The organism is Pseudomonas sp. Z3-6 (assembly GCF_051131985.1).
GTDB classification, from domain to species: Bacteria; Pseudomonadota; Gammaproteobacteria; order Pseudomonadales; family Pseudomonadaceae; genus Aquipseudomonas; species Aquipseudomonas zanjanensis.
Map to the genome: position 1 here is coordinate 2407745 of NZ_CP071644.1, position 55617 is coordinate 2463361.

General features: G+C 62.2%; 54 protein-coding genes and 2 pseudogenes (2 of these 56 only partly in view). 24 read left to right on the plus strand and 32 right to left on the minus strand.

Translation table 11 applies throughout. The annotated features are described in order from the left end of the window. Both serS and cysG read left to right on the plus strand, forming a co-directional pair. Positions 1-68, plus strand: partial view of a serine--tRNA ligase gene (serS, locus tag J3P88_RS11005; protein ID WP_053185694.1) — the end only. The gene continues 1213 nt to the left of window position 1, outside the view; only the last 68 of its 1281 coding nucleotides appear in the window; its start codon lies beyond the left edge, outside the window; its stop codon occupies positions 66-68. Beyond that, positions 69-1463 carry a siroheme synthase CysG gene (gene cysG, locus J3P88_RS11010; RefSeq protein ID WP_434575177.1) on the plus strand — a complete coding sequence of 465 codons (1395 nt, stop codon included), beginning with the start codon at positions 69-71 and terminating at the stop codon, positions 1461-1463. It abuts the gene before it with no gap. A gap of 138 nt (positions 1464-1601) precedes the next feature. Here the strand turns inward: cysG and J3P88_RS11015 are convergent, their stop codons facing one another. From J3P88_RS11015 to J3P88_RS11045, 7 genes are all read right to left on the minus strand, one after another. Further along, positions 1602-2606: a glutathione S-transferase family protein gene (locus tag J3P88_RS11015; RefSeq protein WP_434575179.1), complete on the minus strand. Its 1005-nt coding sequence runs from the start codon at positions 2604-2606 to the stop codon at positions 1602-1604. An 88-nt stretch (positions 2607-2694) separates the two neighbouring features. Continuing rightward, positions 2695-3696 (minus strand): glycosyl transferase family protein, encoded by a 1002-nt coding sequence (locus J3P88_RS11020; protein WP_434575181.1) that lies wholly within the window; start codon positions 3694-3696, stop codon positions 2695-2697. Further along, positions 3693-4028, minus strand: a complete 336-nt coding sequence (locus J3P88_RS11025) for a TusE/DsrC/DsvC family sulfur relay protein (RefSeq protein WP_434575183.1) — start codon at positions 4026-4028, stop codon at positions 3693-3695. The genes J3P88_RS11020 and J3P88_RS11025 overlap by 4 nt, the downstream gene beginning before the upstream one ends. Beyond that, a complete protein-coding gene (tusB, locus tag J3P88_RS11030) occupies positions 4025-4318 on the minus strand; it encodes a sulfurtransferase complex subunit TusB (RefSeq protein WP_186710187.1) in 294 nt (97 codons plus the stop codon). The genes J3P88_RS11025 and tusB overlap by 4 nt, the downstream gene beginning before the upstream one ends. Further along, positions 4318-4680 carry a sulfurtransferase complex subunit TusC gene (gene tusC / locus J3P88_RS11035; protein WP_186710189.1) on the minus strand — a complete coding sequence of 121 codons (363 nt, stop codon included), beginning with the start codon at positions 4678-4680 and terminating at the stop codon, positions 4318-4320. The genes tusB and tusC overlap by 1 nt, the downstream gene beginning before the upstream one ends. Further along, the gene (tusD, locus tag J3P88_RS11040) at positions 4680-5072 is read right to left on the minus strand and encodes a sulfurtransferase complex subunit TusD (protein ID WP_053123601.1); all 393 of its coding nucleotides are present in this window, start codon (positions 5070-5072) and stop codon (positions 4680-4682) included. The genes tusC and tusD overlap by 1 nt, the downstream gene beginning before the upstream one ends. 229 nt (positions 5073-5301) lie before the next feature. After that, positions 5302-5637 (minus strand): DUF6388 family protein, encoded by a 336-nt coding sequence (locus tag J3P88_RS11045; RefSeq protein WP_186710191.1) that lies wholly within the window; start codon positions 5635-5637, stop codon positions 5302-5304. A gap of 134 nt (positions 5638-5771) precedes the next feature. Here J3P88_RS11045 and J3P88_RS11050 point away from each other — a divergent pair, with 134 nt between their 5' ends. Next, positions 5772-6122 carry a hypothetical protein gene (locus tag J3P88_RS11050; RefSeq protein ID WP_186730893.1) on the plus strand — a complete coding sequence of 117 codons (351 nt, stop codon included), beginning with the start codon at positions 5772-5774 and terminating at the stop codon, positions 6120-6122. A 128-nt stretch (positions 6123-6250) separates the two neighbouring features. Here J3P88_RS11050 and J3P88_RS11055 read toward each other — a convergent pair whose 3' ends face one another. Continuing rightward, complete coding sequence (locus tag J3P88_RS11055) at positions 6251-6682, minus strand: GNAT family N-acetyltransferase (protein ID WP_434575186.1); 432 nt, start codon at positions 6680-6682, stop codon at positions 6251-6253. A 298-nt stretch (positions 6683-6980) separates the two neighbouring features. On the opposite strand from J3P88_RS11055, the gene ggt reads away from it, so the two are divergent. The 4 genes from ggt to J3P88_RS11075 all read left to right on the plus strand — a co-directional run bounded on the left by ggt (position 6981) and on the right by J3P88_RS11075 (position 11360). Beyond that, the gene (ggt, locus tag J3P88_RS11060; protein WP_434575188.1) at positions 6981-8708 is read left to right on the plus strand and encodes a gamma-glutamyltransferase; all 1728 of its coding nucleotides are present in this window, start codon (positions 6981-6983) and stop codon (positions 8706-8708) included. A gap of 36 nt (positions 8709-8744) precedes the next feature. Next, positions 8745-9278: a cysteine hydrolase family protein gene (locus J3P88_RS11065; RefSeq protein WP_434575190.1), complete on the plus strand. Its 534-nt coding sequence runs from the start codon at positions 8745-8747 to the stop codon at positions 9276-9278. Positions 9279-9472: 194 nt separating this feature from the next. Further along, positions 9473-10693 (plus strand): helix-turn-helix domain-containing protein, encoded by a 1221-nt coding sequence (locus tag J3P88_RS11070; protein WP_434575191.1) that lies wholly within the window; start codon positions 9473-9475, stop codon positions 10691-10693. A gap of 34 nt (positions 10694-10727) precedes the next feature. Then, positions 10728-11360, plus strand: coding sequence for a Vgb family protein (locus tag J3P88_RS11075; protein WP_186710202.1), 633 nt, complete (start codon positions 10728-10730; stop codon positions 11358-11360). A gap of 152 nt (positions 11361-11512) precedes the next feature. Here the strand turns inward: J3P88_RS11075 and J3P88_RS11080 are convergent, their stop codons facing one another. After that, the gene (locus J3P88_RS11080) at positions 11513-12373 is read right to left on the minus strand and encodes a CAP domain-containing protein (RefSeq protein WP_434575194.1); all 861 of its coding nucleotides are present in this window, start codon (positions 12371-12373) and stop codon (positions 11513-11515) included. 344 nt (positions 12374-12717) lie between these two features. Further along, the gene (locus tag J3P88_RS11085) at positions 12718-13683 is read right to left on the minus strand and encodes an EamA family transporter (protein WP_434575196.1); all 966 of its coding nucleotides are present in this window, start codon (positions 13681-13683) and stop codon (positions 12718-12720) included. A gap of 456 nt (positions 13684-14139) precedes the next feature. Between J3P88_RS11085 and J3P88_RS11090 the strand changes: the two genes are divergently transcribed. Together J3P88_RS11090 and J3P88_RS11095 are read left to right on the plus strand one after the other, a co-directional pair. Further along, on the plus strand, positions 14140-15270 hold the full coding sequence (locus J3P88_RS11090; protein WP_434575197.1) for a sensor histidine kinase: 1131 nt from the start codon (positions 14140-14142) through the stop codon (positions 15268-15270). Positions 15271-15367: 97 nt separating this feature from the next. Continuing rightward, a complete protein-coding gene (locus J3P88_RS11095) occupies positions 15368-16459 on the plus strand; it encodes an SMP-30/gluconolactonase/LRE family protein (RefSeq protein ID WP_434575198.1) in 1092 nt (363 codons plus the stop codon). 202 nt (positions 16460-16661) lie between these two features. On the opposite strand, the gene J3P88_RS11100 is transcribed toward J3P88_RS11095, so the two are convergent. The 4 genes from J3P88_RS11100 to J3P88_RS11115 form a co-directional block, all read right to left on the minus strand. Further along, complete coding sequence (locus tag J3P88_RS11100; protein WP_434575200.1) at positions 16662-17048, minus strand: DUF1850 domain-containing protein; 387 nt, start codon at positions 17046-17048, stop codon at positions 16662-16664. Then, positions 17045-19072 (minus strand): TRAP transporter permease, encoded by a 2028-nt coding sequence (locus J3P88_RS11105; protein WP_434575201.1) that lies wholly within the window; start codon positions 19070-19072, stop codon positions 17045-17047. Before J3P88_RS11105 ends, J3P88_RS11100 begins: the two co-directional genes overlap by 4 nt. Before the next feature lie 78 nt (positions 19073-19150). Then, entirely contained in the window at positions 19151-20104 is a 954-nt protein-coding gene (locus J3P88_RS11110) for a TAXI family TRAP transporter solute-binding subunit (protein WP_186710213.1), read from the minus strand. A gap of 233 nt (positions 20105-20337) precedes the next feature. Next, positions 20338-21336 (minus strand): LacI family DNA-binding transcriptional regulator, encoded by a 999-nt coding sequence (locus tag J3P88_RS11115; protein ID WP_434575204.1) that lies wholly within the window; start codon positions 21334-21336, stop codon positions 20338-20340. Positions 21337-21502: 166 nt separating this feature from the next. On the opposite strand from J3P88_RS11115, the gene J3P88_RS11120 reads away from it, so the two are divergent. The 3 genes from J3P88_RS11120 (at position 21503) to J3P88_RS11130 (ending at position 25268) form a co-directional block, all read left to right on the plus strand. After that, the gene (locus J3P88_RS11120) at positions 21503-22678 is read left to right on the plus strand and encodes a Gfo/Idh/MocA family protein (protein WP_434575206.1); all 1176 of its coding nucleotides are present in this window, start codon (positions 21503-21505) and stop codon (positions 22676-22678) included. Further along, positions 22675-23766: a sugar phosphate isomerase/epimerase family protein gene (locus J3P88_RS11125; RefSeq protein WP_434575208.1), complete on the plus strand. Its 1092-nt coding sequence runs from the start codon at positions 22675-22677 to the stop codon at positions 23764-23766. The genes J3P88_RS11120 and J3P88_RS11125 overlap by 4 nt, the downstream gene beginning before the upstream one ends. A gap of 269 nt (positions 23767-24035) precedes the next feature. Continuing rightward, positions 24036-25268, plus strand: coding sequence for a nucleoside permease (locus J3P88_RS11130; protein ID WP_434575209.1), 1233 nt, complete (start codon positions 24036-24038; stop codon positions 25266-25268). An 18-nt stretch (positions 25269-25286) separates the two neighbouring features. Here J3P88_RS11130 and J3P88_RS11135 read toward each other — a convergent pair whose 3' ends face one another. Then, positions 25287-25943, minus strand: coding sequence for a polysaccharide lyase family 7 protein (locus J3P88_RS11135; protein WP_434575211.1), 657 nt, complete (start codon positions 25941-25943; stop codon positions 25287-25289). A 246-nt stretch (positions 25944-26189) separates the two neighbouring features. Here J3P88_RS11135 and J3P88_RS11140 point away from each other — a divergent pair, with 246 nt between their 5' ends. Next, the gene (locus J3P88_RS11140) at positions 26190-26525 is read left to right on the plus strand and encodes a hypothetical protein (protein ID WP_186710227.1); all 336 of its coding nucleotides are present in this window, start codon (positions 26190-26192) and stop codon (positions 26523-26525) included. A 167-nt stretch (positions 26526-26692) separates the two neighbouring features. Here J3P88_RS11140 and J3P88_RS11145 read toward each other — a convergent pair whose 3' ends face one another. From J3P88_RS11145 to J3P88_RS11170, 6 genes and pseudogenes are all read right to left on the minus strand, one after another. Further along, positions 26693-28456 (minus strand): L-lactate permease, encoded by a 1764-nt coding sequence (locus J3P88_RS11145; RefSeq protein WP_434575213.1) that lies wholly within the window; start codon positions 28454-28456, stop codon positions 26693-26695. 275 nt (positions 28457-28731) lie between these two features. Next, positions 28732-28830 (minus strand): annotated as a pseudogene (locus J3P88_RS11150) (DUF6124 family protein); the annotation flags it as partial. 525 nt (positions 28831-29355) lie between these two features. Beyond that, a complete protein-coding gene (locus J3P88_RS11155) occupies positions 29356-29736 on the minus strand; it encodes a RidA family protein (RefSeq protein ID WP_434575215.1) in 381 nt (126 codons plus the stop codon). Positions 29737-29809: 73 nt separating this feature from the next. Continuing rightward, the gene (locus J3P88_RS11160) at positions 29810-30691 is read right to left on the minus strand and encodes an NmrA family NAD(P)-binding protein (RefSeq protein ID WP_434575217.1); all 882 of its coding nucleotides are present in this window, start codon (positions 30689-30691) and stop codon (positions 29810-29812) included. 17 nt (positions 30692-30708) lie between these two features. Beyond that, entirely contained in the window at positions 30709-31392 is a 684-nt protein-coding gene (locus J3P88_RS11165) for an SOS response-associated peptidase family protein (RefSeq protein ID WP_434575219.1), read from the minus strand. Positions 31393-32489: 1097 nt separating this feature from the next. After that, complete coding sequence (locus tag J3P88_RS11170) at positions 32490-33446, minus strand: LysR family transcriptional regulator (RefSeq protein WP_186710701.1); 957 nt, start codon at positions 33444-33446, stop codon at positions 32490-32492. A 100-nt stretch (positions 33447-33546) separates the two neighbouring features. On the opposite strand from J3P88_RS11170, the gene J3P88_RS11175 reads away from it, so the two are divergent. Beyond that, positions 33547-34407: an aldo/keto reductase family oxidoreductase gene (locus tag J3P88_RS11175; protein ID WP_434575220.1), complete on the plus strand. Its 861-nt coding sequence runs from the start codon at positions 33547-33549 to the stop codon at positions 34405-34407. Here J3P88_RS11175 and J3P88_RS11180 read toward each other — a convergent pair. After that, on the minus strand, positions 34404-35186 hold the full coding sequence (locus J3P88_RS11180; protein ID WP_434575222.1) for an MBL fold metallo-hydrolase: 783 nt from the start codon (positions 35184-35186) through the stop codon (positions 34404-34406). The two genes, J3P88_RS11175 and J3P88_RS11180, sit on opposite strands and share 4 nt — an antisense overlap. A 91-nt stretch (positions 35187-35277) precedes the next feature. On the opposite strand from J3P88_RS11180, the gene J3P88_RS11185 reads away from it, so the two are divergent. Then, positions 35278-36246, plus strand: coding sequence for a GlxA family transcriptional regulator (locus tag J3P88_RS11185; protein ID WP_434575224.1), 969 nt, complete (start codon positions 35278-35280; stop codon positions 36244-36246). A gap of 6 nt (positions 36247-36252) precedes the next feature. Here J3P88_RS11185 and kefC read toward each other — a convergent pair whose 3' ends face one another. The 5 genes from kefC to J3P88_RS11210 all read right to left on the minus strand — a co-directional run bounded on the left by kefC (position 36253) and on the right by J3P88_RS11210 (position 41094). Then, a complete protein-coding gene (gene kefC / locus J3P88_RS11190) occupies positions 36253-38079 on the minus strand; it encodes a glutathione-regulated potassium-efflux system protein KefC (protein ID WP_434575226.1) in 1827 nt (608 codons plus the stop codon). A 1-nt stretch (position 38080) separates the two neighbouring features. Continuing rightward, on the minus strand, positions 38081-38602 hold the full coding sequence (kefF, locus tag J3P88_RS11195) for a glutathione-regulated potassium-efflux system oxidoreductase KefF (protein WP_434575228.1): 522 nt from the start codon (positions 38600-38602) through the stop codon (positions 38081-38083). Positions 38603-38780: 178 nt separating this feature from the next. Continuing rightward, a complete protein-coding gene (locus J3P88_RS11200; protein ID WP_434575230.1) occupies positions 38781-40127 on the minus strand; it encodes an ATP-binding protein in 1347 nt (448 codons plus the stop codon). Further along, on the minus strand, positions 40124-40834 hold the full coding sequence (locus J3P88_RS11205; RefSeq protein WP_186729669.1) for a response regulator: 711 nt from the start codon (positions 40832-40834) through the stop codon (positions 40124-40126). The genes J3P88_RS11200 and J3P88_RS11205 overlap by 4 nt, the downstream gene beginning before the upstream one ends. A gap of 41 nt (positions 40835-40875) precedes the next feature. Continuing rightward, positions 40876-41094 (minus strand): hypothetical protein, encoded by a 219-nt coding sequence (locus J3P88_RS11210; RefSeq protein ID WP_434575232.1) that lies wholly within the window; start codon positions 41092-41094, stop codon positions 40876-40878. A 79-nt stretch (positions 41095-41173) separates the two neighbouring features. Between J3P88_RS11210 and J3P88_RS11215 the strand changes: the two genes are divergently transcribed. The 4 genes from J3P88_RS11215 (at position 41174) to J3P88_RS11230 (ending at position 44193) form a co-directional block, all read left to right on the plus strand. Beyond that, positions 41174-41962 (plus strand): MlaA family lipoprotein, encoded by a 789-nt coding sequence (locus tag J3P88_RS11215; RefSeq protein WP_434575234.1) that lies wholly within the window; start codon positions 41174-41176, stop codon positions 41960-41962. Continuing rightward, positions 41955-42191, plus strand: coding sequence for a hypothetical protein (locus J3P88_RS11220; protein WP_186710719.1), 237 nt, complete (start codon positions 41955-41957; stop codon positions 42189-42191). The genes J3P88_RS11215 and J3P88_RS11220 overlap by 8 nt, the downstream gene beginning before the upstream one ends. Before the next feature lie 152 nt (positions 42192-42343). Next, on the plus strand, positions 42344-43645 hold the full coding sequence (locus J3P88_RS11225; RefSeq protein WP_186710723.1) for an Nramp family divalent metal transporter: 1302 nt from the start codon (positions 42344-42346) through the stop codon (positions 43643-43645). A gap of 68 nt (positions 43646-43713) precedes the next feature. Further along, positions 43714-44193: a VOC family protein gene (locus J3P88_RS11230; RefSeq protein WP_434575237.1), complete on the plus strand. Its 480-nt coding sequence runs from the start codon at positions 43714-43716 to the stop codon at positions 44191-44193. 218 nt (positions 44194-44411) lie between these two features. Here the strand turns inward: J3P88_RS11230 and J3P88_RS11235 are convergent, their stop codons facing one another. Then, positions 44412-44813 carry a RidA family protein gene (locus J3P88_RS11235; protein ID WP_434575239.1) on the minus strand — a complete coding sequence of 134 codons (402 nt, stop codon included), beginning with the start codon at positions 44811-44813 and terminating at the stop codon, positions 44412-44414. Positions 44814-44942: 129 nt separating this feature from the next. Between J3P88_RS11235 and J3P88_RS11240 the strand changes: the two genes are divergently transcribed. Both J3P88_RS11240 and J3P88_RS11245 read left to right on the plus strand, forming a co-directional pair. Beyond that, on the plus strand, positions 44943-45869 hold the full coding sequence (locus tag J3P88_RS11240) for a LysR substrate-binding domain-containing protein (protein ID WP_434575241.1): 927 nt from the start codon (positions 44943-44945) through the stop codon (positions 45867-45869). 33 nt (positions 45870-45902) lie between these two features. Beyond that, positions 45903-46295, plus strand: a complete 393-nt coding sequence (locus J3P88_RS11245) for a GFA family protein (RefSeq protein WP_186729672.1) — start codon at positions 45903-45905, stop codon at positions 46293-46295. Positions 46296-46625: 330 nt separating this feature from the next. On the opposite strand, the gene J3P88_RS11250 is transcribed toward J3P88_RS11245, so the two are convergent. From J3P88_RS11250 to J3P88_RS11260, 3 genes are all read right to left on the minus strand, one after another. Beyond that, positions 46626-47579: an alpha/beta fold hydrolase gene (locus J3P88_RS11250; protein WP_186729673.1), complete on the minus strand. Its 954-nt coding sequence runs from the start codon at positions 47577-47579 to the stop codon at positions 46626-46628. A gap of 324 nt (positions 47580-47903) precedes the next feature. Beyond that, the gene (locus J3P88_RS11255) at positions 47904-48134 is read right to left on the minus strand and encodes a hypothetical protein (RefSeq protein WP_434575243.1); all 231 of its coding nucleotides are present in this window, start codon (positions 48132-48134) and stop codon (positions 47904-47906) included. 81 nt (positions 48135-48215) lie between these two features. Continuing rightward, on the minus strand, positions 48216-49016 hold the full coding sequence (locus J3P88_RS11260; protein WP_434575244.1) for a DUF6630 family protein: 801 nt from the start codon (positions 49014-49016) through the stop codon (positions 48216-48218). Positions 49017-49220: 204 nt separating this feature from the next. Here J3P88_RS11260 and J3P88_RS11265 point away from each other — a divergent pair, with 204 nt between their 5' ends. After that, positions 49221-49967, plus strand: a complete 747-nt coding sequence (locus tag J3P88_RS11265; RefSeq protein ID WP_434575246.1) for a substrate-binding periplasmic protein — start codon at positions 49221-49223, stop codon at positions 49965-49967. Positions 49968-50204: 237 nt separating this feature from the next. Here the strand turns inward: J3P88_RS11265 and J3P88_RS11270 are convergent. Next, positions 50205-52210 (minus strand): annotated as a pseudogene (locus J3P88_RS11270) (TonB-dependent siderophore receptor). A 290-nt stretch (positions 52211-52500) separates the two neighbouring features. Here J3P88_RS11270 and J3P88_RS11275 point away from each other — a divergent pair. Together J3P88_RS11275 and J3P88_RS11280 are read left to right on the plus strand one after the other, a co-directional pair. Continuing rightward, positions 52501-53550, plus strand: a complete 1050-nt coding sequence (locus tag J3P88_RS11275) for a nucleoside hydrolase (RefSeq protein ID WP_434575247.1) — start codon at positions 52501-52503, stop codon at positions 53548-53550. A gap of 97 nt (positions 53551-53647) precedes the next feature. Beyond that, positions 53648-55617, plus strand: partial view of a M10 family metallopeptidase C-terminal domain-containing protein gene (locus tag J3P88_RS11280; protein WP_434575248.1) — the 5' portion only. It continues 19 nt past the right edge of the window; only the first 1970 of its 1989 coding nucleotides appear in the window; the start codon lies at positions 53648-53650; its stop codon lies off the right edge, out of view.

The following is a 55617-nucleotide window of genomic DNA, read 5'->3' on the forward strand; positions in this document are numbered from 1 at the left end:
CCGACGGTTCGATCCGGGTGCCCGAGGTGTTGAAACCCTACATGGGCGGCATCGAGGTCATCGGCTAAATGGACTATCTGCCACTGTTCCACAACCTGCGCGGCAGCCGCGTGCTGGTGGTCGGCGGCGGGGAAATTGCCTTGCGCAAGTCCCGCCTGCTGGCCGATGCCGGCGCGTTGCTGCGGGTGGTCGCACCCGACATCGAACCGCAGTTGCGGGAACTGGTCAGTGGCAGCGGCGGCGAGTGTGTCCAGCGCGGTTACCTGGAGACGGATCTGGACGGTTGCGTGCTGATCATTGCCGCCACCGACGACGAACCGCTCAATGCCCAGGTCTCGGCCGACGCTCACAAGCGTTGCGTGCCGGTCAACGTGGTGGACGCGCCGGCCCTGTGCAGCGTGATCTTTCCGGCCATCGTCGACCGCTCCCCATTAGTGATTGCGGTGTCCAGTGGCGGCGATGCGCCGGTGCTGGCGCGGCTAATCCGGGCCAAGCTGGAAACCTGGATTCCTTCGACTTACGGGCAACTGGCGGGGCTGGCGGCGCGTTTCCGCAATCAGGTCAAAGGTTTGTTCCCCGATGTCCAGCAGCGCCGGGCGTTCTGGGAAGAAGTGTTCCAAGGCCCCATCGCCGACCGTCAGTTGGCCGGGCAGGGCGGCGAAGCCGAGCGCTTGCTGCGGGAAAAGATCGACGGCCAGGCGCCGAACGCGCCGGGCGAAGTCTATCTGGTGGGGGCCGGGCCGGGTGATCCAGACCTGCTGACCTTCCGCGCCTTGCGCCTGATGCAGCAGGCGGACGTGGTGTTGTACGACCGCCTGGTGGCCCCGGCGATCCTCGAACTGTGCCGGCGTGACGCCGAGCGCATCTACGTCGGCAAGCGCCGCGCCGACCACGCCGTGCCCCAGGACCAGATCAACCAGCAATTGGTCGACCTGGCCCGCCAAGGCAAGCGTGTGGTGCGGTTGAAGGGCGGTGATCCGTTCATTTTCGGCCGTGGTGGGGAAGAGATCGAGGAACTGGCGGCCCATGGCATCCCGTTCCAGGTCGTCCCAGGCATCACCGCCGCCAGTGGTTGCGCGGCCTACGCCGGGATCCCGCTGACCCATCGCGACTACGCCCAGTCGGTGCGTTTCATCACCGGCCATCTCAAGGACGGCACCAGCGATCTGCCGTGGGCCGACCTGGTGTCCCCGGCGCAGACGCTGGTGTTCTACATGGGTTTGGTTGGCTTGCCGATGATCTGCAACGAGCTGATCAAGCATGGCCGTGCGGCGGATACGCCGGCGGCGTTGATTCAGCAGGGTACGACGTCCAACCAACGGGTTTTTACCGGTACCTTGGCGGATTTGCCAAGGCTGGTGGCCGAGCATGAAGTGCATGCGCCGACGTTGGTGATTGTTGGGGAAGTGGTGCAGTTGCGCGAGAAGTTGGCGTGGTTTGAAGGGGCTCAGGGGCAGGTCTGAAGACCGCGTCGCGCCCTTCGCGAGCAAGCCCGCTCCCACATTTGATCGCGTTCAGCCGAAGAATCAAGGCCTACGCCGATCCAATGTGGGAGCGGGCTTGCTCGCGAAGAGGCCCTCAATTGCAACAAAGATCCCGGTTCAATCCCCAGCCCCACGCCAAATCCCTTTCCCACTCAACCGCTCCCGATCATGGGCCACCGTAAAATCCTGCTTCGGCCCCTTGGGCACGATTCCATTCGGATTGATGGTTTTGTGGCTGCCGTAGTAATGGCCCTGGATATGGGTGAAATCCACGGTTTCGGCAATCCCCGGCCATTGATACAGCTCCCGCAGCCAGTTCGACAGGTTCGGGTAATCGAAGATGCGCCGCAGGTTGCATTTGAAATGGCCGAAGTACACCGCGTCGAAGCGGATCATCGTGGTGAAGAGCCGGATGTCGGCCTCGGTCAGGTATTCGCCCGCCAGGTAACGACGGTTTGCCAGCAACGTTTCCAGCCAATCCAGCTCGGCAAATAATCGGTCGAAGGCTTCTTCGTACGCCGCTTGGGCCGTGGCGAATCCAGCGCGATAGACGCCGTTGTTCACCGCCGGGTAGATGCGCTCGTTCAACGCGTCGATCTCGCCGCGCAGGTGTTCGGGATACAGGTCCAGGTCGTTGCCGGTCAAGCCGTCGAAGGCGCTGTTGAACATGCGGATGATTTCCGCCGATTCGTTGCTGACGATGCGCCGTTGCTGTTTGTCCCACAGCGCCGGCACGGTGACGCGGCCGGTGTAGTCCGGCGTGTCGGCGGTGTAGCGCTGATGAAGGAATTGCAAATCGTCGAGTTTGTCACCCGTGGAGCCGTGGGCCTTGTCGAAGGTCCAGCCGTTTTCCAGCATCAAGTAGCTGACCACCGACACGTCGATCAGGTTTTCCAGGCCCTTGAGCTTGCGAAAGATCAGCGTGCGGTGGGCCCAGGGGCAGGCCAGGGAGACATACAAATGGTAGCGCCCGGCCTCGGCGGCAAAGCCGCTCTCGCCGGAAGGGCCGGCGCTGCCGTCGGCGGTCACCCAATTGCGGCGTTGCGCCTGCTCGCGCTGGAAACTGCCATCCTTGCTTTCATACCACTGGTCCTGCCAGCGGCCCTCGACCAACAAACCCATCTGAATGTCCTCGCTCAATAATCATTTGAGACGAGTCTATTCCGATAGGTTCGAACAAAAAGCGCAAAGGTTGGGCGTTGATGATCGATTAAATCGATCTGTCCCGGGCATCCCAATATTGCCGGGCCTTGTCGAACGCTTCGTCGCGTGTGTCGCCCAGGCCGCGTAGCGCCAACGCCATGGTGGCGATCAGCGCCAGTTGCGGGTAGCTGTCCTCGACGTCACCGCGCCAGATTGCCTTCAAGTGCTCGGGGTCGAGGCGCTCGGGTTTGACGTGGCGCTGCTCGGCCAGTCGCGGCCATTCTTCGTCCCAACTGGTGCCGCCAGTGGTGCCATACAGGTGGCTATCGGCGTCCGGGTTGATCTCGATCTCGCCGCCGTCGCCCTTGATCACGATGGCGGTATCACCGAGCAAGCCGCTGGCATCGCGATGCACGGCCTGGTAGCCCGGGTGGAAGATGCTTTGCAAGCCGCAACGAGCCGCCAGCGGATTGAGGATCCGCGCCAGGGAATGGATCGGCGAGCGCAGGCCCAGGGTGTTGCGCAGGTCGATCATGCGCTGCATTTGCGGCGCCCAATCCACCAGCGGCATGAAGGCCAGGCCGCCGTTGTCCAGCGCGCTGCCGACCTGTTGCCAATCCCGGCACAGCGGGATCCGCAGCAAGCCCAGCAATTGTTCGGTGTAGAGCCGCCCGGCGGTGTGAGCGCCGCCGCCGTGCATGAAGATCCGCACGCCGTTCTGCCCCAGGCATTTGGCCGCCAGCAGGTACCACGGCAAATGGCGCTTCTTGCCGGCGTAGGTCGGCCAGTCGAGGTCCACCGTCAACGCCGGAACCACCAGGCGCTCACGCAGGGCTTCGGTGAAGCCGGCCATTTCCTCGGCGCTTTCTTCCTTGTGCCGCAGCAGCATCAGGAAGGCGCCCAGTTGGGTGTCCTCGACTTTTTCATCGAGGACCAGGCCCATGGCTTCGCGGGCTTCTTCGCGGGTCAGGTTGCGGGCGCCGCGCTTGCCTTTGCCAAGGATGCGCACGAACTGGGCGAATGGGTGTTCGGCCGGGGTTTCAAGGGTCAGCGCTGGGAAGTCGGTCATAAGCAATTCGTCGGTTTGGGCAGGCCCGCCAGCTTGGCGGCGAGTTTGGCGGGAGTGCCTTTGAACAATCGGTTCAGGTGCAGGCTGTTGCCTTTGTCCGCCCCCAGTTTCAGCGCCGTGTATTTGATCAGCGGCCGGGTCGCGGGGGAGAGTTGGAATTCGTCGTAGAAGCCGCGCAGCAGTTCGAGGATTTCCCAGTGTTCGGGGCTCAAGTCGATGTCTTCGGCGCCGGCCAGGGCGGTGGCGACTTCGGCCGACCAGTCGTCCAGGTCGACCAGGTAGCCGTCCTTGTCCAATGCGATGGCGCGACCGCCCACGTTCAGCGTATTCATAGCCAGGTGTTGACCTTGTCGTGCTCGATCGACAGTTCGACGAAACCTGAGTAGTTGATGGCTTCGGCCCAGTCTGGCGTGTCCAGGGCGCGGGCCTGTAAGTCTTCGGCGAGCACGAACAGGCTCACGCCCGCAGCCTGAAGCACTTCGAACGGTGGGCTGCCCGGTTGCAACGCGTACGTCGCGTCGCCGCACAACAGCAGCGCATCCTGATTGCCCAGTACCCGCAGGCAACTGGCGAGGCGGTTGTCGCCGAAGGGTGAATGAGACAACACATGCAAAGTCGACATCAGAGGGTGATCACCTGGTCGTAGCGGTCGATGAGCGCGGCGATGTCCGCTGCGCCCAGTACTTTCACCTCGCCCAGCGCCAGGGCATCGGTGGCGACGCCGCGTTCGGCGGCGCTGTCGGCGCAGAGAAACAGATCGTCGACACCGAACATCGGCAAGGCCTGCAGGTTGGCGCTCAGGTCCTTTTGCTGGACGGCCTTGGCGTTTTGGCCGGCGCTGAGCTGGAATACGCCGTCATCGAGAAACAGCAGGCCGATGGGCAGGTCGAACGCCCCGCCGGCGAGGACGATGTCCAGCGCCTCACGGGCGCCAGGGCCGGACCATGGGGCTTGGCGGCTGATCAGCAGTAAAGACTTGGCCATCATGCGCCTCCAAAACAGATCAAGCGGTCGGCGTCCTGGATTGCATCGTGCAACTGGCCCAGCCCGGACAAGGCCCAGGGCGCTTCGACACTGGCCGCCGAGCGCTGGTAGCGCTGGGCCTCTTCCTCGTTCAACACGCCACGGCGCAACGCCGCGGCGATGCAGACCACGCCGTCGAGCCGGTTGTCGCTGACAAAGGCGCGCCACTGCTGGGGCAGGTCCTGCTCGTCCTGGGGCGTGACGACACTGGCACAGGCGTTGTAGACGCCGTCCTGATAGAAAAACAGCCGTACGATCTCATGCCCACCCGCCAGCGCCGCCTGGGCAAACAGCAAGGCACGGCGCGAGGAGGGCGCATGAGCGGCGGAAAACAGCGCAATGGCGAACTTCATGACAGACCCGATCAGCAAAACTGCGGCCATGATAAAGCTTTATGGGCGGTGGGGCGATTGCCAGGGAAGGGTGAGATTTTTTGGGGGTTAACCCTGTGGCGAGGGAGCTTGCTCCCGCTGGGCTGCGCAGCAGCCCCTGGATCCGGCAACGCAGTGTCAGGTTGAATGAGTTGCTTTTTTTAGGCCTGCTGCGCAGGCCAGCGGGAGCAAGCTCCCTCGCCACAAGGGTTCAGTGCTTGGCCTTTAGGCCATTGAGCTCGCAATACTCGGCCCACTCCATCCCCGCCATTTCCGCCACTTCCTTATGCACCTCCAGGCGCTGGGCCTGGTAGTCCTCGGGCGAGGCGGCGGTCAGTTGCAGGGTCAGTTCCCAGGCAAACAGCCCCAGGCGCTCGGCCTCGGCTTCGAACGCTTCATGCAAGCGCTCGGCGCGGTACTGCGTGGCGGTCTCGCCCTTGGCCTGGGCCAGCAGCGGGTTGAGGTGGTCCAGTTCGTGGCGCAGTTCGGGGCGCTCATCGAGAAACCGTTCCAAGGCCCGTTCGTGTTGCTGTTCGGTTGCCGCCATGGTCACTCCTTGGGAGACAGGGCGCGACAGAGTGCGTGAATCGGCGTTCGCTGTCGCGGGTAAATTTCAGTAAAGCAGCACGATGGCTGGGGCCGCAGTGCTACAGTCCGTTTTTTTCTCGATGAGTGAACGCAATGCGAATGTTGACCGTGGCCCTGGCCGCCACCTTGCTGGCCGGCTGCGCGGGTTCGGCGATGAATGAAGCCCGGACCCAGGCCCCTTACAAGACCCTGAGCTCGGACAAACCGGAACAGGTCGTGGCCCAGTGCGTGCAGTTTTCCTGGCAGGACGAGGCAGTATTCGGCGTTGATGCCGGCGCCTACCTGCAACCGGGCAAGAAGGGCGGCTCGACGGTCTATACCCGCTCCGCCGAATCGTTTGTCGATTTGCACGCCGGTGCGACGGGCACCGAGTTGAGTTATTACGCCAAGCAAGACGACTTCGTGGCCAAGCGCCGGTTGGCGGCGTTGGCGACTTGTCTTTAAGCAATCCGAATTGAAAACCGGATCGAGTGTGGGAGCGGGCTTGCTCGCGAAAGCGGTTAATCATTCAACATTGTTGTCGACTGATTCTCCGCCTTCGCGAGCAAGCCCGCTCCCACAGGATCAGTATTTCAATGGGCCTGAGTCAGGCGCTTCTGGAAGAAAAAGTGCTGGTGGCCCGGCGGGTAGTCGTCGATCTGGCCGATTTCCGTGAAGCCGTGTTTGCGGTAGAACGCCGGCGCCTGGAAGTCGAACGTGTCGAGCCAGATGCCCACGCAGTTTTTTTCCCGGGCCAATTCTTCGGCCATCTGCATCAGGGTCGAGCCGGTGCCCTGGCCTCGGGCCTGTTCCGGCACGACCAGCAATTCGATGTACAGCCAGCTAAAAAACACTCGGCCGTACGGCCCACCGACAATCTCCCCCTGTTCATCCCGCACCAGCCAAGCCACCAGTTCCGGCACCGTCCCGCCGGTCTTGGCGGTGTTATAGGCGCGTAGCGGCGCGAGGATGGCCTGGCGTTCTTCGTCGGTGGGTGTGTCCCTGCGTTCGATTCGTAGCGTCATCGGCGATGTCCTTATGCAGTCAAGATGAACCGTAGGAGCCTATCCCAAAGGTTGCCTTGGCGTCATCCGGTTGACTTGAAACGGGCGAATTATCCAAACCCAGCCATACTGAAATGTCCTGAAACATCCACTCGTCAAAAAAAGTCGGAGCAAGGCTTGCCCGCGATGCACGCATCTCGGTGTAACTGAAAAGCCGAGGCGATACCATCGCGGGCAAGCCTTGCTCCCGCAGGTGATACAGGACACTTGTGCTCTTGATGCGCTCCCCCGACTTTTTAAAACAAGAAGAGGCCGACTCATGAAGTTCGAATCCTTAGCCCGGACCCTCATCGCTACGTCATTGACCCTCGGTTGTTTATCGACGTACGCCGCCTCCCAGGCGCCAGTGGCCGCCGAAAACGGCATGGTGGTCACCGCCCAGCACCTGGCGACCCATGCCGGGGTCGACGTGCTCAAGAACGGCGGCAATGCCGTGGATGCGGCGGTGGCGGTGGGCTATGCCCTGGCGGTGGTGTATCCGGCGGCAGGCAACCTGGGCGGGGGCGGTTTCATGACCCTGCAACTGGCCGATGGCCGCAAGACGTTCCTGGATTTCCGCGAAAAAGCCCCCCTGGCCGCCACAGCGAACATGTACTTGGACAAGGACGGCAACGTCGTGCCCGAACTCAGCACCCGCGGCCACCTGGCAGTGGGTGTGCCCGGCACCGTGTCCGGCATGGAACTGGCGTTGAGCAAGTACGGCAGCAAGCCCCGGGCGGAATTGATCGCCCCGGCCATCCAGTTCGCCGAGGAAGGCTTCACCCTGGAGCAGGGCGATGTCGATCTGCTGGAAACCGCCACCGAGGTGTTCAAGAAAGACATGCGTGACTCCGGTGCGATCTTCCTGCACGACGGCGAGCCCATGCAGGTCGGCCAGAAGCTGGTGCAAAAGGACCTCGCCAAGACCTTGCGGGAAATCTCCGCCAAAGGTGCCGATGGTTTCTACAAGGGCTGGGTCGCCGATGCCCTGGTCACTTCCAGCCAGGCCAACAAAGGCATCATCACCCAGGCCGACCTGGACAAATACAAGACCCGCGAGCTGGCCCCGGTGGAGTGCGACTATCGCGGCTACCACATCATCTCGGCGCCGCCGCCCAGTTCCGGCGGAGTGGTGCTGTGCCAGATCATGAACATTCTCGACGGCTACCCGATGAAGGAGTTGGGGTTCCATTCGGCCCAGGGCATGCACTACCAGATCGAAGCCATGCGCCACGCCTACGTGGACCGCAACAGCTACCTGGGTGACCCGGACTTCGTGAAGAACCCCATCGACCATCTGCTGGATAAAAACTACGCCGCCAAGCTGCGGGCGGCGATCGAGCCGCAAAAGGCCGGCGACTCGCAGAAGATCAAGCCCGGCGTAGCACCCCATGAGGGCAGCAACACCACCCATTACTCCATCGTCGACAAGTGGGGCAACGCCGTTTCGGTCACCTACACCTTGAACGACTGGTTCGGCGCCGGTGTCATGGCCAGCAAGACCGGGGTGATCCTCAACGATGAGATGGACGACTTCACCGCCAAGGTCGGCGTGCCCAACATGTATGGCCTGGTGCAGGGCGAGGCCAACGCCATCGCGCCGGGCAAGGCGCCGTTGTCATCCATGAGCCCGACCATCGTCACCAAGGACGGCAAGACGGTCATGGTGGTGGGCACCCCGGGCGGCAGCCGCATCATCACCGCGACGTTGCTGACCATCCTCAACGTGATCGACTACGGCATGAACCTCCAGGAGGCGGTCGACGCGCCGCGTTTCCATCAACAGTGGATGCCGGAGGAAACCAACCTGGAGACCTTCGCGGCCAGCCCGGATACCCAGAAATTGCTGGAAAACTGGGGGCACAAGTTCGCCGGCCCGCAGGACCCCAACCACATTGCCGCGATCCTGGTGGGCGCGCCATCATTGGGCGGCAAGCCCGTGGGCAAGAACCGCTTCTATGGCGCCAACGATCCCCGTCGCAACACCGGGCTGTCGTTGGGTTATTGAGGGCGCGCGGCTCCGATACCGTCAGAAGAGGGAAATATGAACACCGCATTGCTGATCATCGATGTCCAGGAGGCGCTGTGCAGCGGCGAAGAAGAGTGCTTCGATCGCCAGCGCATCCTCCAGACCATCAACGACCTCAGTGCCAGGACCAGGGCTGTCGGCCGGACAGTGATCCTGATCCAGCATGAAGAACTGGAGGGCGCGCTGGCCTATGGCGCTGCCGGCTGGCAACTGACCGCCGACCTGTTGACCGCGGCGGATGACCTGCGGGTGCGCAAGACCACCCCCGATGCCTTCTACCAGACCGACCTGCAACCGTTGTTGCAAGCCCGGGGCATCGACCGCCTGGTGATCTGCGGGTTGCAAACCGATTGTTGCATCAATGCCACCGTGCGCCAGGCCCATGCCCTGGGGTACGACGTGGTCCTGGCGGCCGACGCCCACTCCACTGTGGACAATGGCAGCATGGCGGCCGAGCAGATCATTGCCAACCACAACAACCGGCTGGGGCGGCTGAGCAGCGCGGTGTCGCGGATCGATGTGGTGGCGGCGGCTGGCATTCGCTTGTAGCCGATACCCATTGCTTGGGCTGCGGCAGGTTTGGGTTGGGGCACGCATTTGTGGCGAGGGAGCTTGCTCCCGCTGGGGTGCGAAGCGCCCCCCATGAAGCTGCCCACATCAACCTGACACACCGTGGCGCCTGGCCTTCGGGCCGCTGCGCAGCCCAGCGGGAGCAAGCTCCCTCGCCACAAAGGTCGTCGTTCATGAATCACGAGATCACCACGGCAGCGCGCGCACTGGCAGCGGGAGACCCCGTGGCCGCGCTCAATCGCATCGCCTTGCGCAACGATGCCCCGGCCCTCGCGCTTCGCGGCATTGCCATGGCGCAGTTGGGCGATCTGGCCAAGGCCCGGGCCCTGATGCGTCGGGCCGGCGCGGCCTTCGGGCCTCAGGAGGCGGTAGCACGGGCGCGTTGTGTGATCGCCGAAGGTGAAATCGCCCTGGCGTCCCGTGACCTGGCATGGCCGATGAAACGCCTCGACGCCGCGCGGGCGGTGCTCGAAAGCCACGGCGACCGAGCGAACGTCGCCCATGCCCACACGATCGAGATCCGCCGCCTGCTGTTGATCGGTCGACTCGACGAGGCCGAGCTCAAACTCGTCGATCTGGATCTTGCCTGGCTGCCCTTGGCATCACGGGCGACTTGCGAGTTGGTCGCCGCGGGGATCGCCATGCGGCGCCTGCAAACGCAAACCGCCCGCGCCGCCCTCGAACGAGCCAGGCACGCCGCTCAGCAAGCGGGAATCGGTGCGCTGGGCGCCGAAATCGAAAGCGCCTGGCAACTGCTGAGTACGCCCGCCGCGCGCCTGATCGCCCGGGGCGAAGAGCGCCTGCTCGTGCTGGAAGAGGTGCAAGCCCTGTTGGCCGGGTCGGCGCTGGTGGTGGACGCGTGCCGCTATGGAATCAGTGGCGCTGGCATTCAGGTCGACCTGGCTCGGCGCCCGGTGTTGTTCGCCCTGGCGCGGGCGTTGGCGCACGCATGGCCCGGCGACGTGTCGAGGGAAGCACTCATGACCCAGGGCTTTGGCTTGAAGCTGACGGATGAGTCCCATCGCGCCCGGCTGCGAGTCGAGATGGGGCGGTTGCGGGCGATGCTTCGCCCGTTGGCGGAGGTGAAGGCCACCCCGCGCGGCTTTACCCTGGTGCCGCGGCAGGCTGAGGAGGTCGTGGTGCTCGCGCGCCCCGTCGAGGAACCCTACGGGGCGGTGCTGGCGCTACTGGCCGATGGCGAAGCCTGGTCCTCGTCGGCTTTGGCGCTGGCCCTGGACATCAGCCAGCGCAGCGTGCAGCGGGCCCTGGAAACACTGGCCGCCGCCGGCAAGGCGCAGTCGTTCGGGCGCGCCAGGGCCCGGCGTTGGATGGCGCCGCCGATGCCTGGATTCGCGACGGTATTGTTACTCACGGCACTGCCATCCGATGGCTAGGATGCACTCAACCCCTACCGATGAGGCGAGTGAAATGAAACGTTCAGAGGCACAGATCCTGCGTGAATACGGCCCGTTCCCGGGCGTCGACTGCGTGCACGGCGTCAGCCATGATGGCGAGCGCGTCTGGTTCGCTTCAGGCGAGAAGCTGCACGCCCTCGACCCCGCCAGCGGCCAGACCGTGCATGCCCTCGATGTCCCGGCGAACGCGGGCACGGCGTTTGACGGTGAGCATTTGTTCCAGATCGCCGGTGACAGCATCCGCAAGATCGACCCACGCACCGGCCAGGTCCTGGCCACGATTCCTGCCCCCAACAGCGGTGATGATTCCGGCCTGGCGTGGGCCGAAGGCTCGCTCTGGGTCGGTCAGTACAAGGCGCGCAAGATCCTGCAGATCGACCCCGCCGACGGCCGGGTCCTGCGCACCATCGAGTCCAACCGCTTCGTCACGGGCGTGACCTGGGTCGATGGCGAACTGTGGCATGGCACCTGGGAAAACGACGAGAGCGACTTGCGGCGCATCGATCCGCAAACGGCGCAAGTGCTGGAAAGCGTGACGATGCCGCCGGGGATCGGTGTGTCGGGGTTGGAATCCGATGGGGCCGACCGGTTTTTCTGTGGCGGCGGAGGCAGTGGCAAGGTGCGGGCGGTGCGTCGGCCTATATGAGCGCTGGCCGATTCGCCGTAGCCCTTGTGGCGAGGGAGCTTGCTCCCGCTCGACCGCGAAGCGGTCGCCAATGCCTTGGGCCTGCTTCGCAGTCCAGCGGGAGCAAGCTCCCTCGCCACCACAGCGTATGGTTCAGCGCTGGGAGTAATGTTTCACGGCGCGCCAAGCACCATCGTCCAATACACCCCCGCATCGCTGCGTGAATCGCGGGCCGAGGCTGCGCCCATTTGGGTGAACATCGGATTCATCAGGTTGGCGCAATGTCCGGGGCTGGCAAGCCAATCGTGCAGGGCCTGGCTTGGTGAACGTTGGCCGGCGGCGATGTTCTCGCCCAATTTACGTCCGCGAAAACCGGCGCTCTTGGCCCGATCGGAAGTGGAGCGTCCGTCCGGGTCGCGATGGGCGAAATAATTCTCCCGGGCCATCGACCGGCTGTGGCCTTGGGCCGCCGTGCCCAAGGCGGCGTTCCAGCTCAGCGGCCGAGTCGCCGCGAAGCGCTGGCGCCCGCACATCCGGGGCTTGGCCCTGGCGGCATTGACCTGGGTCAGCAGCGCCTTGTCCGACGCCCCCGCATCGCTCATCCGCGTGCCGCCCATGGGCTGCGCCAGCACGACGCGCCATTCATCATCGACCCGATTGACGCCGATATCGGCGTACTGGTTGTCCAGCAGCGCTGCGCAATGTTCATCGGCCAGCATTTCAAAGGCTTCTTCGGCGTCCCGCGCATCGGTCAGGCGAATGCTGCGCACGGCCTGGGCTTGATAGCCGGCGTCTTTCAAGGTCTCCCGCAGACCGCCGCGAAAACCGATCGGCAAGCCCAGGCTCGAACGCAGCACCAGCGGCTGCGTCGCCCGCACCGTGCGCCATTCACAACGGCGGGACTGGCTACGGAAGTCGTTGATGGCTTCCACCAGCTGCCTTTCGCCGCGGGCCTGGGCGGGGCTGGTGAGTAAGGGAAACAGGGCAAGCAGGCACAGCGAAACGAAACGGCAAGAGCGAACAGGGTGGCGCATGGGGCGAACGGCTCAAGAAGGGGGAGTTGCGTTAGCGCCAGGCTCGGCGCCGATCAGTTGGAAAATTCGTCGCTGCAGGTCGGCGAGGTTTTCACGGCTGGGGTAGGACTGTGGGTTTGGGAACAAGTTTCCGCAGGGCGGAGACTAAATTTCAGGTCCGTGTGGGTCTGTCTGGACCCATGACGGGGCATACGCTGTAGCGCTGACTGAACACATTTGTGGCGAGGGAGTCCCCGCCCGCTGGCCTGCGAAGCAGGCCCAAGGCATTGGCGACCGCTTCGCGCTGGAACGCCAGCCCGGCCGAGCGGGAGCAAGCTCCCTCGCCACAAGGGTGGTCAGTCAGTTCAATTCGCTGTTCCAGCCACCGGCACCTTGGCCCGCTCAACCTTGCGATAGGTCAGCAACACGATGCCCGTCACCACAATCGCGCCGCCCAGGATCTGGCCCGGGTTGAGCATCTGGTCCAGCACCAGCCAACCGATCAGCAGCGTCGCCAGCGGTTCGATGTTCATCACCGGGGCGTTGCGCGGCATGTCCAGGCGGGGTACGGAAATGAACAGCACGATGAACCCGGTGCCATAGAGCACCACCAAGGTCGCCAGGGCGAGCCAGCCGGTGCTGCTGGCCGGCAGGTCGAAACCGCCGGGCAGGGCACCGGTCAGGCCGGCGAGGTTGACGCTGCTGAACACGATGAAAATCGTCAGCAGGCTGCGGACTGAACCGCGCACCTGGGACAACTTGTGATCAGTGATCCACAGCGCACAGGCGAACACACACGCGGCGCAGAAGGCCAGGCCCACCCCGAGCAGCCATTGCGGGCCAACGTCCTGCCCGGACGACAACCGCGCCGGCACTTCCAGCACGAACACCAGCCCCACCAGGATCATGCCCATCAACGCGGCGGTGCGCGCCGTCGGGCGGGGGCCACCCAACGCCCAGGTCAGCAAGGCCAGCAGGATCGGAAACACGTTGCCCACCAACAAGGCCAACGCCACCGGCACCCGCGCCACAGCGGAGTACAGGCACAGGCTCTGGGCGCCGATCAACAGCCCCAGGGTCAATTGCCAACGCCACGCACCGGGCGGCAAGCGCAGGCTCTGCCGTTGCCAGAGCACCATCGCCGCCAGCACCAGCAGCGTCCCGCCCGAACGCAGCAGGATCGCCAGCAACACCCCGGCACCGTCATCGAACGCGGCCCGGGCGGCGACGTGGTTGCCGGCGAAGGCGCAGCCCATGCACAGCAGGACAAGTACGGCGAGGTGGCGGGGTAATGGCGTGGAAGCGGCAGGTGTAGCGGTGGAGCGGGTCATGGCAGATGTCTCGAAGGCGGCCGCCAAGGCAAAAGGCCCCGGATCGGTTATTTTTAGGTTATAGGTTGTCGTACAACTCTAAGGTTTTTACCTCATGGGGTGCAAGGGACAAGATCGGCGGGCCTATTCGCTCGGTTGCATGGGGGCGGTCGCGATAGCGGTGGTCCAGTCAATGAAGATGTTGGATGTGCCGGCCTCTTCGCGAGCAAGCCCGCTCCCACAGGGGTCCTGTGCCTGGACGCAGGAGCTGTGGACACCCGGAAGCCAGTGTGGGAGCGAGCTTGCTCGCGATAGCAGTGTTCAGTCACATGGATGCTGGGCTTGCCGGCCTCTTCGCGAGCAAGCTCGCTCCCATAACGGCTTGGTGAACAGCATTACGCACATTGCCCAGTGCTTTGCTGTACAACCATCAGGCCGCTGTGTCGTCTACAGCATTGCCTTCTTGCGGAAAAACTCATGCGCCTGGCCGATTTCATCCTCGACAACATCGAGCCGATTCTTCAGGCGTGGGAAGACTTCGCCAAAACCATCACCCCCGCGTCGATTGGCATGGATTCCGTGGCCCTGCGCGACCATGCCGAGCAGATGCTGCGCACCATCGCCGCAGACCTGCGCACTTCGCAAACGCGCCAGGAGGCGATTACCAAGTCCCACGGGGAAGCGCCGGCGACCGAGGCCGAAACCGCCGCCGAAACCCATGCGGTCATCCGTCAGTCCTCGGGTTTCACCGTCGAGCAAATGGTTTCCGAATACCGGGCCCTGCGCACTAGCGTGCTCATGCTTTGGATGCCGCACATGCAACTGGATCACAAACAGGTCATGGACGATCTGATTCGATTCAACGAGGCCGTGGACCAGGCCTTGGCCGAGTCCGTGGTCAGTTATTCGGCAGCGGTGGATGCGTCGCGCAACATCTTCCTGGGAATTCTCGGGCATGACCTGCGCAGCCCCTTGGGCGCGATCCTGCTGAGTTCCGAAGTGCTGCTACGGGCCGGGGACCTACCCGCCAAAGCCACCAAGATCACGTCGCGCATCTACACCAGCGTCAAGCGGGCCAACAAAATCGTCGGCGATCTACTGGATTTCACCCGTACCCAGCTCGGCTCGGGCATTCCGGTGCAGCGTTTCAACGGTGATCTGGTGGCGGCTTGCGAAGGCATGGTGGAGGAGGCGCGGGCCTATCACCCGGAAAGCGAAATCCTCTTTGAAACGACCGGTGCCCTGGAGGGGCTGTTCGATCCAGCCCGTATGGAGCAGGTGTTCGCCAACCTGATCGGCAACGCTGTCCAGCATGGCACCGAAGGCACGCCGATTACCGTTTCGTTGAGTGTTGAACGAGATATGGCAGTGATCGCAATCAACAACCAGGGCAAGCCTATCGAGAAAGAGGCCATCGCCAGCATCTTCAATCCGATGGTCCGAAATCTGCGCAGCGGTGAAGCGCAATACGGTTCCACGGCCGGGCTCGGACTGGGCCTGCACATCGCCTCGGCGATCGTCTCGGCCCACCAGGGCACCATCGAGGTGCATTCGAAGGCGCGAGGCGGCACGACCTTCACCGTGCGTATACCGCTGCACCCGGACTGATGAATTCTCCGGGCAAGCCGTTCCGTCCACTTGTACGATGTCTTATCACGGAGTAAAACTATCGTCCCCGTCCAATAATAATTAACGGAGACGCACGATGGATGCTTCGCAATCTGCAACCGCCGCCGATCAAGGCCGCCGGGTCTTCCTGAAAAAATCCCTGGTGGTCTCGGCCGCCGCCGCTACCCTCGGCAACCTGCCGGGACTCGCCCAGGCCGAGCCCTTGAGCCAGCGTTACCCGGACCCGCTGGTTAACATCCTCGACCCCAGCTTCATGGACTTGCGCATCTTCAACGCCAGCGTGGAGAAGCTCGCCAGCGGCCTGCGTTGGGCAGAAGGGCCGGTGTGGGTCGGTGACGGGCGTTACCTGCTGGTCAGTGACATCCCCAACAACCGCATCGTGCGCTGGGATGAAATTACCGGTGGCCTGTCGGTGTACCGAGAGAACTCCAATTTCTCCAACGGCATGTGCCGTGATCGCCAGGGGCGACTGCTGGTGTGCGAAGGCTCCACCACCGCCAGCGAAGGCCGGCGTATCACTCGCACCGAACACAACGGCACCCTCACTGTGCTGGCGGACAGTTTCGAGGGCAAGCCTTTCAACTCGCCCAACGACATCGTCTGCAAGCGGGACGGTTCGGTCTGGTTCACCGACCCACCGTTCCAGACCGGCAACAACTACGAAGGGCACAAAGTCACCCCGGTCCAACCCCACGCGGTGTACCGCATCGACGGCGAAACCAGCAAGGTCAGCCGGGTGATCGACGACCTGGCGGGGCCGAACGGGTTGTGTTTCTCCCCGGACGAGAAAACCCTCTATGTGGTCGAAGGCCGGGCCAAGCCCAACCGCTTGGTCTGGGCCATCGCGGTCAAGGCCGACGGCACCCTGGGCGAGCGGCGCAAGCACATCGAAGGCCTGGATTACGCGGCGATCGATGGCATCAAGTGCGACGAGAGCGGCAACCTCTGGTGCGGTTGGGGCGGCAATGGCGACCCCAAGGCCGACCTGGAAAAACTCGACGGCGTGCGGGTGTTCAACCCCGAAGGCAAGGCCATCGGGCACATCTCCCTGCCGGAGCGATGCCCTAACGTCTGCTTCGGCGGCCGGGAAGGCAATCGGTTGTTCATGGCCGGCAGCCACTCGTTGTATTCGCTGTTCGTGAATACCCGAGGGGCGACGTTTGCCTGATTGAAGCACCCATCTTCGATGGCGTGATGGTCTCTGTGGCGAGGGAGCTTGCTCCCGCTGGGGCGCGAAGCGGCCCCCAATGAAACTGATTGAATCAACCAGACACACCGCACTACCTGGTTGAGGGGCTGCTACGCAGCCCAGCGGGAGCAAGCTCCCTCGCCACAGACGTCTACTTTTTCTCAGGTGTTTTCTGATGGGCTCAGGATTGTCCGCAACTCCACAGCTCCACCGTCGGTTGGCCCGCCGTAGGCGGCCCCAACCAATGACTCATCGGCCGACAACCCCCGTCGAAACACAATTGATAATCACCGGCCTGGGGCGTGCGCCCCAGTTTCAGCGGTTGCAGGGGTGGCACCTGGCGCTGATAGTGCCAACTGCCATTTTCCAGCCGGGCATCGTCGGGAATCTCCATGCCCGCGCCATTGCCCTTGACCCTTGCCTCACCCAGGACCAGGCCCTGCTCACTGACGCGATAGTCTTCCTCCCAGCGGATCTTCTCGATGGTGTGGTTCCACGCCAGGGTGAAATCGGTCACGGCAAGCTGGGCCCAGACCACGCCGGACAGGCCCAGGCACAGCCCGATCACGCCAAGGCCCGTCCGCTACGTCGCGCGCGCCAAACATGCTGGAAGATCAGCAGCCCACCCAGCACGAAGCCAATCTCATCGGTCAGGGGCAGGGCAACCACCAGTAACGCGCCAGCGGCGAAGCACAGCAGGCGTTCCCACACCGGCATTTTCTGTTGCAGGTAACCGGTGGAGGCCATCCCCCAGAGCCCGACAGCCAGTAACGTCTTGATCAGCATGTACGTCGTCATCCACAGGTTGTCGCCCTGGAGCATCAAGGCCGGGTTATAGACCGTCATGAACGGGATGACGAAACCGGCGAGGGCGATGCGCACCGCCCAGAAGCTGATCTTCAGGCCACTTTCCCGGGCAATGGGCGCGGCGGCGAAACACGCCAGTGCCACCGGTGGCGTCAGGTCGGCGAGGATGCCGAAATAAAACACGAACATGTGCGACACGATCAGCGGCACGCCCAGTTCCAGCAGGGCCGGCGCGGCGATGGAGCTGGTGATGATGTAGTTGGGAATGGTCGGGATACCCATGCCCAGCACCAGGCAGGTGAGCATGGTCAACAGCAGCGACAGGAACAGATTGTCCTTGCCGATCGCCAGGATGTAACCGGCGAAGGTGGACGCCACGCCCGTCAGCGACACCACGGCGATGATGGTGCCGACCAAGGCGCAGGCGATCCCCACCGGAACGGCGTGGCGGGCACCGTCCACCAAGGCGTGCAGGCAGATGACCAGGGTTTCCCGCGTGCCTTGCATGAACCAGCACGCCACCACCAGCAGGCCGATCACCGCAAACACGATGCCGATGCCCATCCTGAAGAATCCGACGCAGAGTATGCCCAGCGCGACCCAGAAGGCGCAGCGCAAGGCGTAGCTCGAGACTTTGAGAATGATCGCCGAACCGAGAATCACGATGGCCGTCAGCGCCAGCCCGACCATGCCGGAGAACAGCGGCGTGCGTCCGGAAAACAGCAGATAGACCAGCACCCCCAGCGGGATCAGCAGGAACCAGCTCTCCTTGACCGCGCCCCACGCGCTGGGGCATTGGTCCTTGGGCAGGCCCTTGAGGTCGGAGCGCTTGGCTTCCAGGTGAACCATCCAAAATACCGAGCCGAAATACAGGCACGCCGGTATCAGCGCGGCCTTGGCGATTTCCACGAACGGCACGTTGATGGTCTCGGCCATGATGAACGCCACCGCGCCCATCACGGGTGGCATGATCTGGCTGCCCATGCTCGACGTCGCTTCCACGCCGCCGGCAAACGCCGCCTTGTAGCCAAAGCGTTTCATCAGCGGAATGGTGAACTGCCCGGTCGTCACCACGTTGGCGATGCCCGAGCCGGTGATGGTGCCCATCAGCGCCGACGACACCACCGACACCTTTGCCGGACCGCCCAGCTTGTGACCGAACAGGCCCATGGCGAAATCGGTGAACAGCTTGATCATGCCGGCCTTTTCCAGGAAGGCGCCAAACAGGATGAACAGGAAAATGTAGGTGGCCGACACATAGGTCGGCGTGCCGTAGAGCCCTTCGGTGCCGAAGGACAATTGATTGACCAGTTGATCGACACCGTAGCCGCGATGGGCCAGGTCGCCTGGCAGGTGTTCGCCGAACAGGCCATAGGCCAGGAACAGGCCGCAGATGATCGGCAAGGCAATGCCCATCACCCGCCGCGCCGCCTCGAACACCAGCACGATCAGGATGACCCCGATGACCATGTCGGCAGTCGTCAGGTCGCCGGAACGCTGGATCAGGTCGGCCTCGAACACCCATTGATAGAGCGCCGTCGCCATTCCCGCCAGGCCCAACGCCCAGGCCAGGGGTTGCCAGGGTCGTTGCTTGCCATGGGCGGGGTAGCTGAGGAACACCACCCACAGCAGAAAGCCCACATGCACCGCCCGCAGCACAATGCTGGAAACCGGTGAAAAGGCTGCCGTGATGATTTGAAAGATGGAAAACAGCAACGCCACGTAAAACAGCGTCTTGGGCCAGTCCCTCGGGTCCGTGGCGATGCCGTGCTGGTCTTCACTCATGAAATGCCTGCCTGTTGTCGACGTGCGGATGCGAAAGGCAATGCTGCAACGGCGACGCGCGCCGTTGCAGGCCAGGGGCTATAGCGCGCCCACTTCCTTGTAGTAGCGCTCGGCACCGGGGTGGAGCGCGATGGGCAGGTTTTTCGCGGCGTTTTTCAGGTTGATGTCCTTGGCCGCCGAATGGGAAGTGCCCAGGCGGGCGAGGTTGTCGAACAGCAGCTTGGTCATCTGGTAGGCCACTTCGTCCGGGACGTCCGCGCGGGTCACCAGGATATTGGTGATGGCCACGGTGGGCACGGCATCAGCCTGGCCATCGTAGGTGTTGGCGGGGATCATCGCGCTCTGGTAGGCCGGGTTGCCGATTTTCTCCACCACATCGGTGGGAATCGACACGTAATTCAACTTCATCGTCGACGCCAGGTCACGAATGGCCGCCATGCCCAGGCCGGAGGATTGCAGGGTGGCGTCCAGTTGCCGGTTCTTGATCAGGTCAACCGACTCGGCGAACGGCAGGTATTGGACCTTCATGTCGTTGTAGGTGAGGCCGGCCGCCTTGAAGATCGCCCGGGCGTTGAGCTCGGTGCCGGATTTCGCCGCGCCCACGGAAACGGTCTTGCCCTTGAGGTCCGCCAGGGTCTTGATCCCCGATTCCTCGCTGGCAACGATCTGGATGTAATTGGGGTACGCGCCGGCAATCGCCCGCAGCTTGGTCAGCGGTGCCTTGAAGCCGGCATCCTCCACGCCGTTTTTCGCGTCGGCCACCGAGTCGCCCAAGGCGAGGGCCAACTCACCGCGCCCGGCTTGCAGCAGGTTCAGGTTTTCCACCGACGCCTTGGTAGCCTGGACCGACGTCTTGGAACCTTCGATGCCGCTGCTGTAGATCTGTGAAAGCCCGACCCCGATCGGGTAATACACACCACTGGTGCCTCCGGTCAGGATATTGATGAACACCGGGGGAGCCGCGTGAGCGGTGGTGGTGACCGCCAAGGCTGCCGCGGCGGCCAGGAGGGTGAAGCGCTTGTTGACTCGCATGGGAAACTCTCCGTCTTGTTATGGCTTTATGCAGAGTCCTTCCACTGTAGTTCAAACGGGGGCGGAGGCGAGTCGAGGCACCGTAAAGGCTTTTTGTGGCGAGGGAGCTTGCTCCCGCTGGGCTGCGTAGCAGCCCCTCGACCAGGCAGCGCGGAGTGTCAGGTTGATTGAGTCCTGCTTTGGGGCCGCTGCGCGCCCCAGCGGGAGCAAGCTCCCTCGCCACAGGTTCCCGGTCACGCCAGGGGCGCTGTACTGCCCCGCACCGTCAACTCAAACGGCAACACCACATGCCGTTCGGCAATCGGCTTCTTCTCGATCAAGGCAATCAGCATCTGCACCGCCTTTTGACCAAACGCTTCGGCAGGCTGGGAAATGGTGGTCAGGGGCGGGTCGCAGTAGGCGGCGAATGGGATGTCGTCAAAGCCCACCAGGGAAATATCCTCGGGCACCCGCAGGCCCATTTGCTTGATGCGCCTGAGCGCGCCGATGGCCATTTCGTCGTTTTCACAGAACAGCGCGCTGGGGCGGTCGGCCAACGCCAACATCGCACCGGCACCGTCGTCACCGGCCTTCAAGGTGAAGTCGCCATGGCAGATCAGGCTGGGGTCGACGGCGATGCCGGCCTGGCCCAGGGCATCCTGGTAACCGGCCACGCGGTCCAGGGTCAGCGGGCTGCTGCGTGGTCCCTTGATGATGCCGATGCGGCGGTGGCCGAGGCCGATCAGATGCTTGGTCATGGCCTGGGCGGCGGCGCGGTTGTCGAGGCTGATGGTCGGGTAGGGTGCACCCTTGACCACTTCACAGGCGTTGACCAGCGGCAGGCTTTCAGCGCCTGTGGGCATCGATTCGTAAGGATCGCTGGCGCGCAACTGGATCACCCCGTCCGCCTGGTGGGCATAGACCAGGGCGGCGAACTCCCGCTCGACCTCCACCCGGCCCTGGGTGTCGCATAGCAGCAATCGGTAGCCCGCCGCCTGCGCGGCCTGCTGCGCGCCACTGATGACCCGGGCGAAAAACGTGTTGGCGATGGCCGGCACCAGGATCACCAGGTTGCCGGTGCGGCGGGAGCGAAACTGCACCGCCATCAGGTTGGGCCGGTAGCCGGCCTGTTCCACTGCTGCGTTGACCTTGTCCCGGGTCTCGGGAAGCACCCGCTCGGGGGATTTCAGCGTTCTGGACACCGTGGCCACTGAAACACCCGCCAGCCGGGCCACTTCACGAATGTTGGACAAAATCACCTCGGGGAACAGGGGTACGGTGGGGGAGCTTACCGCAGGTTGGGCGCCTGACAAATGTTCAGGTGTGAACCCGTTGGGTTTGACACGGAGGGAAACTGAGCCTAGATTTCCGCCATGATGTAACCGGTTACATCATCATCCTGACAGGAAGAGAATCACGATGAATCCTGTAGCACCGAAAATAAGAATGGGCTTCGTCGGCGGTGGAGAGGGCGCGTTCATCGGCCAGGCCCATCGTGAGGCGGCGGGCCTGGATGGCGGTTTCGAGCTGGTGTGCGGCGCGTTCAGCCGCGACCCTTACAACACCCGGCAAACCGGCACGGCCCTGGGCCTGACGGCGTCGCGTTGCTACCACGACTGGCAGCAGATGCTCGACACCGAAGCGCTGCTGCCGCTTGACCAGCGCATGGAACTGCTGGTGATCGTCACGCCCAATCACCTTCACGCACCCATTGCCAGCCAGGCCTTGAAGGCCGGTTTCCATGTGTTCAGCGAAAAGCCCGCCGCCCTGGACCTCAAGGAGTTGCTCGCCCTCAAGCAAGTGCTGCAAGGCAGCCGTTGCCTCTACGGCCTGGCCCACACCTACCTGGGCTATCCCATGGTGTGGCAGGCCCGGGACATGGTGCGTTCGGGTGTGATCGGCTCGGTGCGCAAAGTGCTGGTCGAGTACCCCCAAGGCTGGCTCAGCCAGGATGTCGCCGCCCAGGGCAACAAACAGGCCGAGTGGCGTGACGACCCCTCGCAGTCCGGCCTGGGCGGTTGCATCGGCGACATTGGCACCCATGCGTTTTCCCTGGCCGAGTTCGTCGCCGACCAGCCGATCCAGCAGCTGTGCGCGGCGTTGGGCACCCATGTCCCGGGCCGGCAGTTGGACGACGACGCGGCGATGCTGTTCAAGATGGCGGGCGGTGCCAGCGGTGTGTTGATCGCCAGCCAAGTCTGCACCGGCGAAGAGAACCCGCTGAAGATTCGCGTCTACGGCGACAAGGGTGCCTTGGAGTGGCGCCAGGAAGAACCGGCGAGCCTGATCCATCGCGCCTTCGACCAACCCTTGCGCATCCTGCGCAGCGGTGTCGGCCAGCCGTGGCTGTGCGAGGCGGCTCAACGTCGCATGCGTCTGCCGGCCGGGCATCCCGAGGGTTACCTGGAAGCCATGGCCAACCTCTATGGCGATTTCGCCCAGGCCATTCGCAGCCATGCCGAAGGCCCTGACGCCCCAGGCGTACCCGGCATCGAGACCGGTTTGCGGGGCATGGCGTTCATCGAGGCCGCCATCCTCAACCATCGCGGCGAGGCGAAATGGACCGCCGTGCAAACTGGAGCATCCTTGTTGTGAATACCCCCGACCCAACACCGAGCGGCCTGCGCGGCCCAGGTATTTTCCTGGCGCAGTTCATGTCTGCCGAGGCCCCGTTCGACACCCTGGCCAACATTGCCCAGTGGGCCGCTTCGCAAGGCTACAAAGCCATTCAAGTGCCGACCTCGGGCACGCAATACATCGATCTGGCCCGGGCCGCCGAGAGCCAGGATTATTGCGATGAACTCAAGGCCACCTGTGCCCAGGCCGGTGTGGAGATCAGCGAGTTATCGACGCACCTGCAAGGCCAGTTGGTGGCGGTGCACCCGGCGTTCGACGCGCTGTTCGATGACTTCGCCCCGGCCCATGTGCGTGGCCAGCCCCAAGCGCGGACCGAGTGGGCGATCGAGCAACTCAAGCTGGCCGCCCGCGCCAGCCAGCGTCTCGGCTTGAAGGCCCATGCGACGTTTTCCGGAGCGCTGTTGTGGCCCTATGTCTATCCGTGGCCGCAACGCCCGGCGGGTTTGGTGGAGCAGGGCTTTGCCGAGCTGGCCCGGCGCTGGTTGCCGATTCTCGATTGCTTCGACGCGGCGGGGGTGGACCTGTGCTACGAAATCCACCCCGGCGAAGACCTCCACGACGGGGCCTCGTTCGAACGTTTCCTGGAGGCGGTGGATCATCACCCACGGGCGGCGATTCTCTACGACCCCAGCCATCTGCTGTTGCAACAGATGGACTACCTGGGCTTCATCGATCGCTACCACGAACGCATCCGCATGTTTCACGTCAAGGACGCCGAATTTCGCCCCGATGCCCGTTCCGGCGTGTACGGCGGCTACCAAGGCTGGGTCGATCGCCCCGGGCGGTTCCGTTCATTGGGTGACGGCCAGATCGACTTCAAATCGATCTTCAGCAAGCTGACCCAATACGACTTCAGCGGTTGGGCGGTCCTGGAATGGGAATGTTGCCTGAAGGATTCGCAACAGGGGGCTGCTGAAGGGGCGGCGTTCATCCAGCGGCACATGATCAGCAAGACCGGCAAGGCGTTCGATGATTTTGCCAGCGTCACGGCGGATGAGGACTCCAATCGGCGGTTGTTGGGTTTGTCCCCAATACCAAAAGCGTGACCCCTGTGGCGAGGGAGCTTGCTCCCGCTGGGCTGCGCAGCAGCCCTAAATAGGCTGGCGCGGTTTTCCAGAAACACCGCGCCAGTGGATTTTACGACTGCTGCGCAGCCGAGCGGGAGCAAGCTCCCTCGCCACAAAATCAGGCCATAAAAAGCAGGCCACAAAAGCAGGCCACAAAAGCAGGTTACAAAAGCAAGTTACAAAAGCAGGCCACAAGCGCTGTGCAAGCTTTTTATTTTCACAAGAACAACAATAAAACGGTGACTGTCATGACCACGATGAATGCACGCCTGAGCGTGATGATGTTCCTGCAATTCTTTATCTGGGGCGGCTGGTTCGTCACCCTCGGCACCTTTCTGTCCAGCACCCTGGGCGCCAGCGGTGGGCAGATCGGCATGGCCTTCTCCACGCAATCGTGGGGGGCGATCATTGCGCCATTCGTCATCGGCCTGATCGCCGACCGCTACTTCAACGCCGAACGGATCCTGGCGGTGCTGCACCTGCTCGGCGCGGTGTTGCTGTATCAGCTGTATTCGGCGGCGGATTTCAGCGTGTTCTACCCGTATGTGCTGGTGTATATGGTGGTCTACATGCCAACGCTGGCCCTGGTCAATTCCGTGGCGTTCCGGCAGATGCGCGACCCGGCGCTGGAGTTCTCGCGCATCCGGGTGTGGGGCACCATCGGCTGGATCGTCGCGGGCGTGGTAATCAGTTTTGTGTTCGCTTGGGATTCGCGCGACGCGATCGCGGCAGGTGGTTTGCGCAATACATTCCTGATGGCCGCCATCGCGTCCCTGGTCCTCGGGCTCTACAGCTTCACGCTGCCGGCCACGGCACCGCTCAAGGAACAGGCCAGCGCTGGCGGCGTCAAGCAACTGCTGGGGCTGGATGCGTTGGGGCTGTTGAAGGATCGCAGTTACCTGGTGTTTTTCATCGCCTCGATCCTGATCTGCATTCCCTTGGCGTTCTATTACCAGAATGCCAACCCGTTCCTGGCCGAAACCGGCATGACCAACCCCACGGCGAAGATGGCCATCGGGCAGGTCTCGGAAGTGCTGTTCATGTTGCTGTTGCCGCTGTTCATCCAGCGCTTCGGCATCAAGCTGGCGCTGCTGGTGGGCATGCTGGCGTGGGCGTTGCGCTACGTATTGTTTGCCTACGGCAATAACGGCGACCTGGCGTTCATGTTGTTCACCGGCATTGCCCTGCACGGCATCTGCTACGACTTTTTTTTTGTCTCGGGGCAGATCTACACCGACGCCAAGGCACCGGAGCGCTTCCGCAGCTCGGCCCAGGGCCTGATTACCTTGGCGACTTATGGTGTGGGGATGCTGATCGGCTTCTGGGTGGCGGGGCAGGTGACCGATCACTTTGTCGTGGCGGGTGGGCATGATTGGCAGAGCATCTGGCTGTTCCCGGCCGGTTTTGCGCTGCTGGTGTTGGTCGGCTTTGTGTTTACCTTCCGTGGCCAGCAGGCGCTCGCCACGCCATCAAAGGCTTGAAGCGGGGCTGAGCGTCAGTCATTTGTGACTGGCGCTCAGTTTGGTGTAGGTCACTTTCCCGCCTTCATTGGAATAGCCCTTGTTATCCAAGGTGTAGACGCCGGCCTTGAAATAGAAGTTGTAGCCTTGCCAGGACTTGTCCAACTTCACCTGTTTACCGCTCTTGCCGATCAGCACCGAGAGCTGGCCTTGCTTGTCCATTTGCAGCGTATACGAGAAGGATTTGTTCAACGGCACCTTGGGCACGGTGTAGATCACCGGGCTTTTCTTGTCCTTGGGCTTGAACCGGTATTCCACGTCGATATTGCCGATGCCCTTTTCGTAGCGGTACACCAGTTTCAACAAGGGCGTCGGCGCATCCTTGGCGTGAATCTGCGCCACCACCACACGGCCTTCGGAAGGCACCTGGTTCACCGACAGCTCGCCCTTGAGGGTATTGATGCCGCTGTTGTAGCGCCAGTTGAGGTGTTTCCCGTCCCGGCTGGTTTCCCGCAGTTCGGAACGCGGGTATTTGCTGTTACCGGTATGGGAGCCGGTCACGGGCGCCCAGAAGACGATCCTCTGGCCGTTATTGTCGAAATACTTGTTCTTCAAGGTCGGCATGGCTTTGGTCGCCACGACCTGCGCCGGCGTTTGCACCGGCAGGGTTACGCTCCAGACAGTCACGTCAATCATATGAAATCCTCCTACGGGAGCGGCCGTTACCTGGCGGCCGTCAAGACAAAGAACGGCCTTCCGTGGCGTAGTTTTCATGTTATCGACGAGGGTCTGTTTCGCTGGAGGCGCACCTGACGGATGGCTCTGCGATGAGCCTCTTGGGCACTGAATTGGGCGGATTATGGTGTGTCAATTTATTACTGATCGGTTAGAGTACGCGCCGCCCGAGAGACGGATCCCGGGCGTCTTCCCATGGAGCGTCAAATGAATCACATCAGTAAAGTTGTAGCGTGCGCAGTGTTCGGCCTGGCCCTGGCGGGTTGCACCGGCACCCCGATGAAAACCCAGCAATACGACAGCACCCAATACACCGTTGTCGGCCACAGTGAAGCCAAGGCCACCGGCCTGCTGCTGTTCGGTCTGATCCCGATCCAGCAGAACAACCGTTTCGTGCGCGCCCAGACCGCCGCGATCAAGGCCAAGGGCGGCGACGCCATGATCAACACCCAAGTCCAGGAAAACTGGTTCTGGGCCTGGGTCCTGACCGGCTACACCACCTCGGTGTCCGGTGATGTGGTCAAGCTGAAAAGCGTTCAGTAAAACGTGCATTTAAGGTAGGTGCGCCTATCTGATTTGAAGGCGTTCACCCGTGGCGAGGGAGCTTGCTCCCGCTGGGGCGCGCAGCGGCCCCGTTTTTTGCGGTCGCTGCGCAACCGAGCGGGAGCAAGCTCCCTCGCCACAACAGCCCGAGCATGCCCGACCCTCCGTCAATGTCCGCCGACGACCATATGCGTGAACGGCGCCACATACGCCTGCAACGTCACCAGCCCGCCCACCAGGATCGCCAAGACCACCGAGTGGAAAAACACGTAGCGCAGGATTTCGCCTTCGTGGCCGTACCAACGGGTCGCGGTGGAGGCGACCACGATCGACTGGGCGTCGACCATTTTCCCCATCACCCCACCAGAACTGTTGGCCGCGGCCATCAGCACCGGGCTGATGCCCAACTGTTCCGCCGTCACCCGTTGCAAACCGCCGAACAATACGTTGGACGCCGTGTCCGAACCGGTCAGCGCCACGCCGAGCCAGCCCAGCAGGGTGCCGAACATCGGATAGAAAATGCCCGTGGCGGCGAAAGCCAGGCCCATGGTCGCGTCCAGGCCTGAATAACGCGTGAGGAACCCCAGCGCCAGCATCGCCACGATGGTGATCAGCGAGTAGCGCACCACCCACAGCGTTCGCAGGTAGTGGCGCACCAGTTGCGGGATGGAGTAGCCCATCAGCAAGCCACCGAGAATCGCCGCCAGGAAGATGCCGCTGCCCGTGGCGGTGAACCAGTTGAACTTGTAGACCGCTTCCTCGGTTTTCGGCTGCGGGACCACGGGCGGGACTTTCTCGATCTGCTGGTGGATGGTGCCGAAGGTCACCAGTGGCGAGAAGATCGGGTTGGCCTCGCGCATCGGCTTGCCTTGGGGGTCGAGCTTGGCCGATTGGGTTTGCGGGTCCAGTGCCGGGCGGGTGTCGAACAGATTCTTGAAGCCCTGGGTGCCCCAGGCGAAGACGAATACCGTGAGGATGATCCAGGGCATCCACGCACGCAGCACGGCGGGGCGATTGTCACTGCCGAAAGCGCCGGTGGTGACCGGTTGCTGCTGCTCGCTCGCCTCGATCTTCGAGTCATCGTGGCGCCCCGTCAACGCCGCGGACGTATGCACCGTGGCCGGTTTCCAGACCTTGAGGAAACCGGTGAGGCAGGCCATGGAGATCAACGCGGCGATGACATCCACCAGCATCGGCCCGTGGTAGTTGGACACCAGGAACTGTGGGATGGCGAAGCTGACGCCGGCCACCAGGATCGCCGGCCAGACCTCCAGCATCTTGCGCCACCCGGCGAAGGCCCAGATCAACCAGAACGGCACCAGCACCGAGAAGAACGGCAACTGCCGACCGACCATCATCGACAATTCCATTTCATCCAGCCCGGTGACTTTGGCCAGGGTGATGATGGGCGTGCCGAGGGCGCCGAACGCCACCGGCGCGGTGTTGGCGATCAGTGCCAGGCCCGAGGCGGCCAAGGGGGAAAAACCCAGCCCGATCAAGATCGCGCCGGTCACCGCCACCGGCGTGCCGAAGCCCGCCGCGCCTTCGAAGAACGCGCCAAAACAAAAGGCGATCAGCAGCAGTTGCAGGCGCCGGTCGTCGGTGATGCGCGCGAGGGAGTCCTGCAGGACCTTGAACGAGCCGTTTTCGGTGGTCAGCCGGTGCAGGAAAATGATGTTGAGGACAATCCAGCCGATGGGCAGCAGGCCGTTGGCCGCGCCATACAACGCCGCCGAACCGGCCATGTCGGCCGGCATGCCGAAGGCGAAGATCGCGATCAGCAAGGCCGAGGCCAGGGCGTACAACGCCGCCAGGTGCGCCTTGACATGAAAAAACGCCAGGGACGCCAGCATCACCACCACCGGAACCGCCGCCAGGAGCGTCGACAGCACCGCATTACCGAAGGGATCGTAGACTTGTTGCCAGACCATGTTCCACCTCTGCTTTTTATTGTTGGAAGTGCAGGCCCCGGGGGGATTGGCAGAGAAGTATAGGCGGGGATTTGTTAAGCGATTGCCAGGCAAACCCCTGTGGCGAGGGAGCTTGCTCCCGCTGGGTGGCGAAGCCGTCTCAAGATTTCTGCATTGAGCAAAAAACTTGGGCCTGCTTCGCAGTCCAGCGGGAGCAAGCTCCCTCGCCACAAAAGCGGGTTCGCGCTGGCCTCTGGGCGCTGTTCCTTAGAGGCCAGTTTCAAGGGGTGGATCGGCTAACGTGCTTCGACGTTATCCAGCGCGCGGTTCGCCAGCATTGCGCTCAGTTCGATCAATTGCTGGATACCCAGGGCAATGTGGCGTCTTGAGCCTTGATTGGTTGAGCCACCACGACCTATCGCTAAACAAGTAAAGGTGGCGGCTGTACGCAGGTTAGCGATCCGGGTCGCAGAAACCCCGGGTGGACCAGAAGGTCTCCCACGCACAGCCACCATAAAGCGAGTTGCAGACGTAAAGACTGCAATCGAGACTGGGCATTGTTGCGTCTGTGTTGAGTCGGATCGCTAAACCCGATCGCTGATTTATCAGCGACGGGGAAACGATAAAGCCCGACCTCCAGGCGCACAAGCCGGCGGATTCTGGCGTAGTTGTAGGTAACGGCGCAAGACAACGTAGCCCGAACCCGAACGTTCCTGCATCGGGATAAACAAGGTCTCCTGCTGGACGGGGGACCTGGGTTAACCACTATCTGTGGCGAGGGAGCTTGCTCCCGCTGGGTGGCGAAGCCGCCCCAAAATTTCTGCATTGAGCAAAAAAACTTGGGCCTGCTTCGCAGTCCAGCGGGAGCAAGCTCCCTCGCCACAAAAGCAGTGCAGCGCTACACGGTGCAGTGCGTCCGCTTAACCCTTCGCCGCCATCGCCGTCACTTCCACCTTCATCCCCTCGACCGCCAACGATGCCACGCCCACGGCGGCGCGAACCGGCCAGGGTTTGGCGAAGAAGCGTTGGTAGACCTCGTTGAACGCGGCGCGATCCGCCATGTCGGTCAGGTAGATGGTCAGGTGCAACACCCGGTCCATGGAACTGCCGGCACCCTCCAAGGCGGTCTTGAGGGCTTGCAGTGTGCATTCGCTCTGCAGCGTGATGTCGCCCAGTTCCAGGCTGCCGTCGGCGCGGGTGGGGATTTGCGTGGAAACCAGCAGGCCGCCGAAGCCGGCGACGTCGGAGGAAATCGAATCGGCGTCCGGATCTGGAATAAACGTGATGTCTGGGTTGCTCATGCAAAGCCTCATGCAGGAAAGAAAAAGGACCGCCGCAGTTTACCGTCCATTGCCGCGCCGTTCCTGCATTCCTTTAGCCGTGCGTTTCCAGGCCATGATTTTGCACCAGCGCCTGGATGTAGGCCTCCAGCGTCGTGGTGCCGTGCAGGGCCGCGTCGTCGCCCACCTCGAAGCCGCTGTCGAGGCTGACGGCGCTCATGCGCGCATAGGATTGCGCCGCAGCGGGGCTGAAGCCGAGGCTCCGGAAATGGCTTTCCCATTGGTCCCTGGGGATCACCTGGACCTCGACCGGCCGGCCGAGTGCCTGGGTAAACGCCTGTGCCACATCGTTGGGCGAATACAGGCGAGGCCCTTGCACATGACGCACGCCAACGTCGTCAATCGGCGAAAGCAAGCGCGCGGCGGCGACCTCACCCAAGTCCCGGGGCGCCGCCATGGGAAACGCCAGGTCGGCGGGAAACAGCGTGGGCAGCTTGCCGGTCTCGCGGACGGTGTCGAGCAGGTTGTCCCAGTTACTCATGTAGTAAGCCCCGCGATTGATCGCCGCCGGGATCGACTGGTTGCGCACGCCTTCTTCCAGTTCCCACAAGACGCTGAGATCGCCGATGCGCTCACCGGGCTGGGCGCCGGCGGTGGATTGCACGACGATTTTCTCCAGCCCCGAGCCGTCGAGGGCCGCGAGGATGTTGGCGACCGTGCGCCGTTCCACCGCGTCGGTATCGGTACTGGGTGCGGCGGGCGGGTTGAGAATGAAGGCCCTGCGCCCGAGCCGAAAGGCGGCACGCAATGACTCGACATTTTCAGCATCGGCTTCGACGATTTGAGCGCCCCTGGCGTGCCATTCAGCGGCGTGGCTGGCATCGCGGGTCATGACCATCACGGCATGCCCTGGGGCCAGCAAGCCCCGGACCGTGGCCGATCCAACGTGGCCGGTGGCGCCCATGATCACGTACATGGCTTCATCTCCTGGAATCAAAGGCCGCCCTGGGCCGGACGTTGGCTGGTTTGCGCCGGTTCAAGGGGCGGTTGCGTGCCGTTCAGGCGTGCGACCAGTTGTTGTGCCTGTTCCCATCCCAGATCGGGCTCCAGCCAGTCGAGAGCGTCGTCGGCGCTGAAGGCCAGGACTCGTTGTTGCTGGTTGGCGATGTCGCCATAGGTCACCAGGGCCAGGCCGTCACAGCCAAACGAGGTCTCACTGGCCTGGGCCAGAGCGGCCAGGAAGATCGGCGCCGATTGCCGAGCGGTCAGGTAGGCGAGGCGTGGCGCCTGGGACGGCGAGGCGGGTGCTTGCGACTCATACCAGCCCTCCACGGCGACCAGCACGCGGCCTTCATGCTTGATGGGATCGAATACCTTGGAACGCATGACCAAGTGCAGGGGCAGGTGCGTCAGCGGGGGCATGGTGCCCACCGACCAGATCGGCGACCAGCCCCAGCGAACCTTGATGCATTCCAAGTGCCCGCCGCGACGGCGAATGGCGCTGACCTGCATGTTGGGCTTGACCAGGCTGTGCCGCTCCTGGGCCTTGGGCGGCGTTGTCTCGTACAGGTCCAGGGGCGTGACGGATGTACCGAAACGGCTGCCGGAGGTGTCTCGCTGGGCGAAATATGCCAGGGAATCTTTTGAAGAAACATGTTGAACCAGACCGTCACACATAGCGAAAACTCCGGCAGTGAAACGCGAAGAAGCCTTGATGTACCCGCCGTTCAAACCGTGGTTGCCGTGGCTTTCAGCGGTGTCATGTAGGTCCGAACCCGTGGCGAAATGCTTGGTTCGAAAATCCTTGCGGCGGGGAGACGAGCGGGCAATTGGGGTGGATGCACTGACGCCATCGCGAGCAGGCTCGCTCCCACAGTGGAATTGTGGTGGGTCAGGATTTTCAGCTACACCGCCAAGCCCCCGGTGGGAGCGAGCCTGCTCGCGAAAGCGGTGGATCAGCTTGCATCAATGCTGAATGTGCCGGCGCCTTCGCGAGCAAGCCCGCTCCCACAATGGAGTTGTGGTGGGTCAGGATTTTCAGCTACACCGCCAAGCCCCCGGTGGGAGCGAGCCTGCTCGCGAAAGCGGTGGATCAGCTTGCATCAATGCTGAATGTGCCGGCGCCTTCGCGAGCAAGCCCGCTCCCACAATGGAGTTGTGGTGGGTCAGGATTTTCAGCTACACCGCCAAGCCCCTGTGGGAGCGAGCCTGCTCGCGAAAGCGGTGGATCAGCTTGCATCAATGCTGAATGTGCCGGCGCCTTCGCGAGCAAGCCCGCTCCCACAATGGAGTTGTGGTGGGTCAGGATTTTCAGCTACACCGCCAAGCCCCCTGTGGGAGCGAGCCTGCTCGCGAAAGCGGTGGATCAGCTTGCATCAATGCTGAATGTGCCGGCGCCTTCGCGAGCAGGCTCGCTCCCACAATGGAGTTGTGGTGGGTCAGGATTCTCAGCTACACCGCCAAGCCCCTGTGGGAGCGAGCCTGCTCGCGAAACCGGTGGATCAGCTTGCATCAATGCTGAATGTGCCGGCGCCTTCGCGAGCAGGCTCGCTCCCACAATGGAGTTGTGGTGGGTCAGGATTCTCAGCTACACCGCCAAGCCCCTGTGGGAGCGAGCCTGCTCGCGAAAGCGGTGGATCAGCTTGCATCAATGCTGAATGTGCCGCCGCCATCGCGAGCAGGCTCGCTCCCACAATGGAGTTGTGGTGGGTCAGGATTCTCAGCTACACCGCCAAGCCCCCGGTGGGAGCGAGCCTGCTCGCGAAAGCGGTGGATCAGCTTGCATCAATGCTGAATGTGCCGCCGCCTTCGCGAGCAGCAGGCTCGCTCCCACGGCGTTGTGCATGGATGAAGTCTATAAACGCCCTCAACGGCGAAGGCAAGTAGCGCCGCCCGGGGTAGTAGAGGAACGGCCCGGTGAAGCGTTGCCACCAGGGTTCGAGCACCGGTTCGAGGGCGCCGCTGTCCAGGTGGGGCCGTAGCCAGTCCTCGAACAGGTGGACAATGCCCAGCCCATCCACCGCCGCCTGCACCGCCAGGTCCATGGCGCCGCCGATGCGCACGATCAACGGGCCGCTCGGGTCGACGCTCACGGTTTCGCCGTCACGTTCGTATTCCCACAAGGGCAGGGCGCCGCTGGGAAACTTGCCCGTCAGGCAGGCGTGCCCCAGCAGGTCCCGTGGATGTTCGGGCCGGCCCCGGGCGTCGAGGTACGCCGGTGCCGCGGCCGTGGCGAAGCGCTGGAACCGCGGGCCGATGGGGATGGCGATCATGTCTTGCTCCAGGCGTTCGTCGTAGCGAATCCCCGCGTCACAGCCAGCGGCCAGCATGTCGACGAAACTCTCTTCGGTGACCACTTCCAGGCGGATGTCGGGATAGCTTTTCAGGAACGGCGTGATAATCGCCGGCAACACCAGCCGGGCGGCGCTGACGGGCACGTTCAGCCTGAGGGTGCCCGATGGCCGGTCGCGAAAATCGTTGACCACGTCCATCGCCGCCTCGACTTCGCCCAGGGCCGGCACGATGCGCTCCATTAACCGGGCACCGGCCTCGGTCGGCACCACGCTGCGGGTGGTGCGGTTGAGCAGGCGCACGCCGAGCCGGCTTTCCATCCGCCGTACGGCATCGCTGAGGCTCGACGCGGACTTGCCGCTCAACCGTGCGCCTTCACGAAAGCCCTTCGCGTTGACCACCGCCACGAAGGCCAGCAAGTCTTGAATATCCGTCGCCATTGTTCTCTCCACCGTACAACCCGTGCTGATTGCACCTGATTATCACGGGAATGGTCAACGCCTATAGTCGGCCCACTCACATCGATCCGAGGGCTACGAGATGAACATTGCAGACAAGGCGGGCAACTTTTTATTGGGCGAGCGCACGGTCAATCGCATGGGCTATGGCGCGATGCAGTTGGCGGGGCCCCAGGTCTTCGGCCCGCCGAAAGATCCGGCCGCCGCCGTCGCCGTGCTGCGCGAAGCGTTGGCGAGTGGGGTCAACCACGTCGACACCGCCGATTTCTATGGGCCCCATGTCACCAACCGGTTGATCCGTGAAGCGCTGCACCCTTACGCCCAGGACTTGGTCATCGTGACCAAGGTCGGTGCCGTGCGCGGTAACGACGCGTCCTGGAACCCGGCCCACAGCCCCGCCGAATTGACCCGTGCGGTCCACGATAATCTGCGCAACCTCGACGTGGAGGTCCTGGACGTGGTCAACCTGCGGGTGTGGGGCGACCTGCATTCGCCCACCGAAGACTCCATCGAGGCATCCTTCACGGCACTGGCCGAGCTGCAGCGCCAAGGCCTGATCCGCCACTTGGGTCTGAGCAACGTCACGGCGGCACAGGTCAGGGAGGCCCAGGGCATTGCCGAGGTGGTCTGCGTGCAGAACCACTACAACCTGACCCATCGCGACGACGAACAACTCATCGCCGACCTGGGCCGGCAGGGCATCGCCTACGTGCCATTCTTCCCGCTGGGTGGGTTTACGCCACTGCAATCGGAAACCCTGTCTAGCGTGGCGGCGCGCTTGCAGGCGTCACCGCTGTGCGTGGCCCTGTCGTGGTTGCTGCAACGCGCGCCGAATATCCTGTTGATTCCCGGCACATCGTCCGTGGCGCACCTGCGGGAAAACCTCTCGGCGAGTGCGCTGACGATTCCTGCGCAACTGCTCGCCGAGCTGGATGCAATCTAGGCCGCCTGGAACACCAACGTCTCGCCATCCTCCGGTATCAACAACCGGCTTGCGACACCGGCCAGTGCGGCAGCCTCGGCCAAGGCCTTGCGGGTCGTCGGGCAGTGGCTGATCGCTTCCAGGTGATTGGCCACCACGGTCCCTCGGCTCAGGCGGGTGAATTCCAGCGTCTCGTCGATGCCCATGATGATGTCGCCGCCGATATCGAACCGTGCCCCGCCTGCCGGCACCACGCTGACCTGCGGCTGGTGGCGCAAGACGAATTCGCGCACGGTGGGGGTGAGCACGGTGTCGCCGGTGAGGTAGACACTCGGTTCGCCGGGCAACTCGATCAGGTAGCCGACCCCATGCTCCATCAACTTGCCCACCAGGCCCAGCCCATGGGTGCATCTCACAGAGCGAATGGTGCCACCCAGGAAGGGGTTGGGCTGGTCATGTGCCTGGGCAAGTGGCTGGACGTTCAAGCCACGCTTGGCCAGGTACGGGGCGTCATGGGGTGTGCAGATGACGGGGATCTGTCTTTCCCTCAGCCAGCGCTTGGCCGCGCGGTCCAGATGATCGAAATGGCCTTTCTGGCAGTGGGTGATCAGGCAGTGCGTGACCGTCTCCAGGTCCTTCGCTGTTGACGCCGGAAGCGCCACCAGCGGATTGCGCTGGTTGGCACCAAACAGTCGAAGCGGTGGAAGCGTGCCCTTGTCCGCCAGCATCGGGTCGACGAGCACGCGATAGGGGCCGAATTCAAGAAGGATCGTGGCGTTACGGATCTGCTGGATGTTCATGAGGCGTTCCTATTGAGCGAGCGCTTCATGGTGCCGATCCGGCCCGGTGTGCATAATGGCCGGATCTGACATCTTTGATTCGTTTCATGCCATGACCCAAAAACTCCGCATCGGTCTGCTCCTGTTTCCCGGCTGCATGCCTGCCGGCCTGTTCGCCTTTGCCGATCTGCTGCACGCCGCCAACCGCAGGCGAGGGCGGGCGCTGTTCGAGGCACGCTACATCGCGTTGCAGGCCGGGCCGGTGGTGTGCGCCCATGGCGTGACCCTGCACGCGGAAGCGGCCCTGGAAAACGCCGGGCTGGATGCGGTCCTGGTTCCCGGTTTCTGGGCCGAATCGGCCGAGCAGGTGAATGCCGTCCTGACCGAGCAGACAGCCCTTTTGAGCGCGTTGTCGAAGCAAGCCCGAGCACTGCAGCTCTGGTCCTATTGCACCGGTGTCTGCCTGCTGGCCGCCAGCGGTCGATTGGACGGGCAGGGCGCGACGGTGACCTGGTGGCTGGCGCAAGCGATGCAACAGCAATACCGAAAGGTTCATTGGCAAAGCGAACAGAACTGCGTGTTCAACGCGCGCACGGCGACCGCGTCCGGGGTGAACGGCTACCTGCCCATCGCCGAACAACTCATCGAGCGCAGCGTCAGCAGCGACGTCCTGCGCGACATCACCCGGCTCATGGTGCTACCGCGCCCGGCCATTCCCCATGCGGCGTTCCAGGGCAGCACGCTGATCGAGCAACCCAGCGGATGGTTGCGGCAGTTGCATGGGTTGATCGAGCAGATGCCGGCCGAGGGGATCACCGTGCAGGCCCTGGCAAGCGCGCTGGCGGTGTCCGAGCGCACCTTGGCGCGCAAGGTCAGCCGTGAAACGGGGCAGGCCGTCGCGGCCTACGCCCGGCGCATCAAGTTGAACCAGGTCAGCGAGCGCCTGACGTTGACCTCGCTGCCCCTGGCCAGCATCGGCGCCGAGCTGGGTTTCAGCAGCAGCTCCAACTTGCAGCGCATGTTCAAGGCGCTGACCGGGCTGACGCCGATGGCATACCGACGCAAGTTCGGGCGTGTGTGACGTCGGTCAGCCCGGCGTCTTGTCGGTTTCGTTGCGATGGTGTTCCGGCCAGTTGTCCACGGGGTGGGCACGGTCCTCGTTGAACATCTCCGTGAGCAGCGCGTTGGCGCGGCGGTAGGCGTCATGCCGGAACTTGAGGTCGTCTTCCGGCTGGGCGACGATTTCCTCCAGCATCTTGAGGTTCAATCGGCGGAACTGATCCGCGCGCTCACGCGCTTCGTAAGCCCCGACGCCCATGCGCTCCAGCGCGCTGCGACCTAAGGACAGCGCGCTCTCGAAGGTCTCCCGCTCGGCCGCCTCCACGCCCATCTGCCGCAGGATGATGAGGTGGCCCATGTCCCGCGCCCGTACGATCAACTGCAGCGCCGGGAAATGTTCCTGGGCCAGTCGGGTCAGCGTCAGGTTGTCTTCCTGGTTGTCGATGGCGTTGATCAAGACCACCGCTTGGGCCGCGCCGGCTGCGTGCAGCAAGTCGAGGCGCGTGGCATCGCCATAAAAGACTTTCACGCCGAATTTGCGCAGCGTCTCGATGTTGTCAGGGTCGTGGTCCAGAACCACCACGTCGACGCCGCAGGACATCAGCAGGCGTCCGGCGATCTGCCCGAAGCGGCCGAAGCCAGCGATGATCACGCGGGGATTCTGCTGGTCGACGAGGTCGGATTCGCGCTTGTTTTTCTGGGTGACGGACTCGAAGCGATCCAGCAGCAGGATCAGCAGAGGCGTCAGGCACATGGACAACGCCACCGCCAGGGTCAGGCTCTTGCCCCATTGGTCGGTCAGGATCCCGGCCAGCGTCGCGGCACCGAACACCACGAAGGCGAATTCGCTGCCCTGGCCCAGCAACACCGCTTGCCAGGAACGCTGGCCGGCAGGGACATTCAAGAAGCGGCTGATGGTCTTGATCACCAGCAACTTGATCAGGATGAAACCCAGGGTCAGGGTGATGACTTTCAGCGGTGCGTTGATCAACGTGCCGAAATCGATCGACATGCCGACGCCGATGAAAAACAGACCCAGCAGCAGGCCCTTGAACGGCTCGATGTCGCTTTCCAGGGCATGGCGGTATTCGGAACTGGCCAGCAGCACGCCGGCGAGGAATGCGCCCATGGCCATCGACAAGCCGGCTTCCTCCAGCAGGAAGCCGAAGCCGAACACCAGGAAAAGTGCGACGGCGCTGAAAATCTCGCGCAAGCCTGAGCGTGCGGCGAAGCGCAGCAGCGGTCGCGTCACGTAGCGCCCCAGCAGTACGACGATGGCGATGGCGGCGACGATTTTGCCAATCGACAGCAACAATGCGGTGCCCGATGGCGTGTCGCCGTGGGCCGACAACAACGGGATCATCGCCACCAGGGGAATGGCCGCGATGTCCTGGAACAACAGCACGGCAAAACTGCTGCGGCCGACGGCGGTGGCGGTCAGGTTGCGTTCGCTCATGGCCTGCATGGCGATGGCCGTGGAGGACAGGCTCAGGGTCAGGCCGACCAGCAGCGCCGCCGTCCAGTTCAGGCCCAGGGCCGCGCAGAACGTTGCGATCGCGCCGCCGCAGGCGAGCATCTGCAAGGCGCCGCCGCCGAAGACCATCCGGCGCAGGGCCCAGAGCCGCTTGGGATCGAGTTCAAGGCCGATGATGAACAGCATCAGCACCACGCCGATTTCAGCGAACTCCAGGATCGCCTTTACATCGGTAATCAGCTTCAGCCCCCACGGGCCGATGATGCACCCGGCCAGCAGGTAACCCAGCACCGGGCCCAGGCCGAACCGAACGGCAATCGGTACGATCAGCGTCGCCGAGGCCAGGTAGATCAGCATTTCAATCAGGCTGTGCGTCTCCATCTCAATCTTCCTTCCAGGCGGCCAGGCGTTTGCCGTAATGTTCGATTTGGGCGCGTTGGGCCTCGGAGTCGGCGGCATACGCGCCATGCACCGCAACGGGTTCCAGCCAGCGCATGCCGCAATAAATGGCCGTGGCGTGGAGGGGTTGGGCCAACGCCGAAAAGCCCGGGTAGGCGCCGATCTGGAAATGATCCTGTTCGCCACCCGTGGTCACGGCCCACAGCAACCGCTTGTCCTTGAGCACCGTGGCGCCTTTGCCATAGGCCCAGCCGTGGGTGAAGACTTTATCGATCCACAGTTTCAGCAGCGGCGGGGTGCTGTACCAGTACATCGGGTGCTGGAGGACGACCAGCTCCGCTTGCTCCACTGCTCGCTGTTCCGCTTCGACATCGATATCGAAGTTGGGGTAAAGCGCATACAGCGAACGTATGACCACGTCCGGATTGCTGGATACTCGCTTGAGCATCTGCTGGTTGACCCGCGATTTGTCGGGGTAGGGGTGCGCATAAATGATAAGAATCATCGGTGAATTCCTTGGTTTGGCTCCGTCGATTCTTGTCTGTCGTGAGCGTGAGCGATGGCACATGGAGCCGAGCGATACAAACAAGAGCGCCTTCCCAGGCAGGGCCAGGCCGGAAAGGCCCGACATCCTACCGAGGAAGGCGCTGATTGTTTAGCGCGGATCGATGCATCGGGACACTTCAGCCAAGCGGCAGCGAGACCCTGGCCTCCAACCCGCCACCCTTGCGGTTCCTCAGGGTCAGCGTCCCGCCATGCTCCAGCACGGTCGCCCGGGCCGCCGACAGGCCCAGCCCGACGCCGCCGGTGTGCTTGTTGCGCGAGCCTTCGATGCGAAAGAATGGCGTGAAGACCTGCTCAAGGTGTTGGGCATCGATGCCCGGCCCTCGGTCGAGGATGCGAATGTCCACCCGGTGGGCGTCGGCTTGGAGCCGAACCGTCGGCTCGCCGCCATACTTGATCGCGTTGTCGATCAGGTTGACCAAGGCACGCTTGATGCCGATGGGCCGGCCGACGTACACGAAGCGCTGGGCGCCTTCGAATGCGACCTCGGTGCCGGCGTCCTTGAGGTCATCGACGATGGTGTGCAGCAGTTCGGCCAGGTCGAACGCGGTGGCATGTTCCAGCCGGGCATCGTCGCGAAAGAACTCCAAGGCGGAATTGACCATCGCCTGCATTTCATCCACGTCCCGGAACAGGCGCGATTGCTGCTCGGCATCCTCGATGAACTCCCCGCGCAGGCGCATGCGGGTCAACGGTGCGCGCAGGTCATGGGAGATGGCCGCGAGCATCTGCGTGCGGTCCTGCAGGAAGTGCTTGAGCTGGGCCTGCATGGCGTTGAACGCGAGGATCGCCTGGCGGATTTCGTGGGGGCCGATGACCGGAATCGGCGGCGCCTGGTGGTCGACGCCAAAGCGCCGCGCACCTTCGGCAAAGCGTTCCAGCGGTGCGGCCAAGTGCCGGGTGGCGATCAGCGCGACGATAAACGTCGAGAGCAGGATCAGCGCGATGATGATCAGGTTGCGCGCCCATTCGCCCAGCCCCCAACTGCGCGATGGCACGGAGAAAATCACCCAGGAATGGTCGGCCAGTTCGATGATCACCGCGTAGCGCGCATCCGCTTGGTTGGCCGGCCAGTCGGCCGGTTCGTAGGCTTCGATCCTGGCGTCCGGTCGGCCCAATTGCTGGCGCAGGAGCGCCGAGCCTTCGCTGAATTCCGGGTCATCGATCACCGGTAGCCGGGCATCCTCATGGCGTTGTAGCCATTGCGCGTTGAATGCCTGGTTGCTAGCGGCCTTGGCAATCGCCGGCCGTTGTTCAGCGGCGACGGAGTCGATGATGCGGGTGATGGTGGCGGCCCTTTCCATCAGGCCGGTTTCCATCAGGGGAGGGCGCGCCCAGGCACCGGCCAGCAGGCTGAACAGCTCGTTGAGGGCGAGCAGGGTCAGCATGGCGATCATGGTGGTCAGGGCGATCCAGCGCGCCACCGTGTCCCTTGGTCGATGAATGCCTGGGCGCGAGCGCTTCATCGCTTCACCACGTGGGGGCTGAACAGATAGCCGCTGTTACGCACGGTGCGAATCATCGAGGCGCCGGGGATGTCGGTTTCCAACTTGCGTCGCAGGCGGCTGACCTGGACGTCGATGCTGCGATCGAACGCCTCGAAGGTTTCCCCACGGGCCAGGTCCAGCAACTGCTGGCGCGTCAGCACCCGGCGCGGGTGTTCGGCAAACACCAGCAGCAATTCGAACTCGCCGCTGGACAGCGGGATCATGACCTTGTCCGGTGAGCGCAACTCGCGGCGGGTGACGTCCAGCTGCCAGTTTTCAAACTCCAGGATTGGCCGGGACGAGTCGTTCAGCGTGGCCCTGGCTTCACCGGTGCGCCGCAGCACGGCACGCACCCGGGCCAACAACTCCCGGGCGTCGAACGGCTTGGTCAGGTAATCGTCCGCTCCCAGCTCCAGGCCGACGACGCGGTCGCTCAATTCACCCATGGCGGTGAGCATGATGATGCCGACCGTGTGCTCGGCCCGCAGCCGTTGGCACAGCACCAGGCCGTTGTCCCCCGGCAACATGACGTCGAGGATGATCAGGTCCGGCACTTGGCGTTCCACCGCTTGCCACAGGGCATTGCCGTCGGCGGCCACGTCCACGCTATAGCCATGTTGTTCGAGGAATTTGCGCAAGAGGGCGAGGACTTCGAGGTCATCGTCCACCAGTAGTAAATGGCTCACGGTGGGCACGCAGGGTAATGAATACAGGGGGAATACTAGGGTCAATCCAGGGCCTGCGTCATATATTTCAACCCGGAAACAAAGTTGCCGGCGGGCAATATTGTGGAAATCTGTGGGCAAAAAAACGGCGGCAGGATGGCCTTGATGTCGGTCAGTTGAACAGCCAGCCAACGCTGAACCCGTGGCGAGGGAGCTTGCTCCCGCTTGAGTGCGAAGCGCTCACCGCTTTTTAGGGCCGCTTCGCGCCCCAGCGGGAGCAAGCTCCCTCGCCACAGAGGGTGGTGTTTGGCTTTTTGACCGGCCTATGCAGCATCCCAATCCTCGCCGAGATCATCCCGTATGCCGATCACCAAGCCCGTTCCGTTGTTCGTTCGCTCCACCGTCGTGGTTGTATTGGCGGCACTCGCCAGTGGTTGCTCCAGCACGCCAGCCGCAAAACCAGGCTCGTGTGAAAGCGCGACCTACACCGTTTACGATCCCGCCGAACCCGTCAACCGTGGCATCTTCGCCTTCAACCGAACCGTGGATGACTACGCACTGGCACCGGTGGCCCGTGGTTATCGCAAGCTGCCGGAGATGTTCCAGGCCGGGGTGCATAACTTCGTGGCGAACTTCGGCGAGCCCAAGGTGTTCATCAACGACTTGCTGCAAGGCAATGCCCAGCGCTCGGTCAACACACTGGGCCGTTTCGTCATCAACTCCACGGCGGGCATCGTCGGGCTGATCGACGTGTCGGGCAAACTGGGCATCGAGCGCCACAAGGCCGACTTCGGCCAGACCTTCGGCGTCTGGAACCTCGCCCCTGGGCCCATCCTGGAACTGCCACTGCTGGGCAGCGCCAACCTGCGGGATGCGACGGGTAAAGTGCTGAGCTTTGCCGTCGACCCGTTCGGCGACAACAGCAGCACGGTCGAGACCCTGGGCACGATCAACACCGTCGGCGGCATTGTCGATGGCCGTGCCGAGGCGTTGCCAACCACCGATCAATTGCAGACCGAAGCGGACTACTACGCGGCCCTTCGCGATGCCACGGCGCAGCGGCGTGCCGATCTTGTCGCCCAGGGCAAGTTGGGGTCGGTGGTGGAGGACAATCCGCAATGCCAGGAGGAAGGGGCCGCTGATGAGTAACGAGGCGCTGGTCTTGCATCGGCGAATGCGTTTGCTTCAGCCGGATGCATTGCATTGCCGTGAGGTGGAACTGCGGTTGGCCGAGGACGGTAGCCACGTGCTGCTCAACCATTATGTCGAGCTGTATCGCCATCAACGTCTCGGTTGGTGCGCCCTACGGCAACATCGGGTGCCGTTGGCGGCGATAGTGCGCTGGATGATCGATAACGGCGAACAGATGAGGGGTTAGTGGCAATCTGCTGCTTAATACAACGGCATTTTGAGCGCAAATGCCGTGAAATATTTATACATAATTACGGATTAATAATGGTTGTACGACGTCGTATCTAATATGTTCGACTGTGGCCGTTTCTTACAAAAAAAATAAACGGAGATTCACCCATGACGAGCATTCCTACCGCTGAGGAACAAGCTGCGGCGCCCGTGCAAGGCCGTTTCGTACGCCTGCTGAAGCTTCTCGGCCCCGGCATCATCGCCGTTCTTTCCTGGCTGGGCGCCGGCGACCTCATCACGTCATCCGTGGCCGGCGCGAACTACGGCTACGCGATGATGTGGGTGCTGGCGGTCTCTCTGCTGCTGCGCTACCTGATCGTCAATATCATCGCGCGTTTCCAGCTCTGCAATAACCAGGGCATGACCATCCTGCAGGGGTATGCCCAGCTCAATCCGTTTTTCGCCTGGTTCCTGCTGGTGTATGCGCTGCTCATGGGGCACCTGATGAATGCCTACATGATCAAGGGGGCCGGTGAGGCCTTGGCCATGCTGCTCAAGATCGACTACCCGCTGCTGTGTTCGGTGGCGGTGGTATTGGCGGTGTGGATGCTCGTCGGGCGCAATATCTATTCGATGATCGAAGGCGTGATGAAAGGGCTGCTGGCGATCATGACGCTGGCGTTCCTGGCCCTGGCGGTGATGTCCGGCCCGGATGTCGCCGGCATCGTCAAAGGCACCATCGGCTTCAGCATTCCGCCCGATGAAGGCGTGCATGGCGCGCTGTTGGTGGCCGTCTCGGTGATCGGCGCAGTGGCCGGTTCCATCGCCAACTTCGTTCACCCGTATGTGATGCGCCAGAAGGGCTGGGTAGGACCTGAGCACAAGCGTATCCAGCGCAACGACCTGCTGTTTGCGGTGTTTGTCGGGATCATCATCAACCTGGCCATCTGGATCGTCGGCGCGGAAATCCTGCGACCCAACGGCATCGAGGTCAAAACCCTGGGCGACCTGGGCAAGGCCCTGGAAATATTCTTTGGTCCGATCGGTTGGTACGTATTCTTCGTGGGTGTGTTCGCCACGCTGTTCGCCAGCATTTCGGGCAAGACCACGGCGTTCCCGATGCTCATCACCGACGCCTTCCAGCATGTGCGCCCCGAGCGCCGGGAGCGTTACGGCAAAGAGTTCCACCGTGACCCGATGCACAAATGGTTCATGCTGTTCATCCTGGTGACGCCACTGATCTGGTCGCTGCCGGGCATGCCGGACTTCGTCACGCTGACCATCGGCGTCAACGCGCTGAACATCGTCGGCTTGCCAGTGATTTCCCTGGGCCTTTTGATCATGTCCAACCAGAAGTCCTTGCTGGGCAAGGAATACCGCAACAACCTGTTCGAGAACATCGCGCTGGTGTTTGCCACAGGCCTGGCATTGTGGGTTGCGTTCCAGTTGGGAGTCGATCTGTTTACCTGAGGCCCGGCCATCTGAACGTTCGGGGGGACTGCTAGACTTTACCGTCCAGTCCCTTTCGGAGAAGCGGAATGAACAATAAAAACAGGATCTGCCTCTGGTACGACGGCAACGCCGAGGAAGCTGCGCGGTTCTACGCAAAAACCTTTCCCGACAGCGCGGTGAACGCTGTCTACCATGCCCCAAGTGATTATCCGTCGGGCAAGGAGGGCGATGTGATCACCGTTGATTTCACGGTGATCGGTATTCCTTGCGTCGGCCTCAATGGCGGGCCGGTGTTCAAGCACAACGAGGCCTTTTCATTCCAGATTGCCACTGAAGACCAGGCCGAAACGGACCGTTTGTGGAACGCCATCATCGACAACGGCGGCCAGGCAAGCGCCTGTGGCTGGTGCAAGGACAAATGGGGTTTGTCGTGGCAGATCAGCCCGCGGGTGTTGCTTGAGGCGGTCGGCAGTCCTGACAAAGCCGTGGCCAAGCGGGCCTTCGAAGCGATGATGACCATGACCAAGATCGACATTGCCGCAATTGAAGCGGCGGTGAAAGGCTAGCTGTCGAATCATCACCATTATTTTCTTGTGGGAGCGGGCTTGCTCGCGAAGGCGGTGGGTCAGTCAACCTCAATGCTGACTGGTCCGACGCCTTCGCGAGCAAGCCCGCTCCCATAGTTGTGTTGTGGTGTCTTCGATTTCTCGGCCTGCCCACATCCCCTGTGGGAGCGAGCCTGCTCGCGATGACGGCGGCACAGCCAACACCCATGCAAGCTGACCTACAGGGTGGCCTCAGGCACCCTGGCAATCACCTTGATCTCGAACTGAAAACCATACAGCCACGTCACCCCCACCGCCGTCAGTGTCGGATGCGGTGCGTTGCCCCAGAATTCGGGCACGACGCTCCAGACCCGTTCGAAGATCGACTCGGGATCGACCATGAACACCGTCACATCCACCACATCGTCGAAACTGCAATCGGCCGCGGCGAGGATCGCCTTCAGGTTGTTGAACGCCAGCCGGACCTGAGCCTCCAGGTCCGGCTCTGGCGAACCGTCGTCGGTGCTGCCGACTTGCCCGGAGACGAACAGGAAACCATTGGAACGAATCGCCGGCGAATAGCGATTGCGCTCATACAGTGCCTGGCGTCCAGGCGGAAAAACCACATCGCGCTGTGTCATGAATACCTCCATCAAAAAGTGGTTCCAAACGATGAACTCACTCTAGGGGCTTGTATCCGGGCGATAAACGAGCAACCTTGGCGCACACTGTTTGTGAATCCCAAACAATCGAACCATGCCGGGGCAGAAATGGACCGTTTTGATGCGATGCAAGCGTTCGTGCGAGTCGTGGAGGCGGGCAGCTTTACCAAGGCGGCAGAAACCCTGCACATGAGCAAGACCACCGTGACCCAAATGGTGCAGCAACTCGAGGCACGGTTGCGGGTCAAGCTGCTCAACCGCACCACACGCAAAGTCAATGTCACCGCCGACGGCGCGGCTTATTACGAGCGGGTGATCCGGTTGCTGGCCGACATGGACGATGCCGAGACCAGCGTGGCCGGCGCCCAGGCGTTACCTCGCGGGCGACTGCGGGTGGACGTGCCGAGTCCGCTGGCGGCGATGATCCTGATACCAGCCTTGCCGGCGTTCTACGCGCGTTACCCGGACATCCAGATCGACATGGGCGTCAGCGATCGCATCGTCGACATGCTTGATGAAAACGTCGATTGCGTGGTGCGCGGCGGTGAATTGCGGGATCAGTCGCTGATCGCCCGACGCGTTGGCGACCTGGCCCTTGGCGTCTTCGCCGCCCCGAGTTACCTGGCACGGTTTGGCCCGCCCGCGCACCCTCGCGAACTGGAAGACTCGCACCATCGCACCGTAGGTTTCCTCTGGGCTCGCACCGGCAAATCCTTGCCCTACGCCATGCGCCGTGACAGTGAGCTGCTTCACGTCAAAGGGCGCTACGCGTTGGCTATCGACGACGGCAACGCCTACCTCGCGGCCGGGCTGGCGGGGCTGGGCGTGCTCTGGCTGCCTCAGTACATGTCCAGGCCGCATGAAGCGCAGGGTGAGTTGGTGCCGCTGTTCGAAGACTGGCAGTTGGAGTCGATGCCGCTTTATCTGGCCTATCCCCCGAACCGGCATATCAGCGCCAAGTTGCGGGTGTTCATCGATTGGGTCGTGGAGCTGATGGCGCAGCATGCGCCTATTATTGATCGATCTGTTTCGTGAAATTTGGCTGTCCAGTTGTAGAGGAGATACACCATGGACCGATTCACCGGCGGTTGCCTGTGCGGCAACGTTCGACTTGAAGCCTCAGGGCGCCCGTATCGTGTTGGTCTTTGTCACTGCCTCGATTGCCGCAAGCATCACGGGGCACTGTTCTACGCGGCTGCGGTGTTTCCCCAGGACGCGGTGACGATCGAGGGTGAAACCCGGGATTATGCCGGACGATTTTTTTGTCCTCGCTGTGGCTCGTCGCTGTTTGCCCGCTCGGGCGATGAGATCGAAGTGCACTTGGGGATTCTGGATAGCCCCGATCAACTGCTGCCCACCTACGAAAGCTGGACCGTGCGCCGTGAGTCGTGGTTGCCGGCGTTTGCGCTTACCCGATGTTATGAGCAGGATCGTGAGGGTACGGGGCGGTCTGAGGAATAGATGCAATGTGTTCCACCGCTATCGCGAGCAGGCTCGCTCCCACAGTTTGGTCTTGGGTGTACGCCAGCTCTGGATTCACAACCAACCCCCTGTGGGAGCGAGCCTGCTCGCGATAGCGGTAGGTCAGTCGCCTTCAATGCCGACTGATCCGACGCCTTCGCGAGCAAGCCCGCTCCCACAGTTTGGTCTTGGGTGTACGCCAGTTCTGGATTCACAACCAAACCCCTGTGGGAGCGGGCTTGCTCGCGAAAGCGGTAGATCAGTCGATGAAGAAGTTGGATGTACTGCCGCCTTCGCGAGCAGGCTCGCTCCCACATGGCATCTGCGCTTTTATTCCTTGAGGAACGTCAGCAGATCCTGGTTCAACCGGTCCTTGTGGGTTTCGGTCAAGCCGTGCGGTGCGCCAGGGTAGACGATCAGTCGGGCGCCTTTGATCAGCGCCGCCGAGGCCCGGCCTGCTGCGTCGATCGGCACGATCTGATCGTCATCGCCATGGATGACCAGGGTCGGCACGTCGAACTTCTTCAAATCGCCGCGGAAATCGGTCGCCGAGAAGGCCGCGATCGAGTCGTAGGTATTCTTGCTGCCACCCTGCATGCCCTGCACCCAGAACGATTGGATCAGCCCTTGAGACGGCTTGGCGCCCTTGCGGTTGTAGCCGTAGAACGGGCCCGAGGCGATGTCCAGGTACAGCTGCGAGCGGTTCTCCAGGGACGCCTTGCGCAGGCCGTCGAACACTTCGATAGGCAAGCCACCAGGGTTGGTTTCTGTCTTGAGCATCAACGGTGGCACCGAAGAAACCAGCACGGCTTTTTTCACCCGTGCGGTACCGTGGCGACCGATATACCGCGCCACTTCACCGCCCCCCGTCGAGAAGCCCACCAGCGTCACGTTCTTGAGGTCCAGCGCTTCAATCACCGCCGCCAGGTCGTCGGCGTAATGGTCCATGTCGTTGCCTTCCCAAGGCTGGCTGGAGCGACCGTGACCGCGACGGTCGTGGGCAATCACCCGATAGCCTTTCGAGGCGAGGAACATCATCTGGCCTTCCCAGCTGTCGGAGTCCAGCGGCCAGCCGTGGCTGAACGTCACGACCTGGCCATCGCGCGGGCCCCAGTCCTTGTAGTACAGCTGCACGCCATCCTGGGTGGTGATGTAGCTGGCGGACTGGACCACGCTGCCGACAGCAGACACGCTGGCAGCGGCCTGGACCGGCGACGCGGCTTCGGCGTTGAGGGTGGCCAAGGCCAGGGTCGCGACAGCCAGGGTGCGGTTGAAGGTGTTCATCGTGTCTCTCTCCATAAGGTCGGTTTGATCTGCGGCGATCGTCATCGATCGCGTTGGTGGGCAGATTAGAGAGAGAGGCCGATGACGAGAACGGCGTGGGCATCGATAGCAACTATGGGAAAATCGGATAGCTGCGCTGCGCTTCGGTTGCCATGGCTCGTTCGTGGCGAGGGAGCTTGCTCCCGCTGGGTGGCGAAGCCGCCCCAAACGGAGCGATGCGAGTCTTCCAGGTGTATTTCATTGGCCGATGTGCGACGGCTGCGCCGCCGAGCGGGAGCAAGCTCCCTCGCCACAATGTATTGTTCAAGCGCCCTGAAATCGCCCTCAACCAAACGAAGGCATCGGCCCCAACGAATTAAAGATCCACACGACCACCGCTACGGCCGCCAGCACCGCGACCACGATGCTGATAAGCACCCATTTAAGAATTTTCAGCCCTTTCGACGAAGCCCCCGGCGCGAGGGGTTCCACCGGGAACGTCATCTCCCCGGCGCATCGCGGGCAAACAGCGGTGTCGTCAAGGAGGAGGAACCCGCAATGTTCACAGTTTGTCATGTCGTCACTTCGAGGCTCAAAGGAGGAGGGCAGCCCTTTATGGGCTTGTAGAAGCGGCCGAAAACTTGGGGCGTCAGTCGCTTAATATTTGTAGACGATGCCCAGCCTGCCCATGATCTCCAAGGCATTGGCCAGGCCCAGGCCATTCATGGGCAGGCAGGCGAAGGCCTGGTATTCATCGAAGTGCGTGCCGATGGCCAGCAACTTCAAATCATGGGTTTCCAGCTGCCCATTGAAGTAGTGCAGGAGCGCGCGTTCCCAATCGTCGGCGCGGTTGACCGCCTCGATGGTTTTACGCTCGGGCGTCGGAATTTCAATGCCCAGTTGCCGCAATGGGGCCAGGGCATTGACCGCATCGACGCCGCAGGACGACCATTCCTTCCATTCGAACCCGGCCAATTGATTGGCCTCGGTGAGCGCTGACTCGACTTGCGTCCAGGCCCAGTCCCACTGCCCGGTAGGCGCCGGCAGGTTCTGAATGAGTACCTGTGCTTGAGCCTCGTCGAACAGGCTATCGAACAGGTCGGCCAGGGTATCGGCCAGGTCGGGCTGCGGCCCTTGCCCCTGGGTGTCCAGGTCGTGGCTCAAACGCTGCCACAGGCTGCCCAGCTCGTCCCAATCCTCGTCATCCATGTCATCCTCGATCACCTGGGCCTTATGGCCGCGCAGGTAATTGTCCAGCCGCGTCTTGCGCACACGCACGCTGCCTTCGGCAAGATCGACATCATAGCTGCGGTAATCCAGGTAGTTGGTCTGGAACACGATGCGGTCGGGAAACACTTCATGGGCAAGGCTTTCCTCCACATCGAAATACGCCGCGCCTTCGAAATCGCCATGGGCGCTGATGATGCGTTGCAACGACAGGGGATCGATTGGGTTCATGTGGGCTGGGTCACAAGGAGGAGGGCGAGAGGAGAGCGCCGGGTATCGGGTTCGCGCTGATCCTACACCAAGCTCCATTGGCTGCTAAGGGGCGGAATGTGGACTGCGTCAACTGCCGGGCAAGTGTTTGGGTCTATGCTTACCTTGCCTTCGTGAATCAGGCCCACCCATGCACGAACACCGAACGGTCCACAGGGAGTACGCGTGAGACATTCGATACCGGCTGCAGCGTTGTTTTGCCTATTGCTCGGCACGGTTGCCAGGGCCGAGCAGTATCAAATCGTCACCGAAGAATGGGCTCCGTACAACTACCAGGAAAACAACCGGCTCACCGGCATGATCACCGAAATCGTCCGGGCCATCATGGCGCTGACCGGGGATGATTTCGAGCTGTTGCTGCAGCCTAGCATGCGCGCCAGCCAGATACTCAAGCACCGCCCCAAGACCATCATGTACTCCATGTTTCGCACGCCGGAGCGCGAATCGCAGTTCAAATGGGTAGGGCCGATCGTGGAAGAGTCCATCCACCCTTATCAACTGGCCAATGCGCCTCCACTGGACACCCTGGAACAACTCCTTAACGCCCCGCAGATCACCACCCGCCACGCCGGCCTGGTACCTCAAAGACTGCAATCACTGGGCTTCAACAACCTGGACAAAAGCGCCACCGAGAGCAAGCTGCTCTACCGCATGCTGCTTGCCGGTCGCACCCAGATCATTGTTGGCGACACTGATGCGGGCGTGGCTTATTACAGCCGCCAACTGAACATCGCCCCGGGCACCCTGCGACGGATTCCTATCGAACTGTATCGCTCATCGCTGTACATCGCTTTCAGTCCCGACAGTGAGGATGAAGTGGTGGCGGCGTGGTCCCGGGCGTTGGAGCAGTTGCGGCGTTCGGGGGAATTGGAGCGGATTCAGCGGCGGTATGAGGGGGCGGTTGGGCAGTGAGGGAAATGGGGCTTTCCTCTAAGCGAAATAAAGCCGGGCAATAACCCTGTGGCGAGGGAGCTTGCTCCCGCTGGGTCGCGCAGCGGCCCTGTTTTGGGGGCTGTTTACAGCCCAGCGGGAGCAAGCTCCCTCGCCACGGTTGTGTGTTTGTCAGGGGTAGGGGGATAGGCCCGTTTCCAGACAAGTAGAGCCTCCGTTCAGGCCGAAAGGGGGCGTTCCAAATGGCGCCCGTTTCTTCTAGAAACTGTACTTGGCCGTCAACATCATATTGCGCGGGCTACCGTAGGCATCACCGCCATAGCTTGCGGAGTTGGCGATGGTCGAATAGTACCGACGGTCAAAGATGTTGTTGGCGTTGACCTGCAAATCCAGGTTCTCATTGACCCGGTAGCCGGCCATCAGGTCCGTAACCGCGTAGCTGCCTTGTTTGAGCCGGTATTCACCGCCATTTCCTTGATGGTGTGGGTGCGCGCGTAGGTATAGCCACCGCCGACTTGCCAGTTTTCGGTCAAGGCGCCTTGCAGTTCGAAGTCGATACCTTGGCTGCGAATTTCACCGGAGGCCTCATAACAGCTTGCCTGTGGGCAGTTTGCCGTGAACAGTTGCACGGCGCGGTTTTCCTGATCGACGCGGAACAGCGCCACGCTCGCATTCAGCGCGCCACCAAAATATTCGCCCTTGATACCGACCTCGTAGTTCTTGCCAATGATCGGCTTGACCGGGGTGCCCGAGGTGTCCTTTTCACGTTGCGGCGTGAAGATGTCGCTGTAGCTGACGTAGGCCGAGTGATGGTCGTCCAGGTCGTAGATCAAGCCAGCGTAACGGGTGACGTTTCGGGTGACCTTGTAGTCGGTGTCGCCGTCCCGGTTATCGTAGTCGTACCAGTCCAGGCGCCCGCCGAGGATCAGCTTCAGCGGGTCGGCCAAGTTCAGGCGTGTGGTGAGGTAGACGCCATCTTGAGTGGTCACTTCACGCTGGTCGTTGGTGTGGACGAAATTCGGTTTACCGGCGTTGATCGGCCAGTTCATGTCGTACGGGCTGTAGTTGTGGGTGGTCATGTCGTAGATGCGCTTGCTGGCGCCCACCACCAGTTCATGGGTGCGCCCGAATGCCTCGAAGGGGCCACTGGCAAAGGCATCCACGCCGGCCTGGTTTTCATCGAAGTCGGCCTGGTAAACCGTGCGCGCCAATGTGTTATTGACCCAGCGCGACTGGTAAGAACCGGAGAACAACGCGTTCTGTTCGGCGTAGTTGGCGTTGACCTGAAGGCTCCAGTCATTGGCCAGGCGATGACGGACTTCGGCGAATACGGTGTTGATCTCCTGATCCTTGTTCTCCCAATCCGTACCTGGATTGTAGGAGCGCGGGAGGTCCAGGTGATGGCCGTCCTGGCCGATCATCGAAGAACCCCAGAAGTAATTGGTCTTGTCCTTCTGATGGGAAAACCCCAGGGTCAGGGTGGTGTCTTCGCTCAGGTCCGCTTCGGTGACCGCATAGAACAGGCCGTGATCCTCCTCGACATTGTCGATGAAGCTGTTGGCATCGCGATAAGAGGTCACGACCCGGCCGCGCAATGTGCCACTGTCATTGAGCGGACTGGAGGCATCGAGCTCGCCGCGGTAGTCGTCCCAACTGCCGGCGGCACCGGTCAGGGTCACTCTCTACTCGGCCAATGGGCGCTTGCGGATCAGGTTGATGGCGGCCGAAGGGTTGCCTGCACCCGTCACCAGGCCGGTCGCACCGCGCACGACCTCGACTCGATCAAACATCGCCAGGTTAGGCTGGGCGCCGACGTTAACGCCGTCGTAGCCACTCGGGATGCCGTCATACATCAGGTTGTCGATTTCAAAACCGCGCGCCTTGTAAGTCTGCCGGCCAGGACCGCCGGAAAAGTCCAGGAACAAACCGGGCGTCGCCTTGACCACGTCGTTGATGCTGGTCATCACCTGGTCATCCATGCGCTGGCGCGTAATGACGGTGACGGCTTGTGGGGTTTCACGCATGGTCAGCGGGAGCTTGGTCGCGGTCGACATCGCGCCGGTGGTGTAGGACTCGGTGCCTTCCGTGGTGCTGCCCAGTTGACCGCTGCCGGAGACTTCGGTCGCGTCCAGTTCCAGGGTGGCGGGTGGGGTGATGCTGTTGTCATCGGCGTAGGCGGGGGCCAGGGTGGTCATGCAAATGACCATGGCGAGAAGATTGCGGGCAGGGGTGAAGTGACGCGGCGGGGTGGTGCGAGTCGACATGAGCAGGTCCTGAGTTACCAATGCTTGTGAGAGTGATTCGCATTAAGTATTGCAGGATTTATCTGACGGATAAAGCTTGTAGAGGTTGGAGTAGGCGATGCGCAGGGGCTTGTAGCGGGCACATTCTGGAGCCGCGTGACCGGGCGGCGGTAAATCGCTTACTGGAGGCTTTTAAACAGGCGTTTATTTTGCGCGATGCTACTGTTACATCGCTACCTGCGGCGGGAGGCGACCGCTGACGGAAGACCTATATCGGACGTGAATTCTTCATTGGCCAGGAGGCTAGCACTATGTCAGCACAATCCCTCACGCACCTGCTTATCGATACCGATGTCGATTTCGACGACTACATGGCCATCTCGTATTTGCTGAAGCATCATGCCGTCAAGGTCGAAGGCATCACCGTGACAGGGGTGGGCGCTGTTCACTTGAGTCACGGCGTTCAAAACATCAGCAACTTTCTCACCGTGTTCAATGACCCGGAGATCGAGCGCATCCCCGTTGTCGCTGGCTTTCAGCGGCCCATGGTGTACAGCAATACCTTTCCCTTCGAAACACGCCAGGCAGCGGATCAACATTACGACGCGTCGTTTCCACGGACAAACCTGAACCCCACGCGAACAGACGCGATTGCTTTCCTAAGGGAAACATTGAAGAACGCCGATCATAAATTTACCGTATTGATGATCGGTGGCGGCACGACCTGGGGGCATTTGTTTCAGCAGGCTCAAACCGATCACGCATTACAAGACTTGTTGCGCGGCAAAATAGATCGCATCGTGATGATGGGAGGCAATTTGTTGCCGCAGTACGTCCAGCCCGGCGCGGGCGGCAATATTATTGATGCTCTGGGCAAGACGCCTTACTACACCAATCAAGTGGCCGAGTGGAACATCTTCCTGGATCCGCTTGCTACCCAATATGTCTTTGATAGCGGGATTCCAGTGCAATTGGTTGCACTGAACGCTTGTAACCAGATACTCATTACGCCGGATTTTCTGCGACAACTCTCCAGAATCAGCAACCCGGTTGCTCAATTCCTCACGCAAGTGCTGCAAAGCTCGACCATAGCCCCCGGTATCGGCGCTTATCTGTATTTTTGGGACCCGTTGGCGGCCATCGCGATAACCGACCCTCGGTTTCTCCAATTTACCCGTTATGGCCTGCGGGTCGAGCAAGAGCTGAACGAAGAACAGGATACGAGCGGGCAGTTGATTCCGGATGACGCTGGCGCTCCGGTCGACGTTGCCCTGGGAACGTCACCTGGGTTTGTCTTGTCGCTTTACCTGGGCACTATTGCCGGAAAGTCGGCCGAGGCCACGACATCGATAGCAGAGTAGTAGGTCGTCCAAGAACTTCCCTTCGTCTTGTAAGGTGGCAACCTGACTGAGCCGTGTCTATTGTCTTTGGCGACAGATAGCTATCGGAGGCATCGACATGACTCAGATCATTTCGCCCGCCGCTTCAGCTGTGCGGAACACGGGCATGGTCGCCACAACTTTATGGGGCTCGGACAAAATCGGCGGTATCGCGGTCGATCCGGACGGTACTCTCTGGCTTGGCGCTTATAGTCGCCTGGGGCTCGGCGGCGAAGAGGATTCAGGTTTCACCGGTAGCCTGGCCCGGTTCAATGCCGACGGCAGCCTGGACCGCAACTTCAGTGGAGACGGTAAATCCCTCCTCCCGGTGGCGCTCGATATCGAGGACGGCGGTAATGCGGCCGTGCAGCCGGGAGGCGGTTACCTGGTGACGCGCTACGTGAAAGTAGGCGATGCCTGGGTGTCGGGCATTAGTCGTAACTTGGCTGACGGCAGCCTCGATACGAGTTTCGGGAACGGCGGCACCGCGACAGTACCTTTCTATTGGAATGAAGATCTGGGCCAGCAAGCGTCGTTCTCCGTGCAACGCGACGGCAGCTTTTTCGCAAGCGCTGGGTATGCCTCTGGGGAGATCTACATCGCCCGCTTCGACGCGACGGGGACCTTGGTCTCGTCTTTCGGCGAGTCTGGGGTCCTGCATCTGCCAGCGTCCGTCGGCATTCACCCCAGCCGCACGCTCGACGTTTCGCTGCAGGCAGACGGGAAGGTTTTGGTCACGGGGCAAGCGACCCTGACCCGCCTCAACCCGGACGGCACGCTGGACAGCAGCTTTGCAAACGGCGGCAGCCTGGCCCTGGATGTTCACGCAAACGCCCTTGTCATCCAGGATGACGGCAAAATCCTCCTGGCGGGCGCCTCGGGCGGTGTAGCGACCGTCATTCGACTCAACACCGACGGCTCACTCGACACCCAATTCGGTGATGGCGGTCAGGTACGTTGGGGCTCGGAAAGCGCTCCTTTCGCAGTCGCCGACATGATCGTGCTGGCCGACGGCAAGCTATTGATTGGTGGAAGCCAGGGCACGCGGGCGGACGGTTATCTGGCCGCCTTGGTTCAGTTGAACCCCGAAGGCAGCCTGGACCACAGCTTTGGCAATCCCGACGACGGTTATCACCACCTTGACGGTGGCCGCAATGACGACTACTTGCTCGGTACCGCCTCGTTCGACGATGCGATCTCTGGCGGGGCCGGTAACGATCTGCTCGATGGCCAGCAAGGTCGTGACCTGCTGACGGGCGGCGCCGGGGCCGATACGTTCCGTTATGAGTCAGTCACCGACAGTTACCGAACCGCAACCGCTGCCCATAGCGACCGAATCACCGACTTCGACCCCAACACCGACACAATCGATCTCTCGTCCCTGGGCTTCCTCGGGCTGGGTGATGGACATGACGGAACTCTGGCAATACGCGTCAATGAAAGCGGGACGCGGACCTACCTGAAAAGTTTCGAGGTCAATGCGGATGGCGAACGTTTCGAATTGGTCTTCGACGGTAACTTGGGCCAAGCGCTGAATGAAACCAACATCCTGTTCCAGCAAGCCAGGTTGACGGGCACCGAAGGGGCCGATCATCTACAAGGCAACGCCCGAGGCGAAATCATCGAAGGGCGCGCGGGCGATGATCGCCTGTATGGCGCGTTAGGGAATGATGTCCTGGTGGGCGGAGAGGGCCGGGACCAATTGGTGGGTGGCGGCAACAACGATGTGTTTCGCTTCGACTTGCTGAGCGACAGCTACCGTACCGCCACCGAAAATCACACTGATCGCCTGATGGACTATACCGTGGGGGAAGACACGATCGATGTGTCCGCCTTGGGCTTTACCCGGCTGGGAAATGGTTACGACGGCACGTTGGACGTGGTTTTTAATGAAGCCAAGGACCTGACTTATTTGAAGAGCTATGAAACTGACGCGGATGGGGCTCGGTTCGAGTTGAGCTTGGTGGGGGATTATTCCGGGTATCGTAATTTGGATGTCGTCTTTGCCGAGCCGTTGGGGGAGGAGGCCGTTCAATTGATCGGAGTGGC

Bases quoted from the DNA above. Each gene is read 5' to 3' on its own strand.
- J3P88_RS11155 (WP_434575215.1), bottom strand. From the start codon at position 29,736: ATGAGCAACCCAGACATCACGTTTATTCCAGATCCGGACGCCGATTCG.
- J3P88_RS11140 (WP_186710227.1), top strand. From the start codon at position 26,190: ATGAATCACATCAGTAAAGTTGTAGCGTGCGCAGTGTTCGGCCTGGCC.
- J3P88_RS11025 (WP_434575183.1), bottom strand. From the start codon at position 4,028: ATGAATACGCTGAACGTGGGCGGTCGCGCCATCGCATTGGACAAGGAC.
- J3P88_RS11055 (WP_434575186.1), bottom strand. From the start codon at position 6,682: ATGACGCTACGAATCGAACGCAGGGACACACCCACCGACGAAGAACGC.
- J3P88_RS11085 (WP_434575196.1), bottom strand. From the start codon at position 13,683: ATGACCCGCTCCACCGCTACACCTGCCGCTTCCACGCCATTACCCCGC.
- tusC (WP_186710189.1), bottom strand. From the start codon at position 4,680: ATGGCCAAGTCTTTACTGCTGATCAGCCGCCAAGCCCCATGGTCCGGC.
- tusD (WP_053123601.1), bottom strand. From the start codon at position 5,072: ATGAAGTTCGCCATTGCGCTGTTTTCCGCCGCTCATGCGCCCTCCTCG.
- J3P88_RS11160 (WP_434575217.1), bottom strand. From the start codon at position 30,691: ATGTACGTGATCATGGGCGCCACCGGCCACGTTGGATCGGCCACGGTC.
- kefC (WP_434575226.1), bottom strand. From the start codon at position 38,079: ATGGAGACGCACAGCCTGATTGAAATGCTGATCTACCTGGCCTCGGCG.
- J3P88_RS11260 (WP_434575244.1), bottom strand. From the start codon at position 49,016: ATGAACCCAATCGATCCCCTGTCGTTGCAACGCATCATCAGCGCCCAT.
- J3P88_RS11080 (WP_434575194.1), bottom strand. From the start codon at position 12,373: ATGCGCCACCCTGTTCGCTCTTGCCGTTTCGTTTCGCTGTGCCTGCTT.
- J3P88_RS11135 (WP_434575211.1), bottom strand. From the start codon at position 25,943: ATGATTGACGTGACTGTCTGGAGCGTAACCCTGCCGGTGCAAACGCCG.
- J3P88_RS11065 (WP_434575190.1), top strand. From the start codon at position 8,745: ATGAACACCGCATTGCTGATCATCGATGTCCAGGAGGCGCTGTGCAGC.
- J3P88_RS11110 (WP_186710213.1), bottom strand. From the start codon at position 20,104: ATGCGAGTCAACAAGCGCTTCACCCTCCTGGCCGCCGCGGCAGCCTTG.
- J3P88_RS11250 (WP_186729673.1), bottom strand. From the start codon at position 47,579: ATGAACACCTTCAACCGCACCCTGGCTGTCGCGACCCTGGCCTTGGCC.
- J3P88_RS11165 (WP_434575219.1), bottom strand. From the start codon at position 31,392: ATGTGTGACGGTCTGGTTCAACATGTTTCTTCAAAAGATTCCCTGGCA.
- tusB (WP_186710187.1), bottom strand. From the start codon at position 4,318: ATGTCGACTTTGCATGTGTTGTCTCATTCACCCTTCGGCGACAACCGC.
- J3P88_RS11180 (WP_434575222.1), bottom strand. From the start codon at position 35,186: ATGAACATCCAGCAGATCCGTAACGCCACGATCCTTCTTGAATTCGGC.
- J3P88_RS11105 (WP_434575201.1), bottom strand. From the start codon at position 19,072: ATGAGTGAAGACCAGCACGGCATCGCCACGGACCCGAGGGACTGGCCC.
- J3P88_RS11245 (WP_186729672.1), top strand. From the start codon at position 45,903: ATGGACCGATTCACCGGCGGTTGCCTGTGCGGCAACGTTCGACTTGAA.
- J3P88_RS11045 (WP_186710191.1), bottom strand. From the start codon at position 5,637: ATGGCGGCAACCGAACAGCAACACGAACGGGCCTTGGAACGGTTTCTC.
- J3P88_RS11175 (WP_434575220.1), top strand. From the start codon at position 33,547: ATGAACATTGCAGACAAGGCGGGCAACTTTTTATTGGGCGAGCGCACG.
- J3P88_RS11220 (WP_186710719.1), top strand. From the start codon at position 41,955: ATGAGTAACGAGGCGCTGGTCTTGCATCGGCGAATGCGTTTGCTTCAG.
- J3P88_RS11075 (WP_186710202.1), top strand. From the start codon at position 10,728: ATGAAACGTTCAGAGGCACAGATCCTGCGTGAATACGGCCCGTTCCCG.
- J3P88_RS11095 (WP_434575198.1), top strand. From the start codon at position 15,368: ATGGATGCTTCGCAATCTGCAACCGCCGCCGATCAAGGCCGCCGGGTC.
- kefF (WP_434575228.1), bottom strand. From the start codon at position 38,602: ATGATTCTTATCATTTATGCGCACCCCTACCCCGACAAATCGCGGGTC.
- J3P88_RS11015 (WP_434575179.1), bottom strand. From the start codon at position 2,606: ATGGGTTTGTTGGTCGAGGGCCGCTGGCAGGACCAGTGGTATGAAAGC.
- J3P88_RS11170 (WP_186710701.1), bottom strand. From the start codon at position 33,446: ATGGCGACGGATATTCAAGACTTGCTGGCCTTCGTGGCGGTGGTCAAC.
- J3P88_RS11240 (WP_434575241.1), top strand. From the start codon at position 44,943: ATGGACCGTTTTGATGCGATGCAAGCGTTCGTGCGAGTCGTGGAGGCG.
- J3P88_RS11200 (WP_434575230.1), bottom strand. From the start codon at position 40,127: ATGAAGCGCTCGCGCCCAGGCATTCATCGACCAAGGGACACGGTGGCG.
- J3P88_RS11130 (WP_434575209.1), top strand. From the start codon at position 24,036: ATGACCACGATGAATGCACGCCTGAGCGTGATGATGTTCCTGCAATTC.
- J3P88_RS11255 (WP_434575243.1), bottom strand. From the start codon at position 48,134: ATGACAAACTGTGAACATTGCGGGTTCCTCCTCCTTGACGACACCGCT.
- cysG (WP_434575177.1), top strand. From the start codon at position 69: ATGGACTATCTGCCACTGTTCCACAACCTGCGCGGCAGCCGCGTGCTG.
- J3P88_RS11225 (WP_186710723.1), top strand. From the start codon at position 42,344: ATGACGAGCATTCCTACCGCTGAGGAACAAGCTGCGGCGCCCGTGCAA.
- J3P88_RS11275 (WP_434575247.1), top strand. From the start codon at position 52,501: ATGTCAGCACAATCCCTCACGCACCTGCTTATCGATACCGATGTCGAT.
- J3P88_RS11235 (WP_434575239.1), bottom strand. From the start codon at position 44,813: ATGACACAGCGCGATGTGGTTTTTCCGCCTGGACGCCAGGCACTGTAT.
- J3P88_RS11215 (WP_434575234.1), top strand. From the start codon at position 41,174: ATGCCGATCACCAAGCCCGTTCCGTTGTTCGTTCGCTCCACCGTCGTG.
- J3P88_RS11120 (WP_434575206.1), top strand. From the start codon at position 21,503: ATGAATCCTGTAGCACCGAAAATAAGAATGGGCTTCGTCGGCGGTGGA.
- ggt (WP_434575188.1), top strand. From the start codon at position 6,981: ATGAAGTTCGAATCCTTAGCCCGGACCCTCATCGCTACGTCATTGACC.
- J3P88_RS11230 (WP_434575237.1), top strand. From the start codon at position 43,714: ATGAACAATAAAAACAGGATCTGCCTCTGGTACGACGGCAACGCCGAG.
- J3P88_RS11090 (WP_434575197.1), top strand. From the start codon at position 14,140: ATGCGCCTGGCCGATTTCATCCTCGACAACATCGAGCCGATTCTTCAG.
- J3P88_RS11020 (WP_434575181.1), bottom strand. From the start codon at position 3,696: ATGACCGACTTCCCAGCGCTGACCCTTGAAACCCCGGCCGAACACCCA.
- J3P88_RS11070 (WP_434575191.1), top strand. From the start codon at position 9,473: ATGAATCACGAGATCACCACGGCAGCGCGCGCACTGGCAGCGGGAGAC.
- J3P88_RS11050 (WP_186730893.1), top strand. From the start codon at position 5,772: ATGCGAATGTTGACCGTGGCCCTGGCCGCCACCTTGCTGGCCGGCTGC.
- J3P88_RS11185 (WP_434575224.1), top strand. From the start codon at position 35,278: ATGACCCAAAAACTCCGCATCGGTCTGCTCCTGTTTCCCGGCTGCATG.
- J3P88_RS11145 (WP_434575213.1), bottom strand. From the start codon at position 28,456: ATGGTCTGGCAACAAGTCTACGATCCCTTCGGTAATGCGGTGCTGTCG.